This is a genomic window from Streptomyces sp. ISL-100, from assembly GCF_018614615.1.
Classification (GTDB): domain Bacteria; phylum Actinomycetota; class Actinomycetes; order Streptomycetales; family Streptomycetaceae; genus Streptomyces.
On the sequence record NZ_JAGGOK010000010.1, the window covers coordinates 1 to 56,607 of the forward strand.

Consider the following 56,607-nt stretch of genomic DNA (forward strand, 5'->3'; position numbering starts at 1 on the left):
CTACCCACACCCTGACTCGGGTGACTCGGGTGACTCGGGTGACTCGGGCGGCTCGGAGGGCGGCTCGTGTGATCCATTTGCTGGGCTCCGCAGTCGCATTCGGTGCCTCACCACCCATCCACATCAGCAACGGGCTTGAGGCCCAACCGACCACCGGCCGGGGCGGACGCCGAACCCCCCGAGTCCCCCCATTGAACTTTCGCGCCCCACGCACGCGGTCATGAGTCCGCAGGTCGACCGGACGGACCAGCCCGCCGTCGGCGTGGGTGCTCGTGTACGTCGGAATGGGGATGACGCACCAGCGGCCGTCCCCGCACCCGCCGAGCCTGGGGCCGCACCGCCCCCTAGACGTGGTGCGCCCGACCCACACACCCGTCGGACGGCAGCGGCACACCAGCCACTTCCCGAGCCTTCCCCGTGGGCTCCCCCCGGGGGGCCGCCCCCCAGAAGCATTGCGGCGGAGGTCCGGCGGTCAAGGGTTAAGCGCAGCGCAATCGCCGCAGGCGACGCGACGCAGGAGCGCTCTTGAGGGGCGGACCTCCGCCGCCACCCTCCGAAAAGGCGGCCCCCACACCAGAAGCAAACAACGCCCCAGGCCACCCGAAGCCTGCCCCGCTCCTTCAGCCGAAGCGGGGGCGCTGCCCGGCGGTGCTCCTGGACGGCGGGGTGGGGTGGGGTGGGTTGTCCCAACCAATCCGCACCCCAAACCGGAAACCCAAAACCCAAAACCCAAACCCCATATACCCATCCGCCCCACCCATACCCATCCGCACCATTTCCGCTAAATCTCCGTAGCGGCGGGAACCTGCGGCGAACCGGCGCCGTCCAACCGGGCGTACTGCCGGTGAGTCTCCGCACAGCGGTGTCGGCACTCGCTGCTGGCTGCGATCGCCGACTCCCCTCTCCAGCCGCCTGCGGCCGGCAGCACAGCCGTCACTGGTGCGCCCCCCTCCGAATGCGCCAGTGGCGGCTCCCCTTTGCGGGGGGTCCTCGCTCCTATGTGCTGCCGCACCCTTGACCTGGCAGTTAGTTTCCGGATATCCGTGACTCCTTGGAAGTTTCCTTCAACTCCCTTGTCGAGTACGGCCGTCCGTAAGGAGCTCACGTGCACCACGACCGCACCTCCAGACGCACCCTGCTCACCGCGACCGCCGCCGCAGTGGCCGCGACCGCCATCAGCTCCACTCCCGCCGCTGCCTCGGACACGGCCGCAGCCGCATCCACAGCCGGAACCACAGCCGGAACCACGGCCACAACCACAGGCGACGAGTCCGTCAGGGGCGCCGGGCGGGAACGGCTCAAGCGCCTCATCTCCCGGATGAGCCTCGAAGAGAAGGTCGGCCAGCTCTTCGTGATGCGGGCGTACGGGCACTCCGCGACCGCACCCGACCAGGTCGACATCGATCTGAATCTCAAGGAGATGGGGGTCAGGACCGCCGCCGAACTGGTGGCGAAGTACCACGTCGGCGGCATCATCTACTTCGCCTGGGCGCACAACACCCGCGACCCTCACCAGATCGCCGACCTGTCGAACGGCATTCAGCGCGCCGGGCTCGCCCAGGAAACCCCCGTCCCCCTCCTCATCTCCACCGACCAGGAGCACGGCATCATCGCCCGCGTCGGCAAGCCCGCGACCCTCGTGCCGGGCGCGATGGCGCTCGGGGCCGGCGGGTCGCGTTCCGACGCGCGCAAGGCGGCGCAGATCGCGGGCGCCGAGCTCGCGGCCATGGGCATCGTGCAGAACTACGCGCCCGTCGCGGACGTCAACGTCAACCCTGCCAACCCCGTCATCGGCGTACGGTCCTTCGGGTCCGACCCGCAGGCCGTCGCCGGAATGGTCGCCGCGCAGGTCAGGGGCTATCAGGGCGCCGGAATCGCCGCCACCTCCAAGCACTTCCCGGGGCACGGCGACACCAAGGACGACAGCCACTACTCCCTCCCTACGATCCATCACACCGCCGAGCAGTGGGAGGAGCTGGACGCGCCGCCGTTCCGGGCCGCCATCGCCGCCGGCATCGACTCGATCATGACCGCGCATATCGTCGTACCGGCTCTCGATCCGGCCAAGGACCCGGCGACGCTCTCCAAGCCGATCCTGACCGGTGTTCTGCGCGAGCGCCTCGGCTACGACGGGGTCGTCGTGACCGACTCCCTCGCCATGGCGGGCGTACGCCAGAAGTACGGCGACGACCGGGTGCCCGTCCTCGCGCTCCTCGCCGGGTGCGACCAGTTGCTGAACCCTCCGGACCTGCCCGTCGCCTGGAACGCCGTCCTCAAGGCCGTGCGGGACGGGGAATTGAGCATGGCGCGGGTCGAGGAATCGATCCTGCGGATTCTGCTGCTCAAGGCCAAGCTCGGGCTGTTCCGCGACCCCTACGTCTCGCACAAGGACGTCGACAGGACCGTCGGCGCGCGGGCCCACGTCGACGCCGCCGACCGGATCGCCGAGGGGACCACCACCCTGCTCGCCAATGACAGCGGGCTGCTGCCGCTCAGCCGTCGTACGCACCGCAATGTGCTGGTGGTCGGTGCCGATCCCGCGTCCCCCACCGCGACCACCGGGCCGCCCACCACCGTCATCGCCAAAGCCCTGACCGAACTCGGCTTCACCGCCACGGCCCTGTCCACCGGGATCACCCCGACCCAGGCGAAGATCAAGGAAGCGGTGGCCGCGGCCAAGGGCAAGGACGTGGTCGTGGTGGGGACGTACAACGTCTCCGCCACCAGTCCCCAGCGCACGCTCGTCCGCGAGCTCTCCGCGACCGGGGTGCCCGTCGTCGCCCTCGCCATCCGCAATCCGTACGACATCGCCCAGCTCGTCGGGACGGGGTTCGGCGCGAGCGTCGCCGCGTACTCCTGGACCGATGTGGAACTGCGAGCGGCTGTGCGGGTCATCGCCGGCCATAGCGAGCCCGGAGGGAAGCTGCCCGTTCCGATACAGCGCGCGGACGATCCGGCGAAGGTGCTGTATCCAGTGGGCCACGGACTGACGTATTAGCGGACGCGGACGTACGTATCAGGCGTACGCCGCCGTACGCCGGACCACCGCCGCACCACCCCCAAGTGGCCCAAAGCCCCCCCGCGCGCCTGGCGTGCGCCCGCTCCGGCGGGTCACGCTGGGTGGACGTACCGGGGGGTTCTGCATGCGTCGACTTCGCACGGATCGGTTCAGGGGGGTGGCGTGCGCGCCGCTGCTGCTGCTCGTCATCGCCGGGATGGTGGTCGGTTCGGCATTGACCGGCTGTCAGAAGTCGCCATCCGGTCAGGAGGACCTGTCCGACAACAGTCTCGCCGACACGGTCATACCATCGGGTTACGGAGCCACTTTCCTCGGCATCGGCGAGTGCGGCTCGCGCGGGCCCGACTTCCGTGAGGTGTCCTGCGCGAGCGAGAAGGCTGCTGCCCGGGTGCTCGCCCGGCACGTGGGGCCCCATGCCGACGGGCCGGCCTGCCCACCCCTTACGGACTTCGTGCTGCACATCTCGGAGAGCCGGCCCTCGTTCGATGAAGACGGCGACGGGGCCGTCCCGCGCGGGTTCGCGTGCATGCGCAATCTCGAGGAGCCGCATCCGGGCGATCCGGGGAATGGCGGCGGGCCGCGGACCGTCGTCGGGGACTGCGTCTACACGGCGCGCAAGGGGCAGGTGAGGGAGACGCCGTGCGACGGGTCGGGCGAGATGGCCCCGCAGTTCAAAGTGGAGGCCGCCGTGCAGCGGCGCGCGCAGTGCCCGCCGGCGACGGCGTTGTACGTCCAGTTGGGCGGGGAGAAAGCGGTGGGCTGCGCCCGCCGGGTGTGAAACCACGGCGGACGCAGCCGTTCGAGCGTTGCGTTACGGGCGCAGCGTCTGCCGCTGCTCCACGTCGCGCTTGTCCAGCTTCGCGTCGTACCGTGCCAGCGGCTTGGCCTTCGCCGGGTCCGCCTGGACGGCGGCCGGGGCCACGCCCGCCCATTCGAGGATCGCGGCGGTCGCCTTCGCCTTCTCGGCGGGGGCGAGGCCCGCGACGTTGGCGCCGTGGTTGGCGCCGGGTGCGGTGTAGACGTACGAGTCGCGCGCGCCCTTGCCGAGGCGGAAGGGTTCGGCGCTCCACGGGTCGTTCTGGCCGTTCACGAACAGCATCCGTGTGGCGTTGTGCCGCACCCAGCTGTCCACGTCCCGCATCGCGCGCGGGTTGAACTTCATCGGGATGTCGCGCGGCACGTAGACACGCGGCTGGAAGAAGTCCGGGCCGTACTTCATGAGGCCGTCGAGGTGCGGGTACTTGATCTGCGGCGCGCCCAGCTGGGTGCCCGCCTGGTAGTAGTACGGCGTGTACGTCGCCAGGCTGTCGTCGCTGTAGGCGGCGAACCCGGAGATCGCGTCGACGTAGTCGTAGATGACCTGGTCGGAGGAGTCCGCGGCGGGCACGTCCGCGCAGTCGCTCTCCTTGCTGTACTGCCAGAAGGCCCACACGAAGTCGAGGACCGTGGACTCGTACGCCTTGTCCAGGCTGCCGACGGTGTTGAAGGTGGCGTTGTTGGCGTCCGCCCACTCCTTGACCTTGGCGCTCAGCGGGCCGCGCCGCTCAAGTGCCTCGCGCTGTACGGCGTTGAGCGCGTCACGGCACTCCTTGGTGCCGACGCCCTGGAAGAAGCGGTCGTACGCCGCGTCCTCCTTGTTCACCACGTCGTTGGGGGCGACGTACGCGACGACGCCGTCCATGTCGCGCGGGTAGAAGCGCTCGTAGTACGTCGCCGTCATGCCGCCCTTGGAGCCGCCGGTCGAGATCCACTTCTTGGAGTAGATCTTCTTCAGGTCGGTGAAGATGCGGTGCTGGTCGCTCGCGGCCTGCTTGATGTCCAGCTTCGACCAGTCGGCGGGCGCGGGGCGGGACGGAGTGAAGAAGCGGTACTCCATCGAGACCTGGTTGCCGTCGACAATCGTCGTCGGCTCACTGCGGCGAGGGGTCGTCGAGACGTTGTAGCCGCTGGTGAAGAAGACCGTCGGGCGGTTGGTGTCCTTGTGCAGCAGGGTGATGCGCTGCTTGAAGGTGCCCTTGGACGGGTTCCGGTGGTCGACCGGCTGGGTGTAGTTCAGTACGAAATAGCGATAGCCGGTGTACGGCTTCTCCTCGACCAGGCTCATGCCCGGTATCGCGAGTATTCGCTCCTTGATGTCCTGCTCCGGCTCTGCGGTGGTGACCGCCCCGGCCGGTGCGCTGCCAAGTCCGATGGTGCCTATGAGCACCGCGAACGACAGCAGCATGCTGCGCGCCTTGCGCATTCGCCCTCCCCTGTTCAGTCACAGACGACGGGGCGAACCTAGCCGGGCAACTCCCGTACCACCAGCCTCAGCAGAGAATCCAGCCGGTAGATGCCGTCCGCGCACCTACCGAACCATGCGCCCGTACACAGCGGTTGAGGGCGTAGACCGTCACCGGTCCGGCGCGGTGGGTGAAGCGTCCGCTGTCCCTGGCGGTGCGGCTGCCGCGCGCCTGGATGGTGACCGTCATGGTCTGCCGTACGCCGGGGCGCTTGGAGACGGTGATGGCGCAGGCGTAGCGGCGGCTCTTGTAGATGCGCAGTTCTCCGGTGGCGAAGCTGACCGTCTTCACTTTCCGGCCGGAACAGGCGGATCCGGCAGAGGCCGCCTCGGCGCTCCCGGTGCCGGGGCTCGCGAGAGTCAGTCCCGCCGCCGCGATCACGATGGCAAGTCCGTACATCAGGTGTTTTCTCATCGCCCCACTTGCCGCAGCGAACACACGTGTCCCCTTCCCCCACATGAGCGTACGTGCGTACGGACGCTTGGGAAACACGGCGCGGTTGCGGGACTTCCGCACGAAGGTTCGGGACAACCGATTCCTGTTGCCTGTCTGGAGGTCAGGTTCGACCTTCCGACGCGGAATACCTCCGGGATCAGGAGTCTCAGCCGAGGCTGAGGACCAGCACCAGGAACATCGCCTCCATGGCGAGTTGGGTCCACAGGGCCGCCCGGCGGACCCGCTCGGCACGCGCCGTGCGCGACGGTACGAACAGGGTGACGCAGCACGCCACGAACGCCGCGACGAGCGCCGCCACGAACGCCCAGCCGGAGGGCGAAGCTCCGCACGCGTCGCCGCCGTACATGAGGCAGCGCCCGCCCTGTTCGGTGGAGACGGAAACCAGCCACGCCACCACGGTGCCGGGTATCAGCAGCACGGCCGCGAAGACGGAGGCGAGGCGCAGGCGGACGGCGGTTCGGGACGCGGGTGGGGGCGTGTTGACGTCGCGCATCCAGCCGGCGTGGTCGACCTTGTTCATGCCCTGATCAAAGCGGAGCCGGCCCCGCTGAGGGACCGGCTCCGCTACTCATCTTCCCCGCTGAACGTACTCAGACGGCCGCCGGCTCGTCCTCGCCCACGAAGGTGCGCCACAGGCGGGCGTACGTCCCCTCCAGGGCCAGCAGTTCGTCGTGCGTGCCGTCCTCGACGACCCGGCCGTGGTCCATGACCACCACCCGGTCCGCGCGCGCCGCCGTCGTCAGGCGGTGGGCGACGACCAGGGTGGTACGGCGGCCGGTGAGACGGTCCGTCGCCTGGTTGACCTGGGCCTCGGTCGCCAGGTCCAGGGCGGCGGTCGCCTCGTCGAGCAGCAGGATGTCGGGGTCGACGAGTTCGGCGCGGGCGAGCGCGATGAGCTGGCGCTGGCCGGCGGAGAGGTTGCGGCCGCGCTCGGCGACCTCGTGCAGGTAGCCGCCATCGAGCGTGGCGATCATGTCGTGCGCGCCGACCGCGCGGGCCGCCGCCTCGACCTCGGCGTCGGTGGCGTCGTGCCGGCCGTAGGCGATGGCGTCGCGGACCGTGCCCGCGAAGAGGTACGCCTCCTGCGGCACGACGCCGAGGCGGTGCCGGTACGCCGTGATGTCGAGGTCGCGCAGGTCGGTGCCGTCGGCGGTGATCCGCCCGGAGGTCGGATCGTAGAAGCGGGCGACGAGCTTGACGACCGTGGACTTGCCCGCGCCGGTCTCGCCGACGAACGCGACGGTCTGGCCTGCCGGGATCCGCAGATCGATGCCGCTGAGCGCCTCCTCTTCATCGCCGTCACCGCCGTACTGGAACCGCACGTCCTTGAACGCGATCTCGCCGCGCAGCGACGGGACTTCCCTGGGCCGGTCGGCCGCGGCGGTCGAGGTGGGCTCCTGGAGGAGTTCCTGGATGCGCCGCAGGGAGACCGTGGCCTGCTGGTATCCGTCGAAGACCTGGGAGAGCTGCTGTACGGGCGCGAAGAACAGGTCGATGTAGAGGAGGTACGCGACGAGTGCGCCGGTGGTGAGTGTGCCCGCGTCCACCCGCCCGGCGCCCACGATCAGCACCGCGGCGGCGGCGACGGACGACAGCAGCTGCACGAACGGGAAGTAGATGGAGATCAGCCACTGGCCGCGCACGCGCGCCTGCCGGTAGCTGTCGCTGCGCTTGGCGAACCGCTCGGCTCCCGTGCGCTCGCGCCGGAACGCCTGGACGATGCGCAGCCCGGACACGGACTCCTGGAGGTCGGCGTTGACGAGACCGACGCGGTCGCGCGCCAGCTCGTACGCCTTGACGCTCGATTTGCGGAAGAAGTACGTACCGATGATCAGCACCGGCAGCGTCGCGAAGACGACCAGGGCCAGCTGCACGTCGATGACGAGGAGCGCGATCATGATGCCGAAGAAGGTGACGACGGAGACGAAGGCGGTGACGAGGCCGGTCTGGAGGAACGTCGACAGGGCGTCGACGTCCGTCGTCATGCGGGTCATGATGCGGCCGGTCAGCTCGCGCTCGTAGTAGTCGAGGCCGAGGCGCTGGAGCTGGGCGAAGATCTTGAGGCGGAGCGCGTAGAGCACGCGCTCACCGGTCCGGCCGGTCATCCGGATCTCGGCGGTCTGCGCGATCCACTGCACGACGACGGACAGCAGCGCGAGCCCGGCCGCCGCCCAGACCGCGCCGAGCGCGAGCTTGGTGACGCCGTCGTCGATGCCGTGCCGGATCATGACCGGCAGGAGCAGCCCCATGCCGGCGTCCACGGCGACGAGCGCGAGGCTGACCAGCAGCGGCAGCCCGAAGCCGCGCAGGAGGCGGCGCAGGCCGTACGACTCCTCGGGCTGGACGGCGCGCATCTCGTCGACGGCGGGTACGTCGTTGGCGGGCGGCAGCGCCTCGACCTGGGCGAGCAGCTCGGGCGTGGCCGGCATCCCCGGCGCGTGGTCGGTGGCCGCGCGGTCGTCGGGCGAGGTCTCGTCCCGTACCCACAGCTCGGGCGTGATGCCGCGCTCGGCGTCGAATTCGGCGTCCAGCTCGGCCTGCACGGACCGGTCTTCGGCCGGATCCGGCGCTTTGGTGAGGATGTGCCCGGGCGATACGCCGCCGAGCTCGTCGGGGTCGGTGAGGAGCCGCCGGTAGAGCGCCGAGCGCTCCTGGAGCTCCTCGTGCGTACCGATGTCGGACAGGCGGCCGCCGTCGATCACGGCGATGCGATCGGCGAGGTTCAGGGTGGAGCGGCGGTGGGCTATGAGCAGCGTCGTACGCCCGGCCATGACGGACTTCAGCGCCTCGTGGATCTCGTGCTCGACGCGGGCGTCCACGGCGGACGTGGCGTCGTCGAGGAGGAGCAGGCGGGGGTCGGTGAGTATGGCGCGGGCGAGGGCGATGCGCTGGCGCTGGCCGCCGGAGAGGGTGAGGCCGTGTTCGCCGACGGTGGTGTCGTAGCCGTTCGGCAGCTCGGATATGAAGCGGTCGGCCTGGGCGGCGCGGGCGGCGGTCAGGATCTGCTCTTCGGTCGCGTCCGGCAGGCCGTACGCGATGTTGGCGCGGACGGTGTCGGAGAACAGGAAGCTGTCCTCCGGTACGAGCCCGATGGCGGCCCGCAGCGAGTCGAGGGTGAGCTCGCGGACGTCGTGCCCGCCGACGAGTACGGCGCCGTGGGACACGTCGTAGAAGCGCGGCAGGAGCAGCGACACGGTGGACTTGCCGCTGCCGGAGGAGCCGACGACGGCGACGGTTTCGCCGGACCGGATTTCGAGAGAGAAGCCGTCGAGGACGGGCCGGTCGTCGTCGTAGCCGAACGACACGTCGTCGAACTCGACGGTGGCCGGAGCGTCGGCGGGAAGCTCTTTGGTCCCGTCCTCGATGGACGGCTCGGTGTCGATCAGCTCCAGGACGCGCTCGACACCGGCGCGGGCCTGCTGTCCGACGGTGAGGACCATGGCGAGCATGCGGACGGGACCGACGAGCTGGGCGAGGTAGGTGGAGAAGGCCACGAACGTACCGAGGGTGATCTCGCCGCGCGTCGCGAGCCAGCCGCCGAGTGCGAGCATCGCGACCTGGCCGACGGCGGGCACGGACTGGAGGGCGGGGGTGTAGCGGGAATTCAGCCGTACGGTCCGCATGCGCCCGGCGAAGAGCCGCCGGCTGACCTCGCGCAGCTTGCCGGTCTCCTGGTCCTCCTGGCCGAAGCCCTTCACGACGCGTACACCGGAGACGGCCCCGTCGACGACGCCGGCGACGGCGGCGGCCTGGCCCTGGGCGTACCAGGTGGCCGGGAAGAGCCGGGTGCGGCTGCGCTTGGCGATGAACCACAGGGCGGGGGCGACGGCGAGGGCGACGAGGGTGAGGAGCGGCGAGAGCCACGCCATGATCCCGAGCGAGATGAAGAACAGCAGGAAGTTCCCGATGGTCATCGGGAGCATGAAGAGGAGGCCCTGGATGAGCTGGAGGTCGCTGGTGGCGCGGCCGACGACCTGACCGGTGGAGAGCTCGTCCTGGCGGCGTCCGTCGAGGCGGGTGATGGTCCCGTACATCTCGGTGCGGAGGTCGTGCTGGACGTCGAGGGCGAGGCGGCCGCCGTAGTAGCGGCGGATGTAGGTGAGGCCGTAGACGACGACGGCGGCGACTATGAGGAGCCCGGTCCATACGGCGAGGGAGCGCGTCTTGGCCCCGATGACGTCGTCAATCACCACCTTGGTGATCAGCGGGACGAGCGCCATGACGGCCATGCCGCCGAGCGACGATACGAGTGCGAGCACGACATTGCGCCGGTACCTCCAGGCATAGCCCGCCAGCCGCCGTGCCCACCCTTGATCTGCCGCCGACGCCACGCTGATGCCTCCCGATCGTCCTGCCCTACCGGAAGTCACCAACGCGGTGAGGTGCGGATTTCATCCCGCCGCTGCGAATACGGGTCTCTGGTCCTAGGACCCCGTCACTCGTTCGGCGGACTTCCTGACTGTTTCCTCGAGTCATACACTGGAGTATCTATACATTCGGCTGCATGGAAGATCCTTTTGTGGTCGAGATCGAGCCGGAGGTCCGGCTGTGGCTCATGAACCTGTCCGATTCGGACTATCTCGTAGTCGAGCACGTGACCAATCGACTCTTGAACCACCCGACGACTCTCGGTGAGCCATACTCGCGTTACTTGGGCGATGGGGTCCGGGAGCTGCGCTTCGATCTGGGCAACAACCGCGACGCCATACGGATCCCGTACTGGCTCGCACCAGGGCGGAGGGTGGTACTCCTGACGGTCTTCCGCAAGACACGGCCGCGCGAAGACGCCGAGGTCGCGCGTGCCAAGCGGGCCAGGACAATCTGCGCAGCCGAGCACGAGTCCGCGCACGAGGAATTCACGCGTGCCGTCAAGAGAGGAGAAGTGTGATGGTGAGTCACGCTCATTGGAAGCTCGCCAGGGACCGGAAGGTCGCCCAGGGCATCTCGGAAGATCCAGAGGTGACCAAACGGCGCGAAGAGATCAGCCTCGCATTCGATCTCGGTCAGGCGGTGTACGACCGGCGTACCGAGCTGGGGATCTCGCAGACCGAGCTCGCGCAGCGCGCCGGCATGACGCAGCCGCAGATCTCCAAGCTGGAGCTGGGCGGCACCATGCCGACGCTGCCGCTGCTCGCGCGGCTGGCGCGGGCAATGGAGGCCTCGCTGAGCGTGGAGCTCGACGGTGACACGTCCGTCGTCGCCTTCCACGCACGTACCACCGCCGCCTGACGGAACCGGTCCGTCAGGACTTCGGCACCGCCGGGATCGCCTCGCGGGGCGTCTGAGTCGGGGCGTACAGGGTCGATGGGGAGGCCGTCGGGTTGAGGGCCTTGTGGATCGCGCGGGACACGGCCTGGATGGTGTTCACGCCGTCGTTCATGGTGGCGTTGTCGTGGGTGAGCACCGTGATCGCGTAGTCGTGGCCGTTGCCGGTGAACGCGCCGATGGAGTGGACCCGCCAGCCGTGCGTGGAGCGGGGCAGCCAGCCGTTCTTGACCTGGATCTTGGCGGTGGACGGGGCGCCGGCCGGAGTGCCCCAGCGCTGGGAGGAGATGACCTTGCCCATCAGACCGAGGGTGTACTTCCGCGAATTGTCGCTCAGGACGGTGTTCTTCGCGGTGAGCAGCGCGAGCAGCTTCTGCTCGTCGCGGGCGGTGATCTGGGTCAGGCCCCAGTAGCCGCCGGTGCCCGGCACGGTCTGGGTCATCCCGGCGGCGGCCAGGAAACCCTTGATCTTCGTCATGCCGAGCTGCCGCCACAGCGTGCTGGTGGCGTTGTTGTCCGACTTCGTGATCATGTCGGTGGCGAGCGTGGCCTCGCGGGACGTCAGGTAGCGGTTGGTCTTCTTCGCGTCCCACAGCAGCGTGGCGAGAACGGTCACCTTGACCACGCTCGCCGAGTCGTACTTCTGCGTGGCGCGCAGGGTGCAGTTGGTCTTGGTGGTGCGGTCGTACAGCGAGATCGCGGTCGTGGACTTCCGCCCCTTGAGCGCCTCGGTGATGCCCGTGGTCAGCTTGGCCGCGAGCCCGGTCTTCGCCGAGGTGCAGACCACCGTCGGCGCGGTGGCGGCAGCGGCGGGCGCCGCGGCGGCGAGCGGCGCGAGCACGCCCCCGGCCAGTGCTGCGGCGATCGCGGCGCGCGTTATTCGGCTGTGCGTCATGGTGTGGTCTTCCGTCCCCTCGTGCGTCTGGTGAAGAAGACACTTCGGGGGCCGAAAGGTTGTACGGGCTTCAGCTCGAAGCCCACGGCAGCCGCGCTTAACCGGGCCGTCCGTGCACAACGCCGCATCCGTCAGCTCGAAGAGCGCGTCGCTGCGGGTGCAGGGCAGTCGTGGAACTCGATCCGGAAGCGGGAGAGCACCGACAAGGTGTCGACGGTGATGGTCGCTGAGTGGGTCGGCTTCAACGTGATCGACACCGAACGGCTCGACTGGGCGTGACAGTTGCGGCGCAGCTTTCGGCCAGCCAGGTCTTCAACGGCTGGCGGGGATTCCAGGAGGCCAGGGAGAACAGCACGGACACCGAGGAGTTGCCGGTGCGGCGTTCGATGAGGCCCTGAAGCAGCCGGATCAGCAGCACGCTCTTGCCCCCGCCGGCTCGCCAAGGATCACCGGACGCCGGGTGGGCATCCGGTCGGTGAACACTTCTCGAGCCGAAGAACCGACGTTGACGCGCCCACGCCAACAACGTACGCTCCGCCCTCGCTGATGATCACTCAGCGCATTTCCCCTGCTCAACCATGCAAAAGAGAAGGTGTGTTCCGCATGCAGAAGTCACGCATAGCCATTGTTGGCGGCATGGTTCAGTACGTTGGTGCTGACGCTGGCGCCGTCCGCGTTCGCCAACTGGAGCAGCAATCTAGATGGTGTGATGTCGGGCTTCGAGTCCCGCAGATGGGACGACCAGCAGTACACGGAGATCCGCTTCACGGGATGCGACCAGGGCTACGCAACGAGCGTGGACGTCAACCTGTGGGAGGACGTCGCCTTGAACTACGACAACTACAAGGGAGACCACACCTTCACCAAGTGTTTCGATAACAGCACTTCCGTCAGCGCGGGAACGTTCAGCGGCCTTCCGGTCAACAACTACTACTTCAAGATCGGCACCATCGGCGGGTCCAACCAGCTGTGGGTCCGGGACGTTGACGTCGACACCACTCTGGCTGACAGCTGATAGCTGACAACTGACGTGCGGCGGCGGGGACTCCCATGGGGGCCACGCCGCCGTGTGATCTGGCACCGCTCCCCAGGAGACCGTCCCTTGAGCCTTCTCGCACGATTGCGCGCCAGCAGCGCGTTCTGGTTCGCCCCCTTCGCGATAGCCCTCACCCTGCTCAGTTACTTCTTCGGCAGCTCCGGCCCTCGCCCTGGCCACCTTGGCTACGCGCCCACCCTCGTCGCCAACGCGCTGGGGCCTCTGTACACCTTCGCCTACGCCACGGTGGCGGCCTTGGCGGTGTGGGAGAGTGGGCGGCTGGCCAAGAGCAAGATCTGGGAGATGGCGCCAACCCGTTCCCGTTATCACATCGCCGCGCAGGCGCTTCTTCCCGCACTCCTGCTCGCCTGGCTGATGCTGGTGCTGCCCGTGACCATGGCGCTGGTTGAGACCGGCACTCTTCCCACGCTCGGCAGCGCGTATCCCCTGCTGATGGCGATGACCGTCTGTGTAGCCCATGCCGCCATCGGATTCGGAATCGGCCGCCATGCGCCACACATGATCGCTGCGCCGGTGGCCGCCGTGCTCACCTTCATCGTGGTCGGGTCGACCGTCACCACCGGAGAATGGTGGAAGCGCCATGTCTCCGGCCAGTACCCCGAGATTCCCATGTTCGGCGAAGTGGCCGGCCCCGCCACGCTGATGCCGCACATCCTCTTTACCGGCAGCATCGCCGGCGCCGTGGCCCTTCTGTGGCTGCCGGTGCGCGTCCTGCTGTTGCGCGTGGCGCTCGCCGGCGCCCTGGCCTTCGCCGGGACGACGGGTGCCCAGCACATGGTTCAGGGCTGGGGTCCGACCCCTCCATTGCTGACCGGATACGGCACGCTGACGTGCGTGGGCCACGCGCCGAAGGTATGCATGGCGGAGGGCACGGCCGACAACATCGACTCCGTGCACCGGTACGCCGAATCCGTACTCAAGGACTACCGGGCGGTCGGGGTGCCGAACCCGGAGCTGATCACCGATACATCTGCGGATGGGAGACATCCCCGCCCCTCCACGTCAAAGGTCTGGAGAGCCGCACTGTCCGTGGGTGGGCGACACGGAAACGTACGGTTCCAGGTGATGCGCTCCGCACTGCACTACTCGTGCAGGCATCCCGATCCGGTCACGGCGCGGTCCCTCGGACTGTGGACTGCCGAGGTGACCGGCGAGGAAGCCGCCTACCGCGATCGCATGCAGCAGGAACAGCAGCCGAGCAGCCTGACCCCCGCGGAGCAGTCCCAGATCCGCGAAGGGGTCGACAAGATCAAGCGCGCGTCCGCCCAGCAGCAGGGCGCTTGGTTCGAACAGAGTCTGAACCGCGCATGCAGTAAGGGCGCCGAGTGATGTGGTGGTTTCGAGCCCGACGGGCTCACAGTGTCCTCCCCGTGGGCATGGCGGCCTTCCTTGTCTTCCTCCTGCTGATCCAGGACAAGGCCAGCGCACTGCCGAGCTTCGGATCCAGTGGTTCTGTGACCGTCCGGCTGGCCGTCTTCGTCCCGATCCCGCTGGTGGCGGCCCTGATGATGAGTCTCGAATCGCGCATGAAGGCGCCGGAGATCAGCGGGATCCGCCGGGTCGCACTGCGGGACACGGCACTCGTCGTCGCCGTCGTCGCCGCGGCCGTATCGGCGAGCTTCGCACTGGGAGCACTGACCGGTTCGCAGGTGGCTCAGGCAGCGGGACGCAATGTCGCCTTCCTGACCGGTCTGATGCTGCTGGGCCGCGCTCTGTTCCGCCAGTCGGGTGCGCTGCTTCCCACGGCTTGGCTGATGACCGTGGTGCTGGTCGGCTTCCGTACCTCCAACGACCCCTACCCCTGGACCATCGTCCCCGAGCCCGTGGGCGCCCCGCACGCCGCAGCCGGCGCCGTCCTGATGCTCATCGTCGGCATCCTCGCCCAGCTCCGTACTTCAAGGAAGTTCGCATGACTCTCGAACTGACCTCCTGCACCTATGCCTACCGGCGCTGGAGCTCGCCCATCCTGAAGGAGTTCAGCTACCGGCTTCCCTCCGGCCTGACGATTCTGCTGGGGCCCAACGGAGCCGGAAAGTCGACGCTGCTGAAGCTGGCCGCCTCTGTCACCCGCCCCCGCTCCGGCACCGTCACTCTCGACGGCCTGGACTCCCAGACCAATGCCTACCGCCGCGCCGTCGCGTGGATGCCGCAGGACATCACACCCATGCCCTCCCTGACGGCCCGCTCGTACGTCGCCTATGTCGGCTGGCTCAAGGGCATGAACCGCCGCGACGCCTGGGACCAGGCGGCACGCGCGCTCGACCGGGTCGAGCTCATGGACAAGGCCGACGTAAAGAGCAGTCAGCTCTCGGGCGGTCAGCTACGCCGTGTGGGCGTGGCGGCGGCCCTGGTGCACGACGCCCGGGTGCTCCTCCTCGATGAGCCCACGGCGGGTATGGACCCCCGTCAGAGGCGGGTCTTCAGGAATGTCCTGAACGGCCTCACCGATGAGGTGTCCGTGCTGATGTCCACCCATGACGTCGCCGACCTGGCCGAGGAAGCCGACCATGTCACCGTGCTCGACGGGGGGCGCATCCTGCTCTCAGGCGCCACGAGCACGTTCCTGGCCCACGCCCCCGCCGACGCCGTCCCGGCACGCGCGGCGGAAGCTGCGTACACCAGCCTGCTGGGCGGCTGAGTCGGCCCGTTCGCGCCACAAAGCCGGGAGGACGCCGAAGGCGGAGCCCGCCTCCGGCACGCCCCTGGCGGCCTTCGCCCCCAAACCGCAGCTGACACACCCGCCACTGAGCAGGGTCGGGGACTGGCGCGGTGGCTGACGCTCCGTTTCCAGTCCCCGACCCTACTCAGCTGCCGTCGACGTCGGTCGAGCTCCGTGCCGGTGGCGTTGTCGGACTCATGCGTCGAAGCAGCCGTCGGCCGACCACCGCCGGCGTTTGGTGCGTCGGTGCGTCGGTGCGTCGGTGCGTCGGTGCGAACATCCGCAGGGTCACGCGTCGAAGTCGTACTCCAGGATGTACGCCGACGCGTCCAGGACCATCTCGTTCACCTCGACCACGCGGCCTCGCTCGGCGAAGGCCGTGCGACAGATGAGGACGACCGGGGTGCCGAGCGCCAGGCCGAGCCGGTCGGACTCCTCCGCACTCGGCATGCGTGAGCGGATTTCCTCGCGGAAACGGACCGGCTTGGAGCCGACCTCGTCGAGGCGGGCGTAGATGCCGCCGGGGCCGGTGTCCGCCTGGGTAATCGTCGTTCCCGCGACAAGTTCGGCGTCGAGGTAGGAGGTGGCCAGGAGGACCGGCCTGCCGTCGAGGACGAACCTACGGCGGCGGACGCACACGGGCGCACCCTCCGGGATACCGAGGACACGCGCGATCCCGTCCGGCGCTGCCTCCTCCGTCACCGAGATCAGGTCGACCACCAGGTCCCGGCCCTCGGTATCGGCCGCCCAGACGGACTGCCCCATTCCCCACAACGTCGATGAGAGCCGCTGCACGCCCCGGCGCCGGATGGGCCTGAACTCCCGTACGAAGACACCCGAACCCTTACGTGCTTCGACCAGGCCCTCCGACTGGAGGACGCCGAGTGCCTGCCTCGCGGTCATCCGCGCGACGGCGTACGTGGCCATGAGGTCGTTCTCTCCGGGCAGACGGTCTCCCGGACCGTACTCCCCCGCCTCGATCGCCGCCTTCAGTTCGGCGACGATGCGCTGGTACTTGGGCTGTCGTCGGTCGGCGCCCTGGCTACCCATGGAGAGTCCCCTCTGATCATCCCTAGACATCCTAAGCAGCTGTCTCCAGCCACGAGCCGCCACCCCATGGGCACACGCGACCAATCACGAACATCTCTAGAGATGCCTTGACCCGCATCCGCTCGCCGCGCTTCACTCGCAACATCTCTAGAGAGGCCTGGAGGACGGCCATGTCGATCACGAATACCGTCGAAGTCGGGTGGCGACTGCCACACAGCCCTCGCAGTGCGGGGCGTGCACGCGCGCTGTTGCGTCGTCAGCTCTCCACATGGAAAATCCGCGGCGAAGTAGCCGACACCGCCGAGCTGTTGCTCTCGGAGCTGGTCACGAACTCGCTCCAGCACGCCCGCATTCCGCGCGGTCGCCAGATCGGTGTGCGGCTCGCGCGCTACGACGGAATGCTCCGTGTCGAGGTCGCGGACGCCAACCACCGCCGTCCCGAGCCCCGCTCGGCCGAGGCGGGGGCCGTCGACGAGCACGGCCGGGGCCTCGCCATCGTCGCCGCCCTGGCGGAACGCTGGGGCTGCTGCCCGCGTCGTAACGGCATCGGCAAGTCGGTCTGGGCCGAGCTCAAGGTCCAGGGCCCTGGCGACTGCGGTGGGCACGAAAGTTCCCCGGGTAGACGTTCGGGGTAGGCGGTGTCCGCGGTCGCCGGGCAAGGCCGGCGAGGAGGAGGGGAAGACATGGCGGGTGGGCAGCCGAGCGTCGCTTATCTCTGCGGGCAGTTGTGGGCGGACCCTGCACGCGTTGCGGGCTGTGAGCGGCCACAGGAGCAATCTGAAGCTGGCGGAAGCGGCCTACTTCGACAGGGCGCAGCAGAACCCCGAGGAGCAGCTGACCTATCGACTGGCGAAAGCGGCCGCTCACGTCAGTGAGGCACGCGGGCGCGGCGGGAAGTACGCAAAGGCGGCCGACGACTTCTTCCGGGCGATCGTGGACTTCATACCGGCCGACGGCCGGTACCCCGCCACGCTCCCCTCTGCACAGCATGGCGACTTCATCAGGGGCTTCCACAACCGGCTGGGCGAGTACGAGGCTACGCACAGGCCACTGATGAAGTGACCTGGCGTGACCCCGTGCAGGCTCAGAGATGCGTCGGTTCGAACATCCGCAGGAGGGCGGGGAGGACGACCACCGTGGGCCCGGGCGTCGCGAAGGCTTTCGCCAGGTCCTCGCCGATCGCCTCCGGCGACGTACGCACAGCCGGTACGCCGAAGGCTTCGGCCAGGGCGATGAAGTCCGGCCGTGCGAGTTCCGTGCCGGTGGCCTCGTCGAAGGCGTCGGTCATGTATTCGCGGAGGATGCCGTAGCCGCCGTCGTCCACGATGAGCCAGGTGACCGGGAGGTTGTGCTGGCGGGCGGTGGCGAGTTCCGCGATGGAGTACATCGCGCCGCCGTCGCCGGAGACCGCGAGTACGGGACGGGTACGGTCCGCCGCCGCCGCGCCGAGCGCCGCCGGGAAGCCGTAGCCGAGGCCGCCCGCGCCCTGCGCCGAGTGCATGGTGTTGGGGTGGCGGGGGTCGAACGCCGACCAGGCCCAGTACGCCAGGATCGTCATGTCCCAGAAGCTGGGGGACGTGGCGGGGAGTGCTTCCCGGATTGAGGCGAGCAGCTGCTGTTCGAGGGGGAGGTCTTGGGCTGCGATGCGGGCGCGGACCTTCGACAGCACCGTCGCCACTCGCTCCCGTGCCTGCTCGTCCTCGCGGTCCTCCGCCGTCTCCAGCAGCGCCGAGAGCGCCAGGCGGGCGTCCGCGTGGATGCCGAGTGCCGGGTGGTTGGACTCCAGTTTGCCGAGGTCGGCGTCGATCTGGATGATCCGGCCGCGCGGGGCGAACGTGAAGTAGTTGGAGGAAAGTTCGCCCAGGCCGCTGCCGACGACCAGGAGTACGTCCGCGTCCTCCAGGAAGTCCGTCGTGTGGCGGTCCTCCAGCCAGGACTGGAGCGAGAGCGGGTGTTCCCACGGGAACGCGCCCTTCCCGCCGAACGTCGTGACGACCGGTGCGTTCAGCTTCTTCGCGAGGGCGAGCAGCTTGCCGGACGCGTCGGAGCGTACGACACCGCCACCGGCGATGATCGCCGGACGGGCGGCCGTCGACAGCAAGTGGGCTGCCACGGCCGTCAGTTCGGGGCGCGGGGGCAGTTCGTGTGGGGTCGCGTCCATGGCTGTGACGGGGGGAAGAGTCGTCTCCGCCAGGAGTACGTCCTGGGGGATCTCGATCCATACCGGGCCGTGCGGGGCCGTCAGGGCCGATTCCCACGCCTCGGCGATCGCGGACGGGATCTGCGACGCCGTGCGGACCGTGTGGACCGACTTCACGATGTCGCGGAACGACGCCTTCTGGTCGCGCAGTTCGTGCAGGTAGCCGTGTCGGCCGCCGCCCAGCCCCGCCGACGGGATCTGGCTGCTGATCGCGAGTACGGGCGCCGACGCCGCTGCCGCCTCCTGGAGCGCGGCGAGCGAGGTGAGGGCCCCCGGCCCGGTGGACAGGAGCAGCGGGGCCGCTTCGCCTGTGATCCGGCCGTACGCGTCGGCGGCGAAGCCCGCGTTGTTCTCGACGCGCAGGCCGATGTACGAGAGGGAGGACCGTCGCAGGGCGTCGAACATGCCCAGCGCGTGCTGGCCCGGGAGGCCGAAGACGGTGGTCGCGCCGAGGCCGGTCAGGGTCTCGACGACGAGGTCGCCGCCGTTGCGGCCGGCCGGCGGGTTCAGGGCCGCCTCGGTCTGCGCGGCGGTGGGCCGCAGGACCAGGTCGTGGTCGTGGGTCATGCGTACATCCCTTCCGGGCCGGGCCTCCCGGCCCGGTGCCGACGTTCCGGTCGCGTGCCGCGGCCGGCCCCGCCGTACGCGCGTGTGCGCGGCGGGCGGGCCGGTGCCGGCTCCGGCGGTGAGATTACTTCGCGCTCTGCTCCGCGCCCTGGGCGCGGTTGGCGGCGATCTGCCGGGACATGATCGTCGTCAGCTCGTACGCCGTGTGGGAGGCGGCGACGGAGGTGATCTCGGCGTGGTCGTACGCCGGCGCCACCTCGACGACGTCCGCCGAGACCAGGTTGCAGGAGGACAGGCCGCGCAGGATCTCCAGCAGCTCGCGGGAGGTCATGCCGCCCGCCTCCGGCGTGCCGGTGCCGGGCGCGTGGGCCGGGTCGAGGCAGTCGATGTCGATGGAGATGTAAAGCGGGCGGTCGCCGATGCGCTGGCGGAGCTGGTCGGCGACCTCGTCGGCGCCGCGCCGGTAGACGTCGGACGAGGTGACGATGCCGAAGCCCATCTTCTCGTCGTCGGTCAGGTCCTGCTTGCCGTACAGCGGACCGCGCGTACCGACGTGGGACAGCGCCTCGGTGTCGAGGATGCCCTCCTCGACGGCCCGGCGGAACGGCGTGCCGTGGGTGTACTCCGCGCCGAAGTACGTGTCCCACGTGTCCAGGTGCGCGTCGAAGTGGAGCAGGGCCACCGGGCCGTGCTTCTTCGCGACGGAGCGCAGGAGGGGAAGGGCGATGGTGTGGTCGCCGCCGAGCGTCATCATGCGGGCGCCGGTGCCGAGGAGGTCGTCGGCCGCGGCCTCGATCGTCTCGACGGCCTCGTTGATGTTGAACGGGTTCGCGGCGATGTCACCGGCGTCGGCAACCTGCGCGAGCGCGAAGGGCGACGCGTCCTGCGCCGGGTTGTACGGGCGCAGGAGACGCGACGCCTCCCGGATGGCGTTGCCGCCGAAGCGGGCGCCGGGGCGGTAGGAGACCCCGGAGTCGAAAGGCACGCCGACGATGGCGACATCGGCGGTGCCGACCTCGTCGAGGCGGGGCAGCCGCGCGAACGTCGCCGGGCCCGCGTACCGCGGGATGCGGGAGGAGTCGACGGGGCCGCGGAACTGCTGTTCGCTGCTGCTGCTCATGTGAATTGCCTTCTTTCGTACGCTTCGTTGCATTATCTGACTTTAACCCGGCGTGGGGACGGACTCGGACTGGGGCTCGGGCTCCAGCTCGGCGCCCCGCCCCGCCAGCCGCTCGCGCCAGGCGGCCAGGACGGCGGCGTCCGTCGGCGGAGTGGCGAGGCTGACGACGACGTACGCCGCGAGCGACAGCAACAGGCCGTAGTAGACGGGCTCGTTGGCGAGGATTCCGTACCACCACATCAGGCCGACGACCGCGAGTCCACCGGCGCAGACGGACGCCAGGGCGCCGTGCACCGTGCCGCGCTTCCACAGCAAGCCGCCGAGGATCGGCACCAGCAGGCCGCCGACCAGCAGGTTGTAGGCCACGGTCAGTGCCTCGACGACGTTGTTCAGGGCGATGGCGATACAGACGACCGCGATGCCCATGATCAGGATGAAGACGCGGTTGCCGCGCACCTCGTCGTGGGCTTCGACGTCCTTCTCGCGGGAGACCGCGCCGCGCAGCCGCGACCAGATGTCGTTGTTGGCGACAGTGGCACAGGCGATCAGCGCGCCGGACGAGGTCGACATCACGGCCGCCAGCGCCGCCGCGAGGACCAGGCCGCGTACGCCCATGGGCAGTTCGTCCCTGACGATCGTCGCGAAGGCGTCGTCCGCGTGGGCGAGGTCCGGGTAGAGGACCTTGGCCGCCGTACCGATGACCGCGCCGGCGAGGGCGTAGACCAGGCAGTACGTACCGGCGACCGTGCCGCCGTAGCGCGCGACCTTGTCGCTGCGGGCGGTGAAGACGCGCTGCCAGATGTCCTGGCCGATGAGCATGCCGAACGTATAGATCAGCACGTACGTGAAGATCGTCTCGCCGCCGATGCCGAGCGGGTCGAAGTACTCGGTGGGCAGCTGTGCCTTCATCTCGCTGAAGCCGCCGGCCTTGACGACCGCGATCGGCAGGAGCAGGAGCAGCACGCCGATCGTCTTGACGACGAACTGCACCATGTCGGTCAGCGTGATCGACCACATGCCGCCGAGCGTCGAGTACGCGACGACGATGGTGCCGCCGAGGATGATCGACAGGCCGCGGTCCATGTCGAAGATGACGTCGAAGATCGTGGCGTACGCGATGGTCGACGTGACGGCGAGCATGAGCGTGTACGCCCACATGACGACGCCCGAGATTATCCCGGCCCTGCCCCCGCCGTAGCGGAGGTCGAGCATCTCGCTGACCGTGTAGACCTTCAGGCGGGCGATGCGCGCGGAGAAGAAGATGCTGAGGGCGAGGAGCCCGAGGCCGATGGTGAAGACCATCCAGGCGCCGGAGAGGCCGTACTGGTAGCCGAGGCCCACGCCGCCGATGGTGGAGGCGCCGCCGAGGACGATGGCCGCCATCGTGCCGGAGTACATGCCGGGGCCGAGGCGGCGACCCGCCACCAGGAATTCGCTCTTGGACTTGGCGCGGCGCATGCCCCACCAGCCCATGGCAAGCATTCCGGCCAGGTATATGACGATCACCGCGTAGTCGACGGCCATGGGCCATCCTCCTTCGAGCACCTCAGTGGCGTGTCGTGCAGGGATATGTAAGGAGAGCGGCGGCTCTTGTGCGGGGACATCCGCCCGTACCCGCGGCCGCCGGTTCGCTCGACATTAAGTGGCTGGAAGGCGACGCTGAAGTGTACGTTTCATCCACTCCCCCGATCCCAGATGGATGGACCATCCATGCCGGAGCCTGTGGCCTCCTCTCCTTCCCCTCCCACCCCGCCGATTTCGCTGGCGGCGCTGCTGGCGCGGGAGGAGCTCGGCCTGCGCCTGATCGCGGGGCCCGAGGACGTGGATCTGCACTGGGTGCACACGTCGGAGATGGGCGACCCGTACCCGTACCTCCTGGGCGGTGAGCTCCTTCTGACGGCGGGCGTCCAGCTCACGGACCCCGACCACTACGTCTCCCGGGTCGTGGAGGCGGGCGCGGCGGCGCTCGGCTTCGGTGTCGCGCCGGTTTACGACACGGTTCCGCCGGCCCTGGTGGCGGCGTGCGAGCGGCACGGGCTGCCCCTGGTGGAGGTCCCGCCGCCGACGACGTTCACCGCGATCGCCCGCGCGGTGTGGCAGCTGATGGCGCAGGCGCGCCACCGCGAGCTGCGCCGCGTCGCGCAGGCTCAGCAGGGCCTGGCCACGGCTGCGGCCCGTCCCGACCCGGTGCCCGCGGTCCTGCGGCAGCTGACGGCGCGGCTGGACGGGGGCGGGGCGTGGGCGGTGCTGCTGTCGGCGGAAGGGGCGCCCCTGGCTACGGCGGGACGCGCGCCGGCGCCGGAAGCGCACGCGGCCCTGACCCGCCTGGCTCGCGTGGTCAACCCACCGCAGCCGGAGCCCGCCGCGACCGAGAGCGCGGCGCCCACCGGCACGGCGGCAACCGCACCCACGGGCAAGACCACCTCCGCACCCAGGACCGCGCCCACCGGCACGCCCGCGCCCGCGCACGTCAGGGCCGCCCCCTCCGGCACCGCCGCGCCCACCGCCGCCCCCAGGACCGCACCGGCCTCCGCCACCGACACCGCAGGTGGCAGCCACCTCGCCGCGTACGCACTCGCGGGCGGCCAGCGGCTGGCTCTGGGCGTTGCCTCGGGCCGGCGGGAGGCCGGGGACCACACCATCGCGGGCGTCGCCGTCGTACTGCTGTCGCTGCTCACCACACCGCATCAGGGCGCCGCGGAGTCCGCCCGCGCCGCCGCGCTGGTGCGGCTGCTGCTCGGAGCGGACGCGGGCGAGGTGGCGCCGCTGCTCGGCGCGGGCGAGTGGACCGTCGTCCACGCCCGGCCCACCAGTACCTCTGGTCGCGACCCGCTCGCCGCCGCGGCGCTCGGCGCGGCCCTCGGCAGCGCGCTGGTGGACGATACGGACGAGGGCGGTGGCGTACGGGTTCTGCTGAGCGAGGCCCGGGAGATCGAGCCGCAGCCCGGATGGACCCTCGGCGTCAGCTCCCCGGTGGCCCCGCACGACCTGCCCGCCGCCGACACCCGCGCCGACCGGGCCGTACGCCGCGCCGAGGCCACCCGCAGCCCTCTCGTGCGCGACCGGGGCGAGGCCGGCGAGGGGATCGCTTCGCTGGTCGGGCCCGACGAGGCCCGCGCCCACGCCCTCGTACAGCTAGCGCCGATCGCCGACTCGCCCGCCCTCACCACGACCCTGCGCACCTGGCTCTCGCTGCACGGCAGCTGGGACCGTACCGCCGTCGCACTCGACGTCCACCGCAACACGGTCCGCCAGCGCATCGCCCGCTGCGCGGCCCTGCTCGACACCGACCTGGACGACGCGGACGTGCGGATGGATCTGTGGTTCGCGCTGCGCTGGTTGTGACGCGTACGACCGTCCTGGAGCCTGGACAGCCTTGGTGACCACCCGGTAACTTCGACTGAGCAAGCGCTTAGAACAGCATCGCCGATTGAGCATGAAGGGGGCGTCCCGTGCGCCGTAGCGTTTTTGACGAGGACCACGAGGCGTTCCGGAAGACGATCCGGGCCTTCATCGAGGCCGAGGTCGTACCCGTCTACGACGAGTGGTTCGCCGCGGGCCAGGCGCCGCGCGACTTCTACTACAAGCTCGGCGAGCTGGGCGTCTTCGGTATCCGCGTTCCGGAGGAGTACGGCGGCGCGGGCATCGAGTCGCACAAGTACGAGGCCGTGATGTACGAGGAGACCTCCCGCGCGGGCGTCAACTTCGGCGGCTCCGGCGTGCACGTGCTGCTGGGCCTGCCCTACATCGAGATGCTCGCCACGGACGAGCAGAAGCAGCGCTTCCTGCCGAAGTTCGTGTCCGGCGAGGAGATGTGGGCGCTGGCGATGACGGAGCCGGGCACCGGCTCCGACGTCGCGGGCATGAAGACCAGCGCCAAGCTGTCCGAGGACGGCACGCACTACGTCCTCAACGGCGCGAAGACGTTCATCACCGGCGGTGTGCACGCCGACCGCGTGATCGTGTGCGCCCGCACGGCCGCACCGCGCGAGGACGACCGCCGCTTCGGCATCTCCCTGTTCGCCGTGGACACCAAGTCCGAGGGCTACTCGGTCGGCCGCAAGCTGGACAAGCTCGGCCTGAAGACCTCCGACACCGCCGAGCTGGCGTTCGTCGACGTGAAGGTGCCGGTCGAGGACCTGCTCGGCGAGGAGAACAAGGGCTTCGGCTACCTGGGCAAGAACCTTGCCTCGGAGCGCTGGGGCATCGCGTTCGGCGCGTACGCACAGGCCAAGGCCGCCGTCCGCTTCGCCCAGAGTTACGTCCAGGACCGCACCGTCTTCGGCAAGACGGTCGCGTCCTTCCAGAACACCAAGTTCGAGCTGGCCGCCTGCCAGGCCGAGGTGGACGCCGCCGAGGCGGTCGCCGACCGCGCCCTGGAAGCCCTGGACGCGGGCGAGCTCACGCCGGCCGAGGCCGCGTCCGCGAAGCTGTTCTGCACCGAGGTCGCGCACCGTGTCATCGACAGGTGCCTCCAGCTCCACGGCGGTTACGGCTTCATGAACGAGTACCCGATCGCCCGCCTGTACGCGGACAACCGCGTCAACCGCATCTACGGCGGCACCAGCGAGGTCATGAAGATGATCATCGCCAAGGATATGGGCCTCTAAGAACCCGCCCGGATCGTCGTTCGAAAAAACCCCTGCAGAACTGCCCTTTTGACATTTCCCCTCCCTAAAGGGAGGGGAGTTTCACCTTCGCAGGTGGGTTTTCCTGCTTCGCAGCAGGCTGCCTCGTCCGGGAGGACTCCCGTTGAGGTCTTACGCCCGCTCCACAGGCAGACACCGCCAGCCCGGCGGCCAGAAGGTTGATCGCCGCGTTCACGTCCCGGTCATGGGCCGTGCCGCAGTCGCACGTCCAGGTGCGGACGTTCAGGGGCATAGCGTCGGCGAGCGCCCCGCAGGCGGAGCACAGTTTCGAGCTGGGGAACCACCGGTCGACGGTGATCAGCTCACGCCCGTACCAGGCGCACTTGTACTCCAACATGGACCGCAGTTCGGTCCAGCTCGCATCGCTGATCGCGCGGGCGAGCGTGTGATTCTTGACCATGTTGCGCACGGTCAGGTCCTCGATCACGAGCGTTTGGTTTTCGCGCACGAGTCGAGTGGTCAGCTTGTGCAGGAAGTCCCGCCTGCGGTCAGCGATCCGGGCATGGACGCGGGCGACCTTGGTACGGGCCCTGGCACGGTTCTTCGATCCCTTGGACTTGCGGGACAGCTCCCGCTGAGCGCGGGCAAGCCGCGCCCGGTCCCGGCGTTCATGCCGGGGGTTGGTGATCTTCTCCCCGGTCGAGAGCGTCACCAAGGCGTTCAGTCCAGCGTCGATACCGACGGCGTTCGTGGTGGCGGGCTTGGGCTGGGGAGTGTCGTCGCACAGCATCGAGACGAACCACCGCCCCGCCGCGTCGCGGGAGACAGTCACCGTAGTCGGCTCCGCACCCTCCGGCAGGGGACGGGACCAGACGATGTCCAGCGGGTCACGCATCTTTGCCAGCGTCAGAAAACCCTGTCGATACCTGAACCCCGAGCGGGTGTATTCAGCCGAAGCCCGGGATTTACGCTTGCACTTCAGCCGCGGGTACTTCGAGCGCTGCTCCCAGAACGAGACGAACGCACCCTGCAAATGCCGCAGCGCCTGCTGCAGTGGCACGGAAGAAACCTCGCACAGGAACGCCAGCTCCTCGCTCTTCTTCCACTGCGTCAGCATCGCCGAGGTCTGCACGTAGTTCACGCGCTCCTGCCGCGCCCACGCCTCCGTACGCGCGGCGAGCGCCATGTTGTAGACCTTCCGCACACACCCGAACGTGCGCGACAGCTCAGCAGCTTGCGCATCAGTCGGATAGAAGCGGAACTTGAACGCCCGCTTAATACTTCGGGAAGCCACGCCTCACACACTAGTGTGGCAGTCAGTAAGAACTCAACTCACGGTCACGACAAGCCCGCAGAGCTCCCGGGATGCGTTCGTCCCCCCGCTGAAGCCGGGAGTTTGCACACAAGGATTCCGGATGATCAAAGCACTCGAAGCCCTCCTCGATCTGCTCGACCTGGAGCAGATCGAGGAGGACATCTTCCGAGGCGTGAGCCGTTCGGCGATCGTTCCCCGCGTCTTCGGGGGGCAAGTCGCGGCCCAGGCCCTCGTCGCCGCGGGCCGTACCGTCCCCGGCGACCGCCTCGCCCACTCCCTGCACGCCTATTTCCTGCGCCCCGGCGACCCGGGCGCGCCGATCGTCTACACCGTCGACCGCATCCGCGACGGCCGCTCGTTCACCACGCGCCGCGTCGTCGCCGTCCAGCACGGCCAGCCGATCTTCCACCTCTCCGCGTCCTTCCAGACGTACGAGGAGGGCCTGGAGCACCAGGCGGACATGCCGCCCGCACCGGACCCCGAGACGCTCCCGACGGCGGCCCAGATGCTGCCGCGGTACGCGGACCACTTCCTCGACCGGGGTGTCGTCGACCGCATGCTGGAGGCTCGCGCGGCGGTCGATCTCCGCTACGTCGACGCCCCGCCGTACGGCAGCGTCGGCGAACCGCGCGAACCGCGCTCGCAGGTCTGGTTCCGTACGAACGGCAAGCTTGCCGACGACCCTCTCCTGCACGTGTGCCTCGCGACGTACGTCTCCGACATGACGCTGCTCGACTCGGTGCTGCTCGCGCACGGGCGCGGCGGCTGGGCGACGGGCGATGTCGTCGGCGCGTCGCTCGACCACGCGATGTGGTTCCACCGGCCGTTCCGGGCGGACGAATGGCTGCTGTACGACCAGGAGTCGCCGTCGGCGTCGGGCGGGCGGGGGCTGGGCCAGGCCCGGATCTACACGCAGGACGGCCGGCTGGCGATTTCCGTCATCCAGGAGGGCGTGGTCCGGGTACCCCGCTGACCGCCGACCGCCGATAACGTCCGGAGTCAGAGGGTGCCCGGCGGTGCCACGCACCTCGTGGGCACGCGGTCAGACCTGTTCCGCCAAACCCGCCGCGTCCAGCAGGTACGCCGTCATCGGGTCGTAGAAGCGCGGGTCGGTGACGTGGTCGTCGAGCGGGACCGTGACCTGGAGCGTGCCTTCCGCTTCCGCGATGAAGAGCGCCGGGTCGTTGGAGTCGGCGTATCCGACCGCGTCGATGCCGCGCTGACCGGCGCACCCCGCCCACCCGTGGTCGGCGACGACCAGGTCGGGCAGTGGCCGCCCCTCGTGCTCCATCGCGTTGAGGATCGCCGTCATCGGCTCGGGCGAGTGCGTGTGCCACAGCGTCGCGCCGCGTTCCAGCATCGCGACGTCCGCGAACTGGAACACCATGCCCTCGTCCGCCATGAGCCCGCCGGGGATCCGTACGATCTCGCAGCCCGCGCGGCGCAGCGCGTCCGCCGTCTGGCGGTGTACGTCGAGCAGCCCGCCCGGGTGCCCGGTCGCGAACAGCACGCGCTCCTTGCCGGCGGCGGCCTTGCGCAGCCGCGCCGCCATGCGCTCCAGCGCGTCGACGGTCAGCTCGGGGTCAATGGTGTCCTGGCCCATGCGGTGCTCGGGGTCGTCACTGACACCGCAGCGCTCGGCCATGACGGCGAGGACGTCCTGCTCGTCGGTCCAGCGGTCACCGAGTTCGAGACCGAGCCAGTAGTGGCGGTCACCGTTCGCGAGCTTGCGGTAGTGGGAGAGGTTGTTGTCGCGGGGAGTGGCGACGTCACCCGCGATGCGGGTGCGGGCGAGGTGATCGACAAGAGCGGCGCGGCTGGGTATCGGCATGAGCCCATTGTGCCGTCCGGCTCCGACCCCCGTCCGGCAAAGCGGCCCCGCCCGGCAAACATCCGGCCCGTCCGGCGTTTGAGGGCCGGGGTCCGGGGCGGAGCCCCGGTTACCTCAGGCCACAGCCCGCGGCGCGAGCGCCCCGAACGCCCCGTGCGCCAGCCGCCGCAACAGCCCCTCCATCGCCGCGCGCCCCGGCAGTCCATTGCCGTACGCCCCCAGGTGCGGCGTCGAGTTGAGCAGTCCGAACACCGCGTGCACGGCCGACCGCGCCTCCGCCTCCGGTACGTCGGGATTCAACTCCCGGACGACGGTGACCCACAGTTCGACGTACTGCCGCTGGAGCTGTCGGACCCGCTTGCGATCGCTCTCCCTGAGCCGGTCCAGTTCGCGGTCGTGCAGGGTGATCAGCGGCCGGTCGTCGAGCGCGAAGTCGATGTGGCCGTCGATGAGCGAGCCCAGGACGGCCGCCGGGCTGTCGGCCGATTCGGCGGCGGCGCGCTGCCTGCCGCCGTCCAGCAGCCGCTCACTGATGCCGACGAGCAGCTCCGCGAGCATGGCGTCCTTGCCGGGGAAATGGCGGTAGAGACCAGGGCCGCTGATGCCTACGGCGGCGCCTATCTCGTCGACGCCCACGCCGTGGAAGCCGCGCTCGGCAAAGAGGCGGGCGGCCTCTTTGAGGATCTGCTCGCGGCGGGTCGGGGCCGCGACGCGGGCGGCGGCGTTGGTGCTCATGAGGCCAGTCTAAACCGGTCGGTTAGCGGTCGTTAACCTCACGGAAACGCTCGCGGGCACGCTCGTGGGCACGCTCGTGGGCACGCTCGTGGGCACGCTCGTGGGAACGCTCGTGGGAACGCTCGCGGGAACGCTCGCGGAAATGGGTGAACGCACGCAGCACCCATTCCACAGGACCCAGCCGGTGCCGCCGCATCAGCCACCCGCTGAGCGCGAGCTGCGCGGCGTACAGGACGAGCGCGACGCCCACCGGGACGGCTATGCCCACGCGTCCGTACAGACCGAGACCGTACCCCGTGAAGATCAGGGCCATGACCAGGGACTGGGTGAGGTAGTTGGTCAGCGCCATGCGCCCGGCGGGCGCGAGCACCCCCGCGGCCCGGGCGCCGCTCGGCGTACCGAACCAGAGCAGCAGGCCGGCGACGTACGCGGCACTGAGTGCCGGAGCGGCGACCACGCCGGTCATGGCGGCGAGCAGCTCCCAGCGGGGCGAGAGCGGGCCTGCCATGCCGGAGGCCGCGAAGGCGGCGGCGGGCACGCCCAGGCAGAGGCCGGTCACGAGGATACGGCGCAGACTCGCCCCGTCGGCCCGCGTGAGCCACTGCCGCTTCCCGGCCGAGAGCCCCAGCAGGAAGGCGGCGACCACGAAGCCGCTCATGGTGACCAGCGCGATGACGGCGAAGGGCAGTTGTCCCACGTTCGCGCCCACGACATCGGTGAACCCGCCCCGGTAGGCGGTGGTGAGTTCGGCGGCTTCGGCGGCCGCGGCGGCCCGCTCCGCGTCGCTTTCGGGGCCGGCGAGCGTCCCGAGCGCGCCGAGCAGCAGGAGAAACGAGCCGAAGACGCCCCACACCCAGAGCGCGGCGCGGTACGCCCCTTCGGGGGTGGCCCGGCGGGCGGCGAAGAGGATCAGGCCGAGCAGGGCATACGTCGTGAGGATGTCGCCGATGTAGAGGAACACCGCATGCAGGGCCCCGAGAACGAACAGCCCCAGCAGCCGCCGCATCGTGCGCGGCCCGAAGCGGGCTCCCGCGCGCTCGGCGGAGGCCGCCTGGAGGGTGAAGCTGTAGCCGAAGAGGAACGAGAACAGCAGATAGAACTTGCTCTGCGCGAGGAAATCGACCAGCCACAGGGCCACGGCATCCGCGGCAGCGGGCGGACGGCCGCCCAGCACGCCGGTCGTGCCCGCCATGGTCAAGGTGTTGACGAGCAGGATGCCGAGGAGCGCGAAGCCGCGAAGGGCGTCGACCTCCAGGACGCGCTGTCGCGGCTGCGTCCGTATCGCCCCTGCCGCCTCGCCCCGCGCCGTGTCTCGCAATGTCGTCACAAGTCCCGCCCCCGTGTGTAGTCGGGTCAGATCCTGACACCTCTCGATCTTGATCGCGTCATACCGGAGGACGAATCCACAGCCCTGGACAGGGCGGTTAGCGCTCGTTAACCTGAAAGGGCGTTAACGCTCATTAACATCACATCGACCGGGCAAGGGGGCTCAGGAGATGCGGCAGGCACCAGTGCTGACCAGCACCGCCGATCCGGCAGCCGAGGCATGGCGGGCCAATGAAGCGGCCCACCTGGAGCTCGTGGAGGGGCTGCGCGGGCGGCTCGCCGCGGCGCGGCTCGGCGGCGGTGAGAAGGCGCGTGCCCGGCACACCGCGCGCGGCAAGCTCCTCCCCCGCGACCGCGTGGACGCGCTCCTGGACCCCGGGTCGCCCTTCCTGGAGCTGGCCCCGCTGGCGGCCGAGGGGATGTACGGCGGGGCGGCGCCGGCCGCCGGTGTGATCGCCGGGATCGGGCGGGTGAGCGGCCGCGAGGTGGTCGTGGTCGCCAATGACGCCACGGTCAAGGGCGGCACGTACTACCCGATGACCGTCAAGAAGCACCTCCGCGCCCAGGAGGTGGCCCTCGAAAACCGTCTGCCCTGCGTCTACTTGGTGGACTCCGGCGGCGCCTTCCTCCCCATGCAGGACGAGGTCTTCCCGGACCGCGAGCACTTCGGGCGCATCTTCTACAACCAGGCCCGCATGTCGGGGGCGGGCATCCCGCAGATCGCGGCGGTGCTCGGCTCCTGCACGGCGGGCGGGGCGTACGTACCCGCGATGAGCGACGAGGCCGTCATCGTGCGGAACCAAGGCACGATCTTCCTGGGCGGACCGCCGCTGGTGAAGGCCGCCACGGGCGAGGTCGTCACGGCGGAGGAGCTGGGCGGCGGCGAGGTCCACTCCCGCACGTCGGGCGTCACCGACCATCTCGCCGAGGACGACGCCCACGCGCTGCGCATCGTCCGGAACATCGTCGCGACGCTGCCGGAGCGCGGCCCGCTGCCGTGGTCGGTCGAGCCGGTCGAGGAGCCGAAGGTCGATCCGGCCGGGCTGTACGGCGCGGTGCCGGTGGACTCCCGTACGCCCTACGACGTGCGTGAAGTCATCGCGCGGACGGTCGACGGCTCGCGCTTCCAGGAGTTCAAGGCGGAGTACGGCCAGACGCTGATCACGGGCTTCGCACGGATCCACGGGCACCCGGTCGGCATCGTCGCCAACAACGGCATCCTGTTCTCCGAATCCGCCCAGAAGGGCGCGCACTTCATCGAGCTGTGCGACCAGCGCGGCATCCCCCTCCTCTTCCTCCAGAACATCTCGGGCTTCATGGTCGGCAGGGACTACGAAGCGGGCGGTATCGCCAAGCACGGCGCGAAAATGGTGACGGCGGTGGCGTGCACGCGCGTACCGAAGCTGACGGTCGTCGTCGGCGGGTCGTACGGCGCGGGCAACTACTCGATGTGCGGCCGGGCGTACTCGCCGCGCTTCCTCTGGATGTGGCCCAACGCGAAGATCTCGGTGATGGGCGGCGAGCAGGCGGCGTCGGTCCTCGCGACGGTCAAGCGCGACCAACTGGAGGCGCGGGGCGAACAGTGGCCGGCCGCGGAGGAGGAGGCCTTCAAGGACCCGATCCGCGCGCAGTACGAGGCCCAGGGCAACGCCTACTACGCGACGGCGCGCCTGTGGGACGACGGCGTGATCGACCCGCTGGAGACCCGGCAGGTGGTGGGTCTGGCCCTGACGGCCTGCGCCAACGCACCGCTGCCCGAGCCCGCCTTCGGCATCTTCCGGATGTGAGAGACAGATGACGATGTTCGACACAGTCCTGGTCGCCAACCGCGGTGAGATCGCGGTCCGCGTCATCCGCACGTTGCGGGAGCTGGGCGTGCGCTCGGTGGCCGTGTTCAGCGACGCGGACGCGGATGCCCGTCATGTACGGGAGGCGGACACGGCGGTCCGGATCGGCCCGGCGGCGGCCTCCGCCTCCTACCTGCGCACGGACCGTCTGCTGGAGGCGGCCGCCCGTACGGGCGCACAGGCCGTCCACCCGGGCTACGGCTTCCTCGCCGAGAACGCGGCCTTCGCACAAGCGTGCGCGGACGCGGGCCTCGCCTTCATCGGCCCTCCCGCCTCCGCCATAGCGCTGATGGGCGACAAGATCCGGGCGAAGGAGACGGTACGGGCGGCAGGCGTGCCGGTGGTCCCCGGATCGTCCGGCAGCGGGCTGACGGATGCCGAACTGGCGGCGGCGGCGCGGGAGATCGGCATGCCGGTCCTCCTGAAGCCGTCGGCCGGCGGCGGCGGCAAGGGCATGCGGCTGACGCGGGTCGAGTCGTCACTGGCCGACGAGATCGCGGCGGCCAGGCGTGAGGCGCGGGCGTCCTTCGGCGACGACACTCTCCTCGTCGAACGGTGGATCGACCGCCCCCGGCACATCGAGATCCAGGTCCTCGCCGACGCCCACGGAAACGTGATCCACCTGGGCGAGCGCGAATGCTCCCTCCAGCGCCGCCACCAGAAGATCATCGAGGAGGCCCCGTCGGTCCTCCTCGACGAGGCGACCCGCGCGGCGATGGGCGAGGCGGCGGTCCAGGCGGCGCGCTCCTGCGGCTACCGGGGTGCGGGCACGGTGGAGTTCATCGTCCCGGGCAACGACCCGTCCTCGTACTACTTCATGGAGATGAACACCCGCCTCCAGGTGGAACACCCGGTGACAGAGCTGATCACCGGCCTCGACCTGGTGGAGTGGCAGCTTCGGGTCGCGGCCGGTGAAGAACTCCCCTTCACACAGAAGGACATCACGCTCACGGGCCACGCGGTGGAGGCCCGCATCTGCGCGGAAGACCCCTCTCGCGGTTTCCTCCCCTCGGGCGGCACGATCCTCGCCCTCCACGAGCCGCAGGGCGACGGCGTACGCACGGACTCCGGCCTTACGGCGGGCACGGAGGTCGGCAGCATTTACGACCCGATGCTCTCCAAGGTCATCGCGTACGCCCCCGACCGCGCCACCGCCCTGCGCCGCCTGCGCGCGGCCCTGGCGGAGACGGTCACCCTGGGCGTCCCGACAAACGCGGGCTTCCTGCGCCGCCTGCTGGCCCACCCCGACGTCGTGTCGGGAGCCCTGGACACGGGCCTGGTCGAACGCGACGCGGACAGCCTGATCCCGGACGGCGTACCGCCGGAGGTGTACGCGGCGGCCACGCTGCTGCGGGCCGGGCGGACGACCGTCGCCGACGTGACACCCGGCTGGACGGACCCCTTCTCCGCCCGCACGGGCTGGCGCCTGGGCGGCACACCCGCCTGGACGGTGCACCACGTGCGCGTCCCGGGCCACGACCCCGTGGAGATCCGCCTGCGCACCACGGCGGCGGGCCAGGAAATCCTGATCCCGGAAGCACAGCCCCCGGCCCCGGACCTGGCAACCGCCATCCCCCTGGAACCGGTGCCCCCGAGCGGCGCGCAAGTCCCGCCCGGGGAACCCGACGTCCTCACGCCGACACCTTCCACCGGCGTACCCACCCCGCACACGGGTGCAACCCGTTCCGGGAACGGCGGCGCGCAGCTGCCGCCCCGGGGGCCCGGAGGCTTGCCCCCGGTGTCGGCAAGGGGCGAGGTGGGGGAAGAAAAGCTGCCCACCCGCGCACGCATCGTCGGCGCCGACACCGACGCCGTCACCATCGAACTCGCCGGCGTCACCCACACCTTCAGCCACGCGGCCAGCACCGAGGGCACGTGGCTGGGCCGGGACGGGGACGCCTGGCACGTCCAGGACCACGACCCCGTCGAGGCGAGCCTGACCGGCGGCGCCCGCTCCGGGGTCGACACCCTCGCCGCGCCCATGCCCGGCACCGTCACCGTGGTCAAGGTGGCCGTGGGGGACCACGTCGACGCCGGGCAGAGCCTCCTCGTCGTCGAGGCGATGAAGATGGAGCACGTCATCTCCGCGCCGCACGCCGGGACCGTCACCGAGCTCGACGTGACGCCGGGCTCGACCGTCGCCATGGACCAGGTCCTGGCCGTGGTTACCCCGCAGGAGGAGGAGTCATGACCGACGGGCCGCAATTGCCGATGCAGGTCCGGGCGCCCGACCTGCCCACCCGCGTCCGCATCCACGAAGTCGGCGCCCGCGACGGTCTCCAGAACGAGAAGACCGTCGTACCGACCGAAGTGAAGGCGGAGTTCATCCACCGCCTCGCCGACGCCGGTCTGAGCACCGTCGAGGCGACCAGCTTCGTGCACCCCAAGTGGGTGCCGCAGTTGGCCGATGCAGAGGACCTGTTCCCGCTCCTGCACGACTTGCAGGGGGCCGCCGAGCTCCCCGTGCTCGTACCGAACGCCCGCGGCCTCGACCGCGCCCTGGCGCTCGGCGCGCGCCGCATCGCCGTGTTCGGGAGCGCGACGGAGACGTTCGCGAGCCGCAACCTCAACCGGACGATCGACGAGTCGCTCGCCATGTTCGAGCCGGTCGTCGCCCGCGCGAAGCAGGACAGCATCCACGTACGCGGCTACCTCTCCATGTGCTTCGGCGACCCGTGGGAAGGCCCGGTCCCGGTCCCCCAAGTCGTCAGGGTCGCCAAGGCGCTCGTCGACCTCGGCTGCGACGAGCTGAGCCTCGGCGACACGATCGGCGTGGCCACCCCCGGCCACGTCCAGAGCCTCCTCGCCCACCTCAACGAGGCCGGAGTCCCGACCCAGGCCATCGGCGTGCACTTCCACGACACGTACGGCCAGGCCCTCGCCAACACCCTCGCCGCGCTCCAGCACGGCGTCACCACCGTGGACGCGTCCGCGGGCGGCCTCGGCGGCTGCCCGTACGCGAAGAGCGCCACCGGAAATCTCGCCACCGAAGACCTCGTGTGGATGCTCAACGGCCTCGGCATCGAAACCGGGGTCGACCTCGGCCGCCTCACCGCCACCAGCGCGTGGATGGCCGAACGGCTGGGGCGTCCCAGCCCCTCCCGCACCGTGCGCGCCCTGTCCCACAAGGACCTGTCCCACAAGGAGTCGTAGCCATGCCCCTCGACCACCGCCTCTCCCCCGAACACGAAGAACTCCGCCGTACGGTCGAGGAGTTCGCCCACGACGTGGTCGCCCCGAAGATCGGCGACCTCTACGAGCGCCACGAGTTCCCGTACGAAATCGTCCGCGAGATGGGCCGCATGGGCCTGTTCGGCCTGCCCTTCCCCGAGGAGTACGGCGGCATGGGCGGCGACTACCTCGCGCTCGGCATCGCCCTCGAAGAGCTGGCCCGGGTCGATTCCTCGGTCGCGATCACCCTCGAAGCGGGCGTCTCCCTCGGCGCGATGCCCATCTTCCGCTTCGGCACGGAGGAGCAGAAGCGCGAATGGCTCCCCCGCCTGTGCTCCGGCGAACTGCTGGGCGCGTTCGGCCTCACCGAACCGGACTGCGGCTCGGACGCCGGCGGCACGAAGACCACGGCACGCCGCGAGGGCGACGAGTGGGTGATAAATGGCTCGAAGTGCTTCATCACCAACTCCGGTACGGACATCACCGGCCTGGTCACCGTGACCGCGGTGACCGGCCGCAAGCCCGATGGCAAGCCGGAGATCTCCGCGATCATCGTCCCGTCCGGCACCCCCGGTTTCACCGTCGCCGCCCCGTACTCCAAGGTCGGCTGGAACGCCTCGGACACCCGCGAGCTGTCCTTCTCCGACGTACGCGTCCCGCTCGCCAACCTCCTCGGCGAAGAGGGCCGTGGTTACGCCCAGTTCCTGCGCATCCTCGACGAGGGCCGCGTCGCGATCTCGGCACTCGCGACGGGCCTGGCCCAGGGCTGCGTCGACGAGTCGTTGACGTACGCGAAGGAGCGCCACACCTTCGGCCGGCCCATCGGCTCGAACCAGGCGATCCAGTTCAAGATCGCCGATATGGAGATGCGCGCCCACATGGCGCGCATCGGCTGGCGCGACGCGGCGTCACGCCTGGTCCAGGGCGAGCCGTTCAAGAAGGAAGCGGCGCTCGCCAAGCTCTACTCCTCCACGGTCGCGGTCGACAACGCCCGCGAGGCCACCCAGATCCACGGCGGCTACGGCTTCATGAACGAGTATCCGGTGGCCAGGATGTGGCGCGACTCCAAGATCCTGGAGATCGGCGAGGGCACGAGCGAGGTCCAGCGCATGCTGATCGCCCGCGAACTGGGCCTCACCGGCTGACCGTTCGGGCGGCTGCGTCACGTACGTGCGCGCTGTGGTGCATACCACCAGTGGACAGTTCGTGAGGTTAGGCTAACCTACCTTCGAACTTGTCCCTGGTGGACGCAGCCGCACGTACGAAAGCAGACGGCCGTCATGCCTCACGCCCGAGCTTCCCGCCTTTCCGGCCTCTCTCGCCGCAGCCTGCTGGCCGTCGGCGGCGCCGTCGGCATCGGCGCCGCGCTGACCGCCTGCGGCGAGACCTCCGCGAAGAGCGACGAGAAGGCCGCCGGGAAGTCGGGACCGTGGTCCTTCAAGGACGACCGCGGCAAGACGGCGAAGCAGCCGGCCACCCCCAAGAACATCGTCGCGTTCACCGGCGTCGCCGCCGCGCTCCACGACTTCGGCATCGAGGTCAAGGGCGTCTTCGGGCCGACCACGACCCCCGAAGGCAAGGCCGATGTCCAGGCCGGCGACCTCGACGTCAACAAGGTCAAGATCCTCGGCAACGCCTACGACAAGTTCAACGTCGAGGAGTACGCCGCCCTCAACCCCGACCTCCTGGTCACGGCGATGTGGGAGAAGGACAAGCTCTGGTACGTCCCCGAGCTGTCCACCGCGAAGATCCTCAAGGTCGGCGCTCCGAGCGTCGCCCTGTGGGCCGCCGAGACCACCGTCCCCAAGGCGATCCAGCGCCACGCCGACCTCGCCGAGTCCCTCGGCGCCGACGTCAGGGCCAAGAAGGTCACCGACGCCAAGGCCCGCTTCGAGAAGGCCGCCGAGCGCCTGCGCCAGGCCGCCAAGGCCAACCCGAAGGTCAAGGTCATGATCGGCTCCGCGAGCCCGGAGCTCTTCTACGTCTCGCTCGCGAAGATGTCGGCGGACACGCTCTACTTCCAGGAGCTGGGCGTGAAGTTCGTCGAGCCGAAGGTGGACGCGGCCGGCTTCTTCGAGAGCCTGAGCTGGGAGAACGTCGACAAGTACCCGGCCGACATCATCATGATGGACAACCGGACCGCCGTCCTCCAGCCCTCGGCCCTCAAGGACAAGCCCACTTGGACCCGCCTGCCCGCCGTCAAGGCCGGCCAGGTCATCCCGCGCACCACGGAGCCCATTTACTCCTACGACAAGTGCGCGCCGATCCTCGAAGACCTCGCCGAGGCCATCGAGAAGGCCAAGAAGGTCGCCTGACGATGACAGGGACTGAAGCCGCCGCCGACACCACCACCGTCCCGTTCCGCTTCTTCGGCCTGACGGTCGTACGGACGCGGCGGCTCAGCAGCTCCCTGCTCCGCGTGACGTTCGGGGGCGAGGACCTGCGGGCCTTCACGTCCGGGGGCCGCGACCAGAGCCTCTCCCTCTTCCTGCCGCACCCCGGCCAGTCGGAACCGGTGCTTCCGCCGGAGACCGAGCCGGACTGGTTCGCGGCGTACCGCGCTCTGCCCGACGACGTACGCGCGGCCATGCGCTCGTACACCCTGCGCGAGCAGCGCCGCGTGGCCGACGGGGCGGAAACTGACGAGGTCGACATCGACTTCGCGCTGCACGGGGACGGCGGACCCGCCTGCCGCTGGGCGGCGCAGGCGAGTTCCGGCGCCCGCGTCGTGGTGCTCGGCCCCGCGATCGCGGACAACACCGCCGTACGCTTCCGCCCGCCCGAGGACGCCGACTGGGTCCTGATGTGGGCGGACGAGACGGCGCTGCCGGCCGCCGCTGCCGCTCTGGAGTGGCTGCCGGCCGGCACAAAGGCCAAGGTCTGGATCGAGGTCCAGCACGCCGACGACCGCCTGGAGCTGACCACGGCCGCCGACGCGGAGATCACCTGGCTGGTACGGGACGAGGACGCGCCGGCCGCGGTCGACGCGATACGCGCCGTGCCCGACGCCGAGCTGCCCGGAGGTACGCCGTACGCCTGGATCGCGGGCGAGTCCTCGTGCGTACGGGCGCTGCGCCGCCACCTCGTCCAGGAGCGGAAGTTCGACCGCAAGCGCGTGACGTTCGTGGGCTATTGGCGCCGCGGGCTGAGCGAGGAGCAGCTGCGCGAGCGAGCCGAAGCCGAAACGGAAGCGGAAGCGGAAGCGGAAGCGGAACACTGATGAACGGGCGGGCGCCCATGTCCACGACCCACACGAACGCCCGCCCGTCGCACCGCACCACTCACCCAGCCGCTGCTACTCCGCAGGCCACGGCACCTGCGCCGAGCGGTAGTAGTCGATCCCCAGCGCGGACATCCGCGGCCCCTGCGCCGCCAGCCGCACCTTGTACGTGTCCCAGTCGTGCGTGGCCGCGGGCGACCAGCCGAGCTCCGCGATGCCCGGCAGCCTCGGGAACGCCATGTACTCGACCTGGTCGTTGGTCCATACGGTCTCCGACCACATCGGCGCCTCGACGCCCAGCACCGACTCGGCCGGTGCCCCCGGCAGGTAGGTCCCCGGGTTCCAGTCGTACGACCGGTCTACCTCCACATAGCCCGCCCAGTTGAGCCCCAGCGGCGTGCTCTTGTCGTACTTCATGTCGAGGTACGCCCGGTCCGCCGGCGACAGCACCAGCTTCGTCCCGTTCTTGGCAGCATTGGCGACCTGCGCCTTCTCCGTGGCCGAGGTCGCGTCGAGACCCCAGTACTGGGCTACCGCGCCCTTGACCGGGTTGCCGCCCGTCAGCTGGTGCCAGCCCATCACCGTCTTGCCGTACTTCCCGACGATGGCCTGCGCCTTGTCCATGAAGGCGACGTAGTCCGCGTGCGGCGTGGAGTGCGCCTCGTCGCCGCCGATGTGGATGTACTTGCCGGGCGTCATCGCGGCGATCTCACGCACCACGTCGTCCAGGAAGCGGTACGTGATGTCCTTCGGCACGCACAGCGAGCTGAAGCCCACTTTGGTCCCCGTGTAGAGGGGCGGCGCGACGCCGTCGCAGTTCAGCTCGGCGTACGAGGCGAGCGCCGCGTTGGTGTGGCCGGGGATGTCTATCTCCGGGACGACCTCCAGGTGACGGGAGGCGGCGTACCGCAGGATCTCGCGGTAGTCGGCCTTCGTGTAGTAGCCGCCGGGACCGCCGCCGACCTGCGTGGAGCCGCCGTATGTCGTCAGCCGCGGCCAGGAGTCGATGGCGATGCGCCAGCCCTGGTCGTCGGAGAGGTGCAGATGCAGCTTGTTGACCTTGTAGAGCGCCATCTGGTCGATGTACGTCTTGACCTTGTCGACGCTGAAGAAGTGCCGCGAGACGTCGAGCATCGCGCCCCGGTAGCCGTAGCGCGGCACGTCCTTGATGGTGCCGCCCGCTACGACCCACGGCCCCTGCTGCCGCGTGTCCTTCTCCACCGAGGCGGGCAGCAGCTGACGGAGCGTCTGTACGCCGCGGAAGAGCCCGGCGGGCTTGCGGGCGCTGATGGTCACGCCGCGGCGGCCGGACTCCAGCCGGTAGCCCTCGTCGCCCAGCGAGTCGTCCTCGGAGCCGAGCCGCAGCCGGATGCCGTCCCTGGCGTCCCAATCGGTGACGGGCAGTGCGAAGCCGGTGGAGGGACGCAGTATGTCCGCGAGGTACGAGCCGATCTGCCGAGCCTCGCGCGATTCGTCGTCGACCCTGATGCGCGTACGGCCCGTGAGGGCATAAGAAGACCCGCCCTCGGTAACGGAGGCGGGCGCCGGAATCACCTGGCTCAACGGTCTTGCTTCCGCGGCCGGCTCGGCGGCGGCCGGAGCAGCCGCGATGCTCGTCGCGCCGGCGGCGACGACGAGAAGCAACGGGGCGAACAGGCGTGGAATCCTTCTGCGTTGACTCACGGGCGGTCCCTTCAGCGGGCTTCGCAACAGTGGCATGGTGCAGGCGAACGGTCACCATGCGTATCGCGCGCCCCGCTTCAGGGTCAAGGGTTTAGACCACTTCACCACTCGTGTCCCCCCGCGTCCGCCGCGTGCCGGACGTGACTCCGGCCCGCACTTTCCCCTCTGTGACCGAAATCCTGCCCGATTACGGGCAGATTTCTTGCGTACACCCCGAATCCCCCGCAGTATCTACCGGGTGCTCGATCGCCGCCCGTCGTCCCCGTACGACGACCTCATCGACCATCTGGTCCGCAGCACCGCGCTCCCGCGCGGTGAGGCCGCCCGGGTGGTGCTCGACGTACTCGCGTACTTCGACGAGACGGCCGAGGATTTTGTGCGCCGGCGCCACCGTGAGCTGCAGTCCGGTGGCCTGGTGAACGCGGAGATCTTCGAGCGGATCGCGGCCGAGCTGCCGCACCGCGCCGTGGCGCCGCCTGAGCTCTCGCTCCGCCAGCTGCGCCGCATCGTCTACGGCTGATTCGGCTTCGGCCGGGCACCTACACCACACGACTCGAGGGATACAGACTGTATGTGCGGAATCGTCGGTTATATCGGCAAGCGTGACGTCGCCCCGCTGCTGCTCGAAGGCCTCCAGCGCCTGGAGTACCGCGGCTACGACTCGGCGGGCATCGTCATCACGAGCCCGAAGGCCAGCGGCCTGAAGATGGTCAAGGCGAAGGGCCGCGTCCGCGACCTGGAGGCCAAGGTCCCCAAGCGCTTCGCCGGCACCACGGGCATCGCGCACACCCGCTGGGCCACCCACGGCGTCCCGAGCGACGAGAACGCCCACCCGCACCTCGACGCCGAGGGCAAGGTCGCCGTCGTACACAACGGCATCATCGACAACGCCACCGAGCTGCGCGCCAAGCTGGTCGCCGACGGCGTCGAGTTCCTCTCCGAGACCGACACCGAGGTCCTGGTCCACCTCGTCGCGCGCTCGCAGGCCGTGACGCTGGAGGAGAAGGTCCGCGAGGCGCTGCGTCACGTCGAGGGCACGTACGGCATCGCCGTCATGCACGCCGACTTCTCCGACCGCATCATCGTCGCCCGCAACGGCTCGCCGGTCGTCCTCGGCATCGGCGAGAAGGAGATGTTCGTCGCCTCCGACATCGCCGCGCTCGTCTCCCACACCCGCCAGATCGTCACCCTCGAGGACGGCGAGATGGCCACCCTCAAGGCCGACGACTTCCGTACGTACACCACCGAGGGCTCCCGTACGACGGCCACGCCGACCACCGTGGAGTGGGAGGCCGAGTCGTACGACATGGGCGGCCACGACACGTACATGCACAAGGAGATCTCCGAGCAGGCCGACGCCGTGGACCGCGTGCTGCGCGGCCGCATCGACGACCGCTTCTCCACCGTGCACCTGGGCGGCCTGAACCTGGACGCCCGCGAGGCGCGCGGCATCCGCCGCGTGAAGATCCTCGGCTGCGGCACCTCGTACCACGCGGGCATGATCGGCGCCCAGCTCATCGAGGAGCTGGCCCGCATCCCCGCCGACGCCGAGCCCGCGTCCGAGTTCCGCTACCGCAACCCGGTCGTGGACCCCGACACCCTCTACGTCGCCGTCTCCCAGTCGGGTGAGACGTACGACGTCCTGGCGGCCGTGCAGGAGCTCAAGCGCAAGGGCGCCCGCGTCCTCGGCGTGGTCAACGTCGTCGGCTCGGCGATCGCCCGCGAGGCCGACGGCGGCATGTACGTCCACGCCGGCCCCGAGGTCTGCGTCGTCTCCACCAAGTGCTTCACCAACACGGTCGTCGCCTTCGCGCTGCTGGCCCTGCACCTGGGCCGCATCCGCGACCTGTCGGTCTCGGACGGCAAGCGGCTGATCGCGGGCCTGCGCAAGCTGCCCGCCCAGATCGCGGAGATCCTGGAGACCGAGGACGAGATCAAGAAGATCGCCGAGGAGTACGCGGGCGCCCAGTCGATGATGTTCATCGGACGGGTCCGCGGCTATCCGGTGGCGCTGGAGGCCTCCCTCAAGCTGAAGGAGATCTCCTACATCCACGCCGAGGCGTACCCGGCCTCCGAGCTCAAGCACGGCCCGCTCGCCCTGATCGAGCCCGCGCTGCCGACGGTCGCGATCGTGCCGGACGACGAGCTGCTGGAGAAGAACCGGGCGGCGCTGGAGGAGATCAAGGCGCGCAGCGGCCGGATCCTGGCGGTCGCGCACCGCGAGCAGGAAAAGGCCGACCACACCATTGTGGTCCCGAAGAATGAGACGGAGCTGGACCCGATCCTCATGGGCATTCCGCTCCAACTCCTCGCCTACCACACGGCACTGGCCATGGGCCGCGACATCGACAAGCCGCGCAACCTCGCCAAGTCCGTGACGGTCGAGTAGTAGCCAGTAGCCAGAAGGTCGTTGTGATCCCGTACGAGCAGTTCCGCGAAGACGGTTACGGGATCACAATGACCGGCCGCTGCGCGCGTCGCGCCAGCCGGCCAGCCACCGAGCCGAAGATCCGCCCGACGATGCCGTGCGTCGAGCCGACCACGATCGCGTCGGCCGAGTACTCCTGGCCGACCTCCTCCAGCTCGTGGCAGATGTCGCCACCGCGCTCGACGAGGATCCACGGCACTTCGGCGAGATAGTCCGCGCAGGCCAGCTCCAGCCCGAGCACCTCGGTGCGGTGATCCGGTACGTCCACGAAGACCGGGGGCTCGCAGCCCGCCCAGACCGTGGTCGGCAGCCGGTTGGCGACGTGGACGATGATCAGGCCGGAGCCCGACCGCACCGCCATGCCGATGGCGTACGAAAGAGCCCGCTCACTGGACGTGGAGCCGTCGAAGCCGACGACGACGCCGTGCTGGAAGGCGGGATCGCAGGAGTGGCGTGTTTGTTCCACCGCCCGGAGGTCGTCCAGAGGATCGACAACCTGCTTGCGGTCTGCGGGTTCGGGGAGTTCGTGACCGGCCATGGGTGTCTCGGCGAAGAATCCTCTTGGGAGGGGTCGCTGGTCGCTTTTGTTGTGGGAAGCAGTGGCATTGGGCGGTGGAGCGGTGGAGCTGTGTCCGGGAATCATCTTCCCAAGCCCATACCCCCAAGGGTACGGCGACACTCCTCTCCTGCCCAGAGCCCGCCGTTCCTCACACGGCGTTCCCACGGCGTTCCAGGGAGCATGCACGAGCCCGGCCCGTAAGGCAATGCCGGTTGCCCCTTACACGCTGTCTCGACAGGCTCACCTGCCAGTGACCACCCGGGCCCGCCGCCCGTTAGTCACGAGCCCACCCCGCGTACGTGAGGAGCCCGCCGTGCCCGGACGTTCGACCGCCTCCGCCACTCATGCCGCCGGTCCTGCCGGCGACACTGTCGGCGAGGTGGTCCGGTGGGCCGCGTTCAGCTGCGCCCTCGTCCCCGTGGTGCTCGTCATGTACGGGACGTCGTTCGGCGCGGCGGCCGCTGCGGCACTGGGGCTCGCGGCCGTGACCGCCGCCTGCCGGGTACTCCTGCGCCGGTCCGAGCGCGCGGCGGTCACGGCGGCACGGAGGCAGGAAGAGGCGAAGGTGCCGGGGGCGCGCCGGGGCGGGCGTCATGCTGGACCAAGTGCGCCGGGAGAATGACGGACTCGCACACACGAGCCCGTACCTTTTCAGCCAACTTCTGGCCGCTACCCAATCGTTGCCGAAATGGCCTCCCCACCCCCGTTCCACCTGGCATGAAAGGACCGTCTCCGGCCAATGCACCCTACGGGGACGGGCCATGAGCGGGACGCGCACTTCCCTGCGAGGCCCTTGAGTGGAACGCTTCGTGATCGAATGCTTCGCGCCAAGTGGCCTTGTCGACATAGTGCTGAATGCCGAAGTTGTCACGCCGGCACCACCGGACACAGTAGATTCGATCATGGGTATATACGGCGGGGGAATCATGCAGGACCGAGGGGAAACGTGCAGGACCGAGAGGACGCGAACACCAAGGGGGGCTTAGCGTCATGAGCCAGGACTCCACTGCCGTACCGGAGGCCGCACGGAAGCTCTCCGGACGCCGCCGCCGGGAGATCGTAGCGGTGCTGCTCTTCAGCGGCGGCCCCATCTTCGAGAGCTCCATTCCGCTCTCCGTGTTCGGCATCGACCGGCAGGACGCCGGCGTTCCCCGTTACCGGCTGCTGGTCTGCGCCGGCGAGGACGGGCCGCTGCGCACCACGGGAGGGCTCGAACTGACCGCCCCCTACGGCCTGGAGGCGATGAGCAGAGCGGGCACCGTCGTCGTACCGGCGTGGCGGTCCATCACCTCGCCACCACCGCCGGAAGCGCTCGACGCGCTGCGCCGCGCGCACGAGGAGGGCGCCCGCATCGTCGGGCTGTGCACCGGCGCCTTCGTACTGGCGGCAGCCGGGCTGCTCGACGGCCGCCCGGCCACCACGCACTGGATGTACGCCCCGACGCTCGCCAAGCGCTATCCGTCGGTCCACGTCGACCCGCGCGAGCTCTTCGTCGACGACGGCGACGTCCTCACGTCGGCCGGCACGGCGGCCGGAATCGACCTGTGCCTGCACATCGTCCGTACGGACCACGGCACCGAGGCGGCAGGGGCACTGGCCCGCAGGCTGGTCGTACCTCCGCGCCGGAGCGGCGGCCAGGAGCGCTATCTCGACAGGTCTTTACCGGAGGAGATCGGCGCCGACCCGCTGGCCGAGGTCGTCGCCTGGGCGCTGGAGCATCTCCACGAGCAGTTCGACGTGGAGACGCTGGCCGCGCGCGCCTATATGAGCCGCCGCACCTTCGACCGGCGTTTTCGTTCCCTCACCGGGAGCGCTCCCCTGCAGTGGCTGATCACCCAGCGGGTGCTTCAGGCGCAGCGTCTGCTGGAGACGTCCGACTACTCGGTCGACGAGGTCGCGGGCCGCTGCGGCTTCCGCTCGCCGGTCGCGCTGCGCGGGCATTTCCGTCGCCAGCTTGGCTCGTCCCCGGCCGCATACCGGGCGGCGTACCGTGCCCGGCGCCCGCAGAGCGAGATGCACTCGGTCCCGTCAGGGCTGTCCGGGGGCGGCCAGGTCCCCGACTCGGTGCCGCAGCACGCCAGGCGTACGGCAGCGGCGGCCGCACAGGCGGGCCCGTCAGCGACCACGTCGACCCACGAGCCGGGCAAGCCCAGCTCCGATGTGTACGCCCCCGGCCGCCCGACGCTGCCCGGCCAGCGGGATCGCCCCGTAGGGTGAGACACATGAACGATCGCATGGTGTGGATCGACTGCGAGATGACCGGGCTCTCGCTGACGGACGACGCACTCATTGAGGTGGCCGCACTGGTCACCGACTCGGAGCTCAACGTACTCGGCGAAGGGGTGGACATCGTGATCCGCCCGCCGGACGCGGCCCTGGAGACCATGCCCGAGGTGGTGCGGCAGATGCACACCGCCTCGGGCCTGCTCGACGAGCTGGCCGGCGGAACGACGCTGGCCGACGCCGAGGAACAGGTCCTGGCCTACGTGAAGAAACACGTGAAGGAGCCCGGCAAGGCCCCGCTGTGCGGAAACTCGGTCGGCACCGACCGCGGGTTCCTGCTGCGGGACATGTCGGAGCTGGAGGCGTACCTCCACTACCGGATCGTGGATGTCTCGTCGATCAAGGAGCTGTCCCGCCGCTGGTACCCGCGGGCCTACTTCAACAGCCCGGAGAAAAACGGCAACCACCGGGCGCTCGCCGACATCAAGGACTCCATCGCGGAGCTGCGCTACTACCGGGAAGCGGTCTTCGTGCCGCAGCCCGGGCCCGACTCCGAAACGGCGAAGAAAATCGCCGCGAGGTACGTCCTGCCTGCGGAGCACGGGTAATAAACATCCGGTGAGGCCCGGTTAAACCCTGGCGCGAGCACCCTCTGGGACCCTGTACACTTTTTCTCAGCCGGTCGGAAACGACCGGCCACGGTGGGTGTAGCTCAGTTGGTAGAGCACCTGGTTGTGGTCCAGGTGGCCGCGGGTTCAAGTCCCGTCACTCACCCTGATCGATCCGAGCCCCTGACCTGGAAACAGGTCAGGGGCTCGGATCGTTTTGCTGCCTCCGTCATGGCCATGCACGGGTCATGGCCATGCACGGGTCATGACGACGTACGGGTCACCAGCTCCGTCGGGAACACGCTCTGGCGCGGGGCGGTGATCCTGCGCGTGCCCTCCGGACGCCGGTCGGCGATCTCTTCCAGCAGGACGCGGGTCATCTCGCGGCCCATTTCCTCGATCGGCACCCGGACGCTGGTCAGCGGCGGGTCCATGTGGCGGGCGATGGGCGAGTCGTCGAAGCCGACCAGCGCCACATCGCCGGGGACACTCCGCCCTTGCTCGCGCAGGACCTGGCGGGCGCCCGCCGCCATCACATCCGATGCGACGAAGACCGCGTCCAGGTGGGGACTGCGTTCGAGCAGGTCGGTCATGGCGCGGCGGCCGCCCTCCTCGGTGAAGTCCGCGGGGGCGATCAGCCGCTCGTCCACGCCGAGGCCGGCCGCGGCCAGGGCCTGGCGGTAGCCGTCGAGACGGCACTGGGCGCCGTACACCTCCAGTCGTCCTGTGATGGTGGCTATCGTGCGCCGGCCGCGGGATATGAGGTGAGTCACGGCGCCGCGCGCGCCCGTCACGTTGTCCGCGTCGACACAGGGCAGCGGCTCGTCCTCGGAGCGGCGGCCGCTGATGACCGTCGGGATGCCGAGCCGGACCAGCTGCTCGGGCAGCGGATCGTCGGCGCGTACGGAGACGAGCAGGACGCCGTCGACACGGTGCCCGGCGAGGTAGTGAGCCAGGCGGCCGCGCTCGCGGTCGCTGCCGACGATGGTGAGCAGCAGCTGCATCTCGGTGCTGTCGAGGGCGGCGCCGACGCCGCGCACGATGTCGGAGAAGTACGGCTCGGCGAAGAACCGCGACTCGACCTCCGGGACGACGAGCGCGACGGCGTCGGTGCGGTTGGCGGCAAGGGCGCGGGCCGCGCGGTTCGGTACGTACCCCAGCTCGTCCACCGCTGCCTCGACGGCGGCGCGGGTCTCTTCGCTCACGCGCGGGGAGCCGTTGACCACCCGGGAGACGGTGCCCCGGCCCACACCGGCGCGTGCGGCCACTTCTTCAAGGGTCGGCCGTCCGCCGCTCCGGCCCCCTTGGCTCCGGATTCCACGAGTCACCATCGTCCCGACCTCCCCATATCGTGCACCGTTCGGTCGCCGTCCGGTGGCCGTCCGGTGGCCGTCCGGCGCTGCGCAATATCTCATAGCGGTCTCGGACAGCAAATCCCGCGTCCGGTGCCTTGACACCCCCGCAGGGAGCCGCGAACCTTCAACACATCACACATGGGAGCGCTCCCACAGTACCTGACTCATACATATCCCGCACGTTCCCCGCCCGGGCCGCAGCCGCAACTCAGGGGCTCATCAACGCAGTTGGCCGGGGGGTCGGCACGTCAGGGCACAAGGAGGACGCAATGCGCATCAGCACCCGTACGCCTCGCCGGGCGGTGGTAGTCGCCGCTGTGGTCGCACTCGGCGCGGGCCTGCTCGGCGGCTGCGCCGAGGACAGCGACGAGGCAGCCGGCGGCTCCGGCGGCAGTAAGAAGGACGCCAGGGGCAAGACGACCATCGAGATCGGCACCTTCGGCGTCTTCGGCTACAAACAGGCCGGGCTCTACGACGAGTACATGAAGCTGCACCCCGAGATCGTCATCAAGGAGGACGTGACCGAGCGCGTCGACACGTACTACCCGGAACTGCTGACGCACCTCGCGGCCAACAGCGGCCTCCAGGACATCCAGGCCATAGAGGTCGGGAACATCAACGAGATCGCCACCACGCAGGCCGACAAGTTCGAGGACCTTTCAAAGGCGCCCGGTGTCGACAAGTCGAACTGGCTGGACTGGAAGTGGGCGCAGGCGTCCACCAAGGACGGGCGGACTATCGCGCTCGGTACGGACATCGGGCCCATGGGCATGTGTTATCGCAAGGACCTGTTTAAGAAGGCAGGGCTCCCGACCGACCGCGAGGCGGTGGGCAAGCTGTGGGCGGGCGACTGGCAGAAGTACGTCGACGCGGGCGAGGACTACAAGGCGAAGGGCCCCAAGGGCACCACGTTCACCGACTCGGCCGCCGGTCTCTTCGCCGCCGTCAACAACGGTTACGCGCAGCGGTTCTACGACAGCGACGGCAAGCTGATCTACAAGGACAGCCCCGCCGTGAAGACCGCCTGGGACCTGGCGATGCAGGCGGCGGAGGGCGGCCTGACCGGAAAGCTGAAGCAGTTCGACAAGGCGTGGGACCAGGCGTACGCCAACGGGGCCTTCGCCACCGTCTCCTGCCCGCCGTGGATGCTCGGTTACATCAAGGAGAAGGCGGGCAAGGCGGGCGAGGACAAGTGGGACGTCGCGGCGGCCCCGAAGCCCGCCAACTGGGGCGGCTCGTTCATCGGCGTACCGAAGGCGGCCAAGAACAAGGCGGAGGCGATCAAACTCGCAGCCTGGCTGACCGCACCCGAACAGCAGGCGAAGCTCTTCGACAAGCAGGCGAGCTTCCCGTCCACCCCGCCGGCGTACGACCTGGACGTGGTCTCCGGCGCCAAGAACCCGTACTTCGGCGACGCGCCGACCGGGCAGCTCTTCGCTGAGGCGGCCAAGGGCATCCCGACGCTGGTGCTCGGCCCGAAGGACCAGCAGATCGGTACCGCTTTCGGTGATGTCGGCATCCTCCAGGTGGAGCAGCAGGGCAAGAGCCCGGAGGAGGGCTGGAAGGCGGCCCTGAAGGAGATCGACAACGCGGTGGACGGCTGATGCGTCCGTACACCGACCAGTCAGACCTGTCCGACCGGTCCGAACAGGCTGCGTCCCCCTCGGCGGGGGACGCGGTCCCGGCCGCGAACCGCCGGGGGACGGTGGCGGTCGAGCGGCCGGGGGGCACGGACCGCCGCCGGGTGTGGCGGAGCAGGCGCTACCGCTGGGACACGAAGTACAGCCCGTACGCCTTCGTCGCGCCCTTCTTCGTCTTCTTCGCGGCCTTCGGGGTCTTCCCACTCCTCTATACGGGCTGGTCGTCGCTGCACCGCGTATCGCTGTCGGCGCCGAACGACATGCAGTGGGTGGGGCTGCACAACTACACGCGGCTGCTGGAGGACGAGTTCTTCTGGAACGCACTGCGCAACACCTTCACCATCGGGATCATCTCGACGGTGCCGCAGCTGCTGATGGCGCTCGGCATCGCGCATCTGCTCAATTACCGGCTGCGTGCCTCGGGTTTCTTCCGGGTCGCGATCCTGACTCCGTACGCCACTTCGGTGGCGGCGGCGACGCTCGTCTTCGTGCTCCTCTTCGGGCGCGACTACGGAATGATCAACTGGGCGCTGGACGCCGTGGGGCTCGGGAAGGTCGACTGGCAGAGCGGGACCCTGTCGTCGCAGGTCGCGGTCTCGACGATCGTGATCTGGCGGTGGACGGGCTACAACGCGCTGATCTATCTGGCCGCGATGCAGGCTGTACCGAACGACCTGTACGAGTCGGCGGCGCTGGACGGGGCGACCAGGTGGCAGCAGTTCATCCACGTCACCATCCCCTCGCTGCGGCCGACGATCCTCTTCACCGTCGTCGTCTCGACGATCGGCGCGACGCAACTGTTCGGTGAGCCCCTGCTGTTCGGCGGGGCGGGCGGGCAGAAGGGCGGGGCGTCGCACCAGTTCCAGACGCTGGGCCTGTACCTCTACGAGCAGGGCTGGTTCAACTTCCACCTCGGGCGCGCTTCCGCGATCGCCTGGGCGATGTTCCTGATTCTGCTGATCGTCGCGGGCGTGTACCTGCTGATCGCCCGCCGCCTGAGGAAGAGCGAATGACGACGATGACGAAGATGACGAAATTGCCGGGCGTTCGCGCCGGTCGCCATCTGCACGGCGGCCCCCTCACGTACGCCGTGTTGATCATCTTCACGGTCGGGTCGCTGTTCCCCCTCGTATGGACGGCGATCGCCGCCTCCCGCAACAGCACCCGGCTGTCGCAGACGCCGCCGCCGTTCTGGTTCGGCGGCAACCTCTTCAAAAATCTCCAGACGGCGTGGACCGACGCCAACATGGGCCTGGCGCTGCTCAATACGGCGGTGGTGGCCGGGACGATCGCGCTGGGTACGGTGCTCTTCTCGACCCTCGCGGGCTTCGCGTTCGCCAAGCTGCGCTTCCGCTTCAAGAACCTGCTGATGCTGCTGGTCGTGGCCACGATGATGGTGCCGCCGCAGCTCAGCGTCGTACCCCTGTTCATGACGGTCGCGGAGCTGGAGTGGACCGACCAGCTCCAGGCCGTCATCCTGCCGACTCTCGTCAGCGCCTTCGGGGTCTTCTTCATGCGCCAGTACCTGGTGCAGGCGCTGCCCAGCGAACTGGTCGAGGCGGCGCGGGTGGACGGCGCGAGCAGTCTTCGCATCATCTGGCACATCGTCTTCCCGGCGGCGCGTCCGGCGATGGCGGTGCTGGGCATGCTCACGTTCGTGGCCGCCTGGAACGACTTCTTCTGGCCGATCATCGCCCTCACCCAGGACAACCCGACCGTGCAGGTGGCGCTCGCCAACCTCGGCCAGGGATTCGTCCCGGACCAGTCGGTCATCATGGCCGGCGCGCTGCTCGGCACGCTGCCGCTGCTGCTGGCCTTCGTGCTGTTCGGGAGGCAGATCGTGGGCGGGATCATGCAGGGCGCGGTCAAGGGCTGACTTTCCCTCTCCCCTATTCCCTCTCCTATCTCCTACCAGGAGGACTTCCATGACTGAGAGCGCTGAGAGCACGGAGAGTTTTCCGCCCGGATTCCTGTGGGGCTCCGCCACCGCCGCGTACCAGATCGAGGGCGCGGTGGAGGAGGACGGCCGCACACCGTCCATCTGGGACACCTTCAGCCGTACGCCGGGGAAGGTGCTGGGCGGTGACACGGGCGACGTGGCCGTCGACCACTACCACCGGATGCGCGACGACGTACGGATGATGGCCGACCTGGGGCTGAGCGCGTACCGCTTCTCGGTCTCCTGGCCGCGCGTGCAGCCGACCGGCCGGGGTCCGGCCGCCGAACGCGGCCTGGACTTCTACCGCGCGCTGACGGATGAGCTGCTGACGGCCGGAATCACGCCCAGCCTGACCCTGTACCACTGGGATCTGCCGCAGGAGCTGGAAGACGCGGGAGGCTGGCCGGCACGCGACACGGCGTACCACTTTGCCGACTTCGCGGGGCTCGTCGCCGGGGCGCTGGGAGACCGTGTCGAGCTGTGGACGACGCTCAACGAGCCCTGGTGCAGCGCCTTCCTGGGCTACGGGTCCGGTGTGCACGCGCCCGGCCGTACCGACCCGGTGGCCGCCCTGCGCGCCGCCCACCACTTGAACCTGGGCCACGGCCTGGCCGTACAGGCGCTGCGTGCCGCGCTTCCGGCACGGGCGCCGGCGCGGGCGCGGATCGGAGTAAGCCTCAACCCGAGCGCGGTCAGACCGCTGACGCGGTCGGCGGGCGACCTGGACGCGCAGCGCCGCATCGACGCCCTCGCGAACCGCGTCTTCACCGGGCCGATGCTGACGGGTGAGTACCCGTCCGACCTGCTCGCCGACACCGCGCACCTGACGGACTGGTCGTTCGTACGGGACGGGGACGCGGAGACGGCAGGCGCGCCCCTCGACTTCCTGGGCATCAACTACTACTCACCGGCGGTGGTTTCGGCGCCCACTGCCGACAGCGCCGCGGGCACCCGCCGCGACGGCCACGGCCCGAGTGACCACTCCCCCTGGCCCGGCTCGGAGTCCGTCGCCTTCCACCAGCCGCCGGGCGAACTGACCGCGATGGACTGGTCCGTCGACCCGACCGGCCTGCACGACCTGCTGATGCGGTACGCCCGTGAGGCCCCCGGCATCGCGCTGATGGTCACGGAGAACGGCGCGGCGTACGACGACAAGCCCGCCACCGACGGCACGGTCCACGACCCGGACCGCATCCGCTACCTGCACAGCCACCTGGCGGCGGTGCGGCGGGCGATGCGGGACGGGGCGGATGTGCGCGGTTACTTCCTCTGGTCACTGATGGACAACTTCGAGTGGGCGTACGGCTACAGCAAGCGCTTCGGCGCGGTGTACGTCGACTACGAGACGCAGACGCGCACGCCGAAGTCGAGCGCGCAGTGGTACGGGAAGGTGGCGAGGACGGGCGTACTGCCGTACCCCATGCTGGACGACTGACTCCCCCCACGGTGGCTGTCGATGAATCAGTCGAACCAGGTGCCTTGGACGACGACGATGTCCCCGGCCGCCCGGATCGCACGTGACGGCACCGCAACGCAGGCAGCGTCAGATCGAGAGCGCCCGTGGCACTCACAGTGACGACCTGTCGAGCTTGAGCCGCCCGAGTTCGAACCAAGTCGCTTTGCCCCTACCGGGCCCGTGCGTACAGACGCCCCAGGCGTCGGCGCCGTACGAGATCAGCGTCATCCCCCGACCGCTCTCCTCGTCGGCGGCGGGTGCTCGGCACTCCGGGAGCCCCGGCGCGCCGTCATGGACGAGCACTCGGAGGCGGTGAGGGTCGGTCCATCCGGCGGAGAGAGTCACGGGGCTGGTGCACGCGGTGGTGCGGCAGGCGTTGACGGCGTTGGTGACGGCCTCGGAGGTGAGGAGGAGCGCGGCGTCGGTGAGGTCGGCCCGGCCTGCGACGGCGAGGAGTGTACGGACGGTCTCGCGGGCGGTGCGGACCCATACGGGGTCGGGCGGGAAGACGAGGGATACGTCGGTGGCGCGGGGCGGGTCCTCCATGGGGGCCTCCTGTGAGCGCGCAGCGCGTTGTGGTGACCAGGTCCGCCCTCAAATTGCTTGGGGACGGGGGTACTTCCTCTTGCGGCGCGGTTGGCTCGGTCGCTCACGAAGGTAGGGAACGCGTTTGGTTAGGTGCAACCGTTTACCAGATATGTCACCAGAGTGGGTGACAGGCGAACGTTCCAGTGACCACGGGAGTTTGCACCGGCAGACTGCGCTGCAGGAGGTCGAACATGCCACCCAGGAGCAACCCCAGCGAGCGGCAGCGACGGCTCGGGCTCGAACTTCGCAAGCTCAGAAACGGTGCGGGGCTTTCCGGCGACCGGGCCGGCGCCCTGCTCGATGCGGACCGCACGAGGATCAGCAACATCGAGGCGGGCCGGATCGACGTGTCCCGCAACCGGCTCTACAAGCTGCTGCGGGAGTACGGATGCCCACACGGCCCGTACTTCGACGGGCTCATGGAAATGGCACAGGAACTGGGAAAGGGGTGGTGGGACGACTTCAAGGACGCCATCGGACCGAGGGCGCGCGACCTTGCGGAACTGGAGTCTCGCTGCTCCGGCATCCGCATCCACGAGCCCCTTTTCATTCCAGGCATGTTCCAGACCGAGGATTACGCACGCGCGGTGGTCACCACGGCAGAGCAGGATCAGGACCAGGAGCGTGTGGACCGTTACGTGAAGTTTCGCATGGCCAGGCAACGCGTCCTGACCGACCCCGACGCGGTCCCGTACCACGCAATCGTCCACGAGGCCGCTCTACGCCTGCACGTCGGCGGCACTGGAACGCTGCGCAAGCAGTTGCTGCGACTGATCGAGATCGCCCGCCTGCCCAACGTGACGCTCCAGATCTTCCCCTTCGAGCGCGGCGCTTACGCCGCGTTCAGCCGTCCGTTCATTCTCTTCAGCGGTGCGACACGGGAGTTGGACACCGTCTACATCGAACACCCGCTGAAGTCCGTCTTTCTGGGGGATGGAGATGCCAACGACAAGTACGGCAAGATGTTTGAGCGACTCGCCGAACTGGCGCTCGAGCCGGTCGATCCCGAGTCCGCACCCGAGTCTCACGACAGCCGGGACTCGCTCAGTCTGATCCAGCACATCATGTACGAACTGTAGGGAGTCAGATGCCGCAGCTCACCTGGCAGAAGTCCTCATTCAGCACCGGCGGCGAGGGTGAATGCGTCGAGTTGGCAACCAGCGCCGCTGGCCACATCCACCTCCGGGAGAGCGACCGCCCCACGGAGATCACCACCGCGACGCCCACGGCCTTGGCAGCGCTGCTGAACGCGATCAAGGACGAGCGCATCGTGGGGTAGGGGCGGGGGCGTTGGCGGTCCCGGGGCGTTGATCGCTTCTGCGATGGGGGCCGCCTATTCGGAGGGTGGCGCCGGAGGCCCGCCGGTAAAGGGCGCTCCTACGTCGCGTCGCCTACGGCGATTCCGCTCCGCTTAACCCTTGACCGCCGAACCTCCGCCGCAATGCTTAAGGGGGGCGGCCCCCGGGGGGAGCCCACGGGAAAGGCCCGGCAAGTGGCCGATCACCGTTGCCGGTTGGCGGGCTCGGTGAGTGGGGCGCGGCAGGTTGAGGGGGCGGCTCGGCCCCAGGCTCAGCGGCTGCGGCAACGGCCGCTGGTACAACATCCCCATTCCCACGCACACGCTTCACCCACGTAGGCAGGTGGCCGGCCGTCCGGGTCGACCTGCGGACTATCCCGCCTGCGGGTGGGGCGCGACAGTTGAATGGGGTGACTCGGGCCGGTTCGGCGTCCGCCCCGGTCGGCGGCTGGTTGGGCCTCAAGCAGGTTGCTGGTGTGGGTGGGTGGTAGTGCACCGCTGCCGACGGGTCTCGGAGGGCGGGCCTCGGCAACCAGCAGGCGACGCCACGCACCGAGCACAGGGCATGGAGCACCGAGTCCGAAGCTCGGCACGCCGACCACACGCCCAGCCTTCCGGCCACACAAGCCCACCGCCCACACCGCCCACGCCCGCCGATCGTCCACACTGCCAGGTCGAATGCGGACCAGCCGTCTCAGGAAGGACCCCGACATTAGGCATCCGCTGCCAGGCGACAGCGGCGGGACCCGTCGGGACCGTCGGGCCCTCTGCCAGCCTCAACAAATCGCCACGTGCCGGGTGTGGTGAACCCTGAGCCGATGCCGAGCCGATGCCGAGCCGTTGGCAGGCACACGGGTTCACCTTCTGAGGTTCGCCCCGTCCGGCCAGGACGAAATGGAAGACTCGGCCGAATCGTGTGTCGATGGGTCTGAAGTGCCTGGCAGGACATCGCGTGGACCGAATCCATCACATGACGCCCGCCCAAGCCGCCCAAACGCCTCGAAAGAGGTGCGAAATGGGCATACGAGGCCGTCATGTGATGGATTCAGACCACCGAGCCCCCTCGAGCCCCGCCGAGTGCCGCCGAGCCTCGTCGAGAACGTCGGGCCCACACCAGCGGCCGCGCGGCCGCGCTGTCCGTCCGGCCGGACCATCGGCAGGACCCGCACCCCTGGGCGCCCCTCCACCCACCCACACCAACCACGTGCTTGAGGCTCAACCGGCCACCGGACGGGGTGGACGCCATACCCACCCGAGTCACCCCATTCAACTGTCGCGCCCCACCCGCGCAGACATGAATCCGCAGGTCGAACCGCCAGCCCCGGCATCCGCCTACGTGGGTGCGCGTGTGCGTGGGAATGGGGGATGTCGCACCAACGGCCGTCGCCGCAGTCGCTGAGACTGGGGCCGCGCCACCCCATAGACCTCATGCGCCCCACCCACCACGCCGCAAGCCACCAAGCCGACCCGCGCCCATAGTCCAGTCTGCGTGCAGGGCGTTTTTCTTTGGGCCGTCCCCGTATAAGCGTTAGCGGTGGGCCGGGGCGGCGGGTCAAGGGGAGCCCGAAGGGCTCTCGCGCAGCGACGCGACGCAGGAGCGCCCTTGACGCGCCGCCCCGGCCCACCGACCCTCGAGCGCTCGGGACGACCCGAAACCCCCAGAAGCAAGCCTTGGTTACCGGCGAGCCCGGCCGCCCCCAGCAACAAATCACCGCCCCCGGCGTAGCCTGGAATATGGACTCGGGGGATCGCAGTCGCTCGCGGCGCGCTAAGCGCCAGGAGGCGGATGACTATGGCCACGCTCGTGTGCAAGAACTTCGACTCCGCAGATGAGACCCGCCCCTTCGAGGAGGGAAAGGGCAGGCTCGATCTGCTCACCACAGACCGAGGCCCGGTGGGCCGTGCCGTCTTCGAGCCGGGCTGGCAGTGGTCCAAGCACGTCAAGCCCATCGCCGGGACCGACAGCTGCCAGGCTGCCCATGTCGGCTACGTCGTGAGCGGCCGGATGAAGATCGTCATGGACGACGGCGAGAGCGGAGAAGCCGGACCGGGGGACTTCATCTCCATCGCACCCGGCCACGACGCCTGGGTGCTCGGCGACGAACCCTGCGTGACCCTCGACTGGGTCGGCTTCGGGGACTACGCCGTACCCGCCGGCTCCTGAACCTCCAGCCCCCGCCGCCCCAGCACCGGCACCAGCACCGCGCCCCCATAGGTCCCCTGGTCC

49 protein-coding genes and 1 tRNA gene are annotated in these 56,607 nt (G+C 69.5%); 33 read left to right on the forward strand and 17 right to left on the reverse strand.

Annotated features, from left to right (window positions below; all coding sequences use genetic code 11):
- Positions 1-1,105 precede the first annotated feature (1,105 nt).
- Entirely contained in the window at positions 1,106-2,998 is a 1,893-nt protein-coding gene (locus J7E89_RS05445) for a glycoside hydrolase family 3 protein (protein ID WP_214968978.1), read from the forward strand.
- Positions 2,999-3,215: 217 nt separating this feature from the next.
- Positions 3,216-3,797 (forward strand): hypothetical protein, encoded by a 582-nt coding sequence (locus tag J7E89_RS05450; RefSeq protein WP_214969468.1) that lies wholly within the window; start codon positions 3,216-3,218, stop codon positions 3,795-3,797.
- A gap of 33 nt (positions 3,798-3,830) precedes the next feature.
- Here J7E89_RS05450 and J7E89_RS05455 read toward each other — a convergent pair whose 3' ends face one another.
- From J7E89_RS05455 to J7E89_RS05470, 4 genes are all read right to left on the reverse strand, one after another.
- Complete coding sequence (locus tag J7E89_RS05455; protein WP_214968981.1) at positions 3,831-5,261, reverse strand: S28 family serine protease; 1,431 nt, start codon at positions 5,259-5,261, stop codon at positions 3,831-3,833.
- Between the two features lie 67 nt (positions 5,262-5,328).
- The gene (locus J7E89_RS05460) at positions 5,329-5,700 is read right to left on the reverse strand and encodes a hypothetical protein (RefSeq protein ID WP_251060142.1); all 372 of its coding nucleotides are present in this window, start codon (positions 5,698-5,700) and stop codon (positions 5,329-5,331) included.
- A gap of 202 nt (positions 5,701-5,902) precedes the next feature.
- Positions 5,903-6,277, reverse strand: coding sequence for a hypothetical protein (locus J7E89_RS05465; RefSeq protein ID WP_214968985.1), 375 nt, complete (start codon positions 6,275-6,277; stop codon positions 5,903-5,905).
- Between the two features lie 70 nt (positions 6,278-6,347).
- The gene (locus tag J7E89_RS05470) at positions 6,348-10,088 is read right to left on the reverse strand and encodes an ABC transporter ATP-binding protein (protein ID WP_214968987.1); all 3,741 of its coding nucleotides are present in this window, start codon (positions 10,086-10,088) and stop codon (positions 6,348-6,350) included.
- 173 nt (positions 10,089-10,261) lie between these two features.
- On the opposite strand from J7E89_RS05470, the gene J7E89_RS05475 reads away from it, so the two are divergent.
- Both J7E89_RS05475 and J7E89_RS05480 read left to right on the forward strand, forming a co-directional pair.
- Positions 10,262-10,645: a type II toxin-antitoxin system RelE/ParE family toxin gene (locus J7E89_RS05475; RefSeq protein WP_214968989.1), complete on the forward strand. Its 384-nt coding sequence runs from the start codon at positions 10,262-10,264 to the stop codon at positions 10,643-10,645.
- The gene (locus tag J7E89_RS05480; RefSeq protein ID WP_214968991.1) at positions 10,645-10,986 is read left to right on the forward strand and encodes a helix-turn-helix domain-containing protein; all 342 of its coding nucleotides are present in this window, start codon (positions 10,645-10,647) and stop codon (positions 10,984-10,986) included. Before J7E89_RS05475 ends, J7E89_RS05480 begins: the two co-directional genes overlap by 1 nt.
- A 13-nt stretch (positions 10,987-10,999) precedes the next feature.
- On the opposite strand, the gene J7E89_RS05485 is transcribed toward J7E89_RS05480, so the two are convergent.
- Positions 11,000-11,917 (reverse strand): serine hydrolase, encoded by a 918-nt coding sequence (locus tag J7E89_RS05485; protein WP_214968994.1) that lies wholly within the window; start codon positions 11,915-11,917, stop codon positions 11,000-11,002.
- 21 nt (positions 11,918-11,938) lie between these two features.
- On the opposite strand from J7E89_RS05485, the gene J7E89_RS05490 reads away from it, so the two are divergent.
- The 5 genes from J7E89_RS05490 to J7E89_RS05510 all read left to right on the forward strand — a co-directional run bounded on the left by J7E89_RS05490 (position 11,939) and on the right by J7E89_RS05510 (position 15,612).
- Entirely contained in the window at positions 11,939-12,196 is a 258-nt protein-coding gene (locus J7E89_RS05490; protein WP_214968996.1) for a hypothetical protein, read from the forward strand.
- Positions 12,197-12,569: 373 nt separating this feature from the next.
- A complete protein-coding gene (locus J7E89_RS05495) occupies positions 12,570-12,932 on the forward strand; it encodes a hypothetical protein (RefSeq protein WP_214968998.1) in 363 nt (120 codons plus the stop codon).
- An 87-nt stretch (positions 12,933-13,019) separates the two neighbouring features.
- Positions 13,020-14,303, forward strand: a complete 1,284-nt coding sequence (locus J7E89_RS05500; protein WP_214969000.1) for a hypothetical protein — start codon at positions 13,020-13,022, stop codon at positions 14,301-14,303.
- Positions 14,304-14,350: 47 nt separating this feature from the next.
- The gene (locus J7E89_RS05505) at positions 14,351-14,887 is read left to right on the forward strand and encodes a hypothetical protein (RefSeq protein ID WP_251060143.1); all 537 of its coding nucleotides are present in this window, start codon (positions 14,351-14,353) and stop codon (positions 14,885-14,887) included.
- A complete protein-coding gene (locus tag J7E89_RS05510) occupies positions 14,884-15,612 on the forward strand; it encodes an ATP-binding cassette domain-containing protein (RefSeq protein WP_214969005.1) in 729 nt (242 codons plus the stop codon). The genes J7E89_RS05505 and J7E89_RS05510 overlap by 4 nt, the downstream gene beginning before the upstream one ends.
- 309 nt (positions 15,613-15,921) lie before the next feature.
- On the opposite strand, the gene J7E89_RS05515 is transcribed toward J7E89_RS05510, so the two are convergent.
- Entirely contained in the window at positions 15,922-16,683 is a 762-nt protein-coding gene (locus J7E89_RS05515) for a GntR family transcriptional regulator (protein ID WP_214969007.1), read from the reverse strand.
- A 170-nt stretch (positions 16,684-16,853) separates the two neighbouring features.
- Here J7E89_RS05515 and J7E89_RS05520 point away from each other — a divergent pair, with 170 nt between their 5' ends.
- Together J7E89_RS05520 and J7E89_RS05525 are read left to right on the forward strand one after the other, a co-directional pair.
- Positions 16,854-17,318 (forward strand): ATP-binding protein, encoded by a 465-nt coding sequence (locus tag J7E89_RS05520; RefSeq protein WP_214969009.1) that lies wholly within the window; start codon positions 16,854-16,856, stop codon positions 17,316-17,318.
- 121 nt (positions 17,319-17,439) lie between these two features.
- Complete coding sequence (locus J7E89_RS05525) at positions 17,440-17,745, forward strand: hypothetical protein (protein WP_214969011.1); 306 nt, start codon at positions 17,440-17,442, stop codon at positions 17,743-17,745.
- A 22-nt stretch (positions 17,746-17,767) separates the two neighbouring features.
- On the opposite strand, the gene J7E89_RS05530 is transcribed toward J7E89_RS05525, so the two are convergent.
- The 3 genes from J7E89_RS05530 to J7E89_RS05540 form a co-directional block, all read right to left on the reverse strand.
- Positions 17,768-19,450 carry a thiamine pyrophosphate-binding protein gene (locus tag J7E89_RS05530; RefSeq protein ID WP_214969013.1) on the reverse strand — a complete coding sequence of 561 codons (1,683 nt, stop codon included), beginning with the start codon at positions 19,448-19,450 and terminating at the stop codon, positions 17,768-17,770.
- Between the two features lie 124 nt (positions 19,451-19,574).
- Complete coding sequence (speB, locus tag J7E89_RS05535; RefSeq protein ID WP_214969015.1) at positions 19,575-20,570, reverse strand: agmatinase; 996 nt, start codon at positions 20,568-20,570, stop codon at positions 19,575-19,577.
- 42 nt (positions 20,571-20,612) lie between these two features.
- On the reverse strand, positions 20,613-22,094 hold the full coding sequence (locus J7E89_RS05540) for a sodium:solute symporter (RefSeq protein ID WP_214969017.1): 1,482 nt from the start codon (positions 22,092-22,094) through the stop codon (positions 20,613-20,615).
- A gap of 171 nt (positions 22,095-22,265) precedes the next feature.
- Between J7E89_RS05540 and J7E89_RS05545 the strand changes: the two genes are divergently transcribed.
- Both J7E89_RS05545 and J7E89_RS05550 read left to right on the forward strand, forming a co-directional pair.
- A complete protein-coding gene (locus J7E89_RS05545) occupies positions 22,266-23,915 on the forward strand; it encodes a PucR family transcriptional regulator ligand-binding domain-containing protein (protein WP_214969019.1) in 1,650 nt (549 codons plus the stop codon).
- A gap of 107 nt (positions 23,916-24,022) precedes the next feature.
- On the forward strand, positions 24,023-25,180 hold the full coding sequence (locus J7E89_RS05550) for an acyl-CoA dehydrogenase family protein (protein WP_214969022.1): 1,158 nt from the start codon (positions 24,023-24,025) through the stop codon (positions 25,178-25,180).
- A 64-nt stretch (positions 25,181-25,244) separates the two neighbouring features.
- Here the strand turns inward: J7E89_RS05550 and J7E89_RS05555 are convergent, their stop codons facing one another.
- A complete protein-coding gene (locus J7E89_RS05555) occupies positions 25,245-26,453 on the reverse strand; it encodes an RNA-guided endonuclease TnpB family protein (protein ID WP_214969025.1) in 1,209 nt (402 codons plus the stop codon).
- A gap of 121 nt (positions 26,454-26,574) precedes the next feature.
- Between J7E89_RS05555 and tesB the strand changes: the two genes are divergently transcribed.
- Positions 26,575-27,447: an acyl-CoA thioesterase II gene (gene tesB, locus J7E89_RS05560; RefSeq protein ID WP_214969027.1), complete on the forward strand. Its 873-nt coding sequence runs from the start codon at positions 26,575-26,577 to the stop codon at positions 27,445-27,447.
- A 69-nt stretch (positions 27,448-27,516) separates the two neighbouring features.
- Here tesB and J7E89_RS05565 read toward each other — a convergent pair whose 3' ends face one another.
- The 3 genes from J7E89_RS05565 to J7E89_RS05575 all read right to left on the reverse strand — a co-directional run bounded on the left by J7E89_RS05565 (position 27,517) and on the right by J7E89_RS05575 (position 30,367).
- Positions 27,517-28,305: a phosphatase gene (locus tag J7E89_RS05565; RefSeq protein ID WP_214969029.1), complete on the reverse strand. Its 789-nt coding sequence runs from the start codon at positions 28,303-28,305 to the stop codon at positions 27,517-27,519.
- A gap of 114 nt (positions 28,306-28,419) precedes the next feature.
- Positions 28,420-29,040, reverse strand: a complete 621-nt coding sequence (locus J7E89_RS05570; RefSeq protein WP_214969031.1) for a TetR/AcrR family transcriptional regulator — start codon at positions 29,038-29,040, stop codon at positions 28,420-28,422.
- 22 nt (positions 29,041-29,062) lie between these two features.
- Positions 29,063-30,367: a DUF418 domain-containing protein gene (locus J7E89_RS05575; RefSeq protein ID WP_308315345.1), complete on the reverse strand. Its 1,305-nt coding sequence runs from the start codon at positions 30,365-30,367 to the stop codon at positions 29,063-29,065.
- 169 nt (positions 30,368-30,536) lie between these two features.
- Here J7E89_RS05575 and J7E89_RS05580 point away from each other — a divergent pair, with 169 nt between their 5' ends.
- The 6 genes from J7E89_RS05580 to J7E89_RS05610 all read left to right on the forward strand — a co-directional run bounded on the left by J7E89_RS05580 (position 30,537) and on the right by J7E89_RS05610 (position 38,604).
- Positions 30,537-32,153 (forward strand): carboxyl transferase domain-containing protein, encoded by a 1,617-nt coding sequence (locus J7E89_RS05580; RefSeq protein WP_214969033.1) that lies wholly within the window; start codon positions 30,537-30,539, stop codon positions 32,151-32,153.
- A gap of 13 nt (positions 32,154-32,166) precedes the next feature.
- The gene (locus J7E89_RS05585) at positions 32,167-34,404 is read left to right on the forward strand and encodes an acetyl-CoA carboxylase biotin carboxylase subunit (RefSeq protein ID WP_251060145.1); all 2,238 of its coding nucleotides are present in this window, start codon (positions 32,167-32,169) and stop codon (positions 34,402-34,404) included.
- Complete coding sequence (locus tag J7E89_RS05595) at positions 34,401-35,366, forward strand: hydroxymethylglutaryl-CoA lyase (protein WP_214969035.1); 966 nt, start codon at positions 34,401-34,403, stop codon at positions 35,364-35,366. Before J7E89_RS05585 ends, J7E89_RS05595 begins: the two co-directional genes overlap by 4 nt.
- A gap of 2 nt (positions 35,367-35,368) precedes the next feature.
- Positions 35,369-36,529, forward strand: coding sequence for an acyl-CoA dehydrogenase family protein (locus tag J7E89_RS05600; protein WP_214969038.1), 1,161 nt, complete (start codon positions 35,369-35,371; stop codon positions 36,527-36,529).
- Positions 36,530-36,664: 135 nt separating this feature from the next.
- The gene (locus tag J7E89_RS05605; RefSeq protein WP_214969040.1) at positions 36,665-37,699 is read left to right on the forward strand and encodes an ABC transporter substrate-binding protein; all 1,035 of its coding nucleotides are present in this window, start codon (positions 36,665-36,667) and stop codon (positions 37,697-37,699) included.
- Positions 37,700-37,701: 2 nt separating this feature from the next.
- Positions 37,702-38,604, forward strand: coding sequence for a siderophore-interacting protein (locus J7E89_RS05610; protein ID WP_214969043.1), 903 nt, complete (start codon positions 37,702-37,704; stop codon positions 38,602-38,604).
- A 75-nt stretch (positions 38,605-38,679) separates the two neighbouring features.
- Here the strand turns inward: J7E89_RS05610 and J7E89_RS05615 are convergent, their stop codons facing one another.
- On the reverse strand, positions 38,680-40,323 hold the full coding sequence (locus J7E89_RS05615) for a beta-N-acetylhexosaminidase (protein WP_214969045.1): 1,644 nt from the start codon (positions 40,321-40,323) through the stop codon (positions 38,680-38,682).
- A gap of 202 nt (positions 40,324-40,525) precedes the next feature.
- Here J7E89_RS05615 and J7E89_RS05620 point away from each other — a divergent pair, with 202 nt between their 5' ends.
- Both J7E89_RS05620 and glmS read left to right on the forward strand, forming a co-directional pair.
- Complete coding sequence (locus tag J7E89_RS05620) at positions 40,526-40,807, forward strand: hypothetical protein (RefSeq protein WP_214969047.1); 282 nt, start codon at positions 40,526-40,528, stop codon at positions 40,805-40,807.
- Positions 40,808-40,858: 51 nt separating this feature from the next.
- A complete protein-coding gene (glmS, locus tag J7E89_RS05625) occupies positions 40,859-42,676 on the forward strand; it encodes a glutamine--fructose-6-phosphate transaminase (isomerizing) (RefSeq protein WP_214969049.1) in 1,818 nt (605 codons plus the stop codon).
- A gap of 55 nt (positions 42,677-42,731) precedes the next feature.
- Here glmS and J7E89_RS05630 read toward each other — a convergent pair whose 3' ends face one another.
- Positions 42,732-43,253: a universal stress protein gene (locus J7E89_RS05630; protein ID WP_214969051.1), complete on the reverse strand. Its 522-nt coding sequence runs from the start codon at positions 43,251-43,253 to the stop codon at positions 42,732-42,734.
- A 334-nt stretch (positions 43,254-43,587) separates the two neighbouring features.
- Between J7E89_RS05630 and J7E89_RS05635 the strand changes: the two genes are divergently transcribed.
- The 4 genes from J7E89_RS05635 (at position 43,588) to J7E89_RS05650 (ending at position 46,271) form a co-directional block, all read left to right on the forward strand.
- On the forward strand, positions 43,588-43,896 hold the full coding sequence (locus J7E89_RS05635; protein ID WP_214969053.1) for a hypothetical protein: 309 nt from the start codon (positions 43,588-43,590) through the stop codon (positions 43,894-43,896).
- Positions 43,897-44,264: 368 nt separating this feature from the next.
- Positions 44,265-45,491 (forward strand): helix-turn-helix domain-containing protein, encoded by a 1,227-nt coding sequence (locus J7E89_RS05640; protein ID WP_214969055.1) that lies wholly within the window; start codon positions 44,265-44,267, stop codon positions 45,489-45,491.
- A 5-nt stretch (positions 45,492-45,496) separates the two neighbouring features.
- Positions 45,497-46,105 carry an oligoribonuclease gene (gene orn / locus J7E89_RS05645; protein WP_214969058.1) on the forward strand — a complete coding sequence of 203 codons (609 nt, stop codon included), beginning with the start codon at positions 45,497-45,499 and terminating at the stop codon, positions 46,103-46,105.
- A 93-nt stretch (positions 46,106-46,198) separates the two neighbouring features.
- Positions 46,199-46,271: transfer RNA gene (locus J7E89_RS05650), tRNA-His, on the forward strand.
- 97 nt (positions 46,272-46,368) lie between these two features.
- Here J7E89_RS05650 and J7E89_RS05655 read toward each other — a convergent pair.
- Positions 46,369-47,436 (reverse strand): LacI family DNA-binding transcriptional regulator, encoded by a 1,068-nt coding sequence (locus J7E89_RS05655; RefSeq protein WP_214969060.1) that lies wholly within the window; start codon positions 47,434-47,436, stop codon positions 46,369-46,371.
- A gap of 293 nt (positions 47,437-47,729) precedes the next feature.
- Between J7E89_RS05655 and J7E89_RS05660 the strand changes: the two genes are divergently transcribed.
- The 4 genes from J7E89_RS05660 to J7E89_RS05675 are packed head-to-tail and all read left to right on the forward strand — an operon-like array spanning position 47,730 to position 52,474.
- Positions 47,730-49,064: an extracellular solute-binding protein gene (locus J7E89_RS05660; protein ID WP_214969062.1), complete on the forward strand. Its 1,335-nt coding sequence runs from the start codon at positions 47,730-47,732 to the stop codon at positions 49,062-49,064.
- Positions 49,064-50,113 (forward strand): carbohydrate ABC transporter permease, encoded by a 1,050-nt coding sequence (locus J7E89_RS05665; protein WP_214969064.1) that lies wholly within the window; start codon positions 49,064-49,066, stop codon positions 50,111-50,113. Before J7E89_RS05660 ends, J7E89_RS05665 begins: the two co-directional genes overlap by 1 nt.
- Positions 50,110-50,976: a carbohydrate ABC transporter permease gene (locus J7E89_RS05670; RefSeq protein WP_251060148.1), complete on the forward strand. Its 867-nt coding sequence runs from the start codon at positions 50,110-50,112 to the stop codon at positions 50,974-50,976. The genes J7E89_RS05665 and J7E89_RS05670 overlap by 4 nt, the downstream gene beginning before the upstream one ends.
- Positions 50,977-51,025: 49 nt before the next feature.
- Positions 51,026-52,474, forward strand: a complete 1,449-nt coding sequence (locus tag J7E89_RS05675; RefSeq protein WP_214969066.1) for a GH1 family beta-glucosidase — start codon at positions 51,026-51,028, stop codon at positions 52,472-52,474.
- A 132-nt stretch (positions 52,475-52,606) separates the two neighbouring features.
- On the opposite strand, the gene J7E89_RS05680 is transcribed toward J7E89_RS05675, so the two are convergent.
- A complete protein-coding gene (locus J7E89_RS05680) occupies positions 52,607-53,041 on the reverse strand; it encodes an ATP-binding protein (RefSeq protein ID WP_214969068.1) in 435 nt (144 codons plus the stop codon).
- Between the two features lie 233 nt (positions 53,042-53,274).
- Between J7E89_RS05680 and J7E89_RS05685 the strand changes: the two genes are divergently transcribed.
- The 3 genes from J7E89_RS05685 (at position 53,275) to J7E89_RS05695 (ending at position 56,544) form a co-directional block, all read left to right on the forward strand.
- A complete protein-coding gene (locus J7E89_RS05685; protein WP_214969070.1) occupies positions 53,275-54,162 on the forward strand; it encodes a helix-turn-helix transcriptional regulator in 888 nt (295 codons plus the stop codon).
- A gap of 8 nt (positions 54,163-54,170) precedes the next feature.
- Positions 54,171-54,362, forward strand: coding sequence for a DUF397 domain-containing protein (locus tag J7E89_RS05690; protein ID WP_214969072.1), 192 nt, complete (start codon positions 54,171-54,173; stop codon positions 54,360-54,362).
- 1,810 nt (positions 54,363-56,172) lie between these two features.
- Entirely contained in the window at positions 56,173-56,544 is a 372-nt protein-coding gene (locus J7E89_RS05695) for a cupin domain-containing protein (RefSeq protein WP_214969074.1), read from the forward strand.
- The last annotated feature ends 63 nt before the right edge of the window (positions 56,545-56,607 follow it).

What these genes read in the sequence shown, in the direction of transcription:
- J7E89_RS05510 (WP_214969005.1), top strand. Translation starts at nt 14,884, where the DNA reads ATGACTCTCGAACTGACCTCCTGCACCTATGCCTACCGGCGCTGGAGC.
- J7E89_RS05475 (WP_214968989.1), top strand. Translation starts at nt 10,262, where the DNA reads ATGGAAGATCCTTTTGTGGTCGAGATCGAGCCGGAGGTCCGGCTGTGG.
- J7E89_RS05465 (WP_214968985.1), bottom strand. Translation starts at nt 6,277, where the DNA reads ATGAACAAGGTCGACCACGCCGGCTGGATGCGCGACGTCAACACGCCC.
- J7E89_RS05690 (WP_214969072.1), top strand. Translation starts at nt 54,171, where the DNA reads ATGCCGCAGCTCACCTGGCAGAAGTCCTCATTCAGCACCGGCGGCGAG.
- J7E89_RS05570 (WP_214969031.1), bottom strand. Translation starts at nt 29,040, where the DNA reads ATGAGCACCAACGCCGCCGCCCGCGTCGCGGCCCCGACCCGCCGCGAG.
- J7E89_RS05605 (WP_214969040.1), top strand. Translation starts at nt 36,665, where the DNA reads ATGCCTCACGCCCGAGCTTCCCGCCTTTCCGGCCTCTCTCGCCGCAGC.
- J7E89_RS05505 (WP_251060143.1), top strand. Translation starts at nt 14,351, where the DNA reads ATGGCGGCCTTCCTTGTCTTCCTCCTGCTGATCCAGGACAAGGCCAGC.
- orn (WP_214969058.1), top strand. Translation starts at nt 45,497, where the DNA reads ATGAACGATCGCATGGTGTGGATCGACTGCGAGATGACCGGGCTCTCG.
- J7E89_RS05665 (WP_214969064.1), top strand. Translation starts at nt 49,064, where the DNA reads ATGCGTCCGTACACCGACCAGTCAGACCTGTCCGACCGGTCCGAACAG.
- J7E89_RS05655 (WP_214969060.1), bottom strand. Translation starts at nt 47,436, where the DNA reads ATGGTGACTCGTGGAATCCGGAGCCAAGGGGGCCGGAGCGGCGGACGG.
- J7E89_RS05680 (WP_214969068.1), bottom strand. Translation starts at nt 53,041, where the DNA reads ATGGAGGACCCGCCCCGCGCCACCGACGTATCCCTCGTCTTCCCGCCC.
- J7E89_RS05640 (WP_214969055.1), top strand. Translation starts at nt 44,265, where the DNA reads ATGAGCCAGGACTCCACTGCCGTACCGGAGGCCGCACGGAAGCTCTCC.
- J7E89_RS05450 (WP_214969468.1), top strand. Translation starts at nt 3,216, where the DNA reads ATGGTGGTCGGTTCGGCATTGACCGGCTGTCAGAAGTCGCCATCCGGT.
- J7E89_RS05660 (WP_214969062.1), top strand. Translation starts at nt 47,730, where the DNA reads ATGCGCATCAGCACCCGTACGCCTCGCCGGGCGGTGGTAGTCGCCGCT.
- J7E89_RS05685 (WP_214969070.1), top strand. Translation starts at nt 53,275, where the DNA reads ATGCCACCCAGGAGCAACCCCAGCGAGCGGCAGCGACGGCTCGGGCTC.
- glmS (WP_214969049.1), top strand. Translation starts at nt 40,859, where the DNA reads ATGTGCGGAATCGTCGGTTATATCGGCAAGCGTGACGTCGCCCCGCTG.
- J7E89_RS05540 (WP_214969017.1), bottom strand. Translation starts at nt 22,094, where the DNA reads ATGGCCGTCGACTACGCGGTGATCGTCATATACCTGGCCGGAATGCTT.
- J7E89_RS05615 (WP_214969045.1), bottom strand. Translation starts at nt 40,323, where the DNA reads ATGCCACTGTTGCGAAGCCCGCTGAAGGGACCGCCCGTGAGTCAACGC.
- J7E89_RS05480 (WP_214968991.1), top strand. Translation starts at nt 10,645, where the DNA reads ATGGTGAGTCACGCTCATTGGAAGCTCGCCAGGGACCGGAAGGTCGCC.
- J7E89_RS05610 (WP_214969043.1), top strand. Translation starts at nt 37,702, where the DNA reads ATGACAGGGACTGAAGCCGCCGCCGACACCACCACCGTCCCGTTCCGC.
- tesB (WP_214969027.1), top strand. Translation starts at nt 26,575, where the DNA reads ATGATCAAAGCACTCGAAGCCCTCCTCGATCTGCTCGACCTGGAGCAG.
- J7E89_RS05545 (WP_214969019.1), top strand. Translation starts at nt 22,266, where the DNA reads ATGGATGGACCATCCATGCCGGAGCCTGTGGCCTCCTCTCCTTCCCCT.
- J7E89_RS05630 (WP_214969051.1), bottom strand. Translation starts at nt 43,253, where the DNA reads ATGGCCGGTCACGAACTCCCCGAACCCGCAGACCGCAAGCAGGTTGTC.
- speB (WP_214969015.1), bottom strand. Translation starts at nt 20,570, where the DNA reads ATGAGCAGCAGCAGCGAACAGCAGTTCCGCGGCCCCGTCGACTCCTCC.
- J7E89_RS05600 (WP_214969038.1), top strand. Translation starts at nt 35,369, where the DNA reads ATGCCCCTCGACCACCGCCTCTCCCCCGAACACGAAGAACTCCGCCGT.
- J7E89_RS05485 (WP_214968994.1), bottom strand. Translation starts at nt 11,917, where the DNA reads ATGACGCACAGCCGAATAACGCGCGCCGCGATCGCCGCAGCACTGGCC.
- J7E89_RS05675 (WP_214969066.1), top strand. Translation starts at nt 51,026, where the DNA reads ATGACTGAGAGCGCTGAGAGCACGGAGAGTTTTCCGCCCGGATTCCTG.
- J7E89_RS05670 (WP_251060148.1), top strand. Translation starts at nt 50,110, where the DNA reads ATGACGACGATGACGAAGATGACGAAATTGCCGGGCGTTCGCGCCGGT.
- J7E89_RS05520 (WP_214969009.1), top strand. Translation starts at nt 16,854, where the DNA reads ATGTCGATCACGAATACCGTCGAAGTCGGGTGGCGACTGCCACACAGC.
- J7E89_RS05460 (WP_251060142.1), bottom strand. Translation starts at nt 5,700, where the DNA reads ATGTACGGACTTGCCATCGTGATCGCGGCGGCGGGACTGACTCTCGCG.
- J7E89_RS05565 (WP_214969029.1), bottom strand. Translation starts at nt 28,305, where the DNA reads ATGCCGATACCCAGCCGCGCCGCTCTTGTCGATCACCTCGCCCGCACC.
- J7E89_RS05455 (WP_214968981.1), bottom strand. Translation starts at nt 5,261, where the DNA reads ATGCGCAAGGCGCGCAGCATGCTGCTGTCGTTCGCGGTGCTCATAGGC.
- J7E89_RS05595 (WP_214969035.1), top strand. Translation starts at nt 34,401, where the DNA reads ATGACCGACGGGCCGCAATTGCCGATGCAGGTCCGGGCGCCCGACCTG.
- J7E89_RS05530 (WP_214969013.1), bottom strand. Translation starts at nt 19,450, where the DNA reads ATGACCCACGACCACGACCTGGTCCTGCGGCCCACCGCCGCGCAGACC.
- J7E89_RS05580 (WP_214969033.1), top strand. Translation starts at nt 30,537, where the DNA reads ATGCGGCAGGCACCAGTGCTGACCAGCACCGCCGATCCGGCAGCCGAG.
- J7E89_RS05585 (WP_251060145.1), top strand. Translation starts at nt 32,167, where the DNA reads ATGTTCGACACAGTCCTGGTCGCCAACCGCGGTGAGATCGCGGTCCGC.
- J7E89_RS05515 (WP_214969007.1), bottom strand. Translation starts at nt 16,683, where the DNA reads ATGGGTAGCCAGGGCGCCGACCGACGACAGCCCAAGTACCAGCGCATC.
- J7E89_RS05695 (WP_214969074.1), top strand. Translation starts at nt 56,173, where the DNA reads ATGGCCACGCTCGTGTGCAAGAACTTCGACTCCGCAGATGAGACCCGC.